The organism is Bacillus sp. TL12 (genome assembly GCF_022625245.1).
Classification (GTDB): Bacteria; Bacillota; Bacilli; order Bacillales; family Bacillaceae_G; genus Bacillus_A.
In genome coordinates this window covers 115344-173014 of sequence record NZ_JAJJBY010000004.1, presented here as the reverse complement: position 1 = coordinate 173014, position 57671 = coordinate 115344, and the positions used below count along the sequence as shown (strand labels likewise).

Sequence of the window (57671 nt, the reverse complement as noted above, 5' to 3'; positions counted from 1 at the left end):
GATGACATTCTAGACACCTCCATAATTTTTAATATTCCAAAATTTATAAATATTCTTATTGTTTTTGATTATACTCATAAATTATAATTAAATAAAATTAAAGATTTTAATGTGTAAGTAAGTATTACTAATATTCAAAAAGGGGGACCGTCATGAACATTGAGCAATTAGTATATATTATTGAGGTTTCAAAACACAGTTCTCTGACTATAGCAGCACAGAATCTTCATGTGACCCAATCCACAATCAGCCAATCTATTACCAGCTTAGAAAAGGAGTTAGGGATTAAGATTCTTAATCGCTCACGAGGACACGGTGCTGTACCAACTGATGAAGGTAGAATCATTCTAAAACTTGCCTACGGAGTACTGAAAAAAATTGAAGAAATAAAAGAGACAGCCAACTCATTCAATTCCATGGAAGTAGGGGAATTAAGATTATCTTCTTTACCGGGATTGACGACGTTTCTAGTAAAAGCTATAGCCGCTTTTAGACATGAATATCCACATGTAAATGTGGAGGTTACTGAAAAAAGTGGGCCTGCTGTGATTGAAGATATTCGACAGCATAAGACCGACATCGGACTGATTACGTATTCGGCCGATTTAAATGTAAACATGGAAGGAATAGTTTTTGAAACACTATTTGAAGGGAAACAGAAAGTATATGTTTCTAAGCATTCTCCCTTAGCAGTTCTTGGTGCCATAACTCCTCATGATATACTAGATCAAACTCTCGTTACATATAAAGGTGAATTTATGCAGTATTTTGTTCAAGATTTCTTTAACAAATATAAACCCTTAAAAATCCTATTTACATCAAACAATATGGATGGAGTTCTCCAAGCCATCATCGAAAGTTTAGCTATTACATTTGCCCCTGATTTCGTAATGAAAAATTATTCCCCTGTCATCAATGGTGATATCGTTCCGGTTGATTTGATGAATCATAGGACTGTAAATATTTCTTTAGGGATGGTTCAATCAGAGAATAAACATTTATCCACTTTTGCCAACAAATATATTCATCATCTAAAATCCAAAATTATTAAGAGTTAAGAAAGAAAAAAGAGAAGCATCTTCGTCGCATGTGAACGTCGATCTTCTCTTTTTTACGAATCTATCTTTTAGAATTTAGTCACATCGACAGGTTCAATTCCTTCAGCTGCGCAATGATCATGGTATTTTTTCAGGAATGACTGCCAATTATCTCTGGCAATAATTTCTCCATTCTCACCTAAATAGTCTAATGTTCCTTCAACAATATTAAGCGTAATAACCTCTTCATCTCCTACAGCTTGAGGTGTATGTGAGGAGCCAGCTGGCTCATAAACAACATCACCAGCTTTGGAGACCCAAGGATCCTCGAGATATCTCCAAGTACCTTGGACGGTATAAACAATAACCGTACCAGGATGAAAATGAGCAGGAAGTTGCATAGCCGCAGGAACTTTTAATAGCGTAACCGTCTGTCCTGTCACCGGGTTTGCCTTAAGCAATTTAAACTTCGCATCTCCAAAATAAGGAATCCAAGGTAAATCATCTGGACAAATATTATTGGCATGAAATGCCACTACCTCTTTTACACTTTTTACGTTGCTCACTTATATCCCCTCTTTCATTTTTTTGAAATCCGCATATTGATATTGATAACGCTTACACTAGTCAAAGGATTAACTATTGCAAATTTATTATTTTCAGCATATTCATAATTAAAGATTAAGTAAAATTATTATTTATAACTTATAATTAAGTTATATTAATTTACACCATCAATTTGATATATTCACGAATTAAGTTTAATTATTTGGGTGGAATTTACTTAGCGCCAAGTCCCCCATCAAGAGTCAATATTTGTCCTGTACAATAATCAGAAGCTGCTGAAGCAAAATAAAGGACTGCTCCTACTAAATCTTTGTCTTCACCTAACCTCCTTACTGGAACTTGGGAGGCGATAATCGGGCCGGCCTTATGCACAAGTGTTCCCGGTATTTCTGGGTTATTCATTCCAGTAGTGAAAACTCCAGGAGCAATGGAATTCACATGTACTCCATGGCGACCCCACTTAACTGCAAGATCCTTCGTTAAAGTCATAACTGCACCCTTACTTGTTGTATATCCTACAGAATCTACAGCTTCTGGGTCAGTACCTTTAAAGCCGATTGAAGAAGAAATGTTAATGATTTTTCCGTATTCGTTGTCTATCATATGTCTTCCTACAGCCTGACACATTAAAAATGTTCCTGTCACATTTGTATCGAGCATAGCTTGCCATTGTGTTAAAGGCATGTCCGTAGCAGGCGTTTCAAAAACCGTTCCGCTACTGTTGACTAAAATTTCGATTTTTCCAAAATGAGAAACCGCTATCTCCACACCTTGAGCGATAGATTCAGGAACTGTTACATCCAATGATAAAGCAAATGCTTGTCCTCCTAACGCCTCGATTTCTGTCACAACTTCTTCGCAAACTTCTATACGACGTGAGCAAACTACCACATTTGCACCGGCCTCAGCCAACGCTAGTGCCATTACACGCCCTAACCCGCTACCACCTCCGGTAACCATTGCTGTCTGTCCTGTTAAATCAAACAATTGTTTATATGACATTCTAGACACCTCCTGAATTTAGAATATTCAAAATTTTTAAAAATAGTTATGTTATTGATTATACTCATAAGTTATAATTAAATAAAATTAAAGTTTTTAATGTGTAAATAAATATTATTAATATTCAAAAAGGAGTACAAAATCAATATTGAACAATTATCATATATATGGGCGGAGTTTTCCAAGTCATCATTGAAAGTTCGACTATTACATTTGCTCTTGATCTCGTAATGAAAAATTATCCCCCTGTCATCAGGGATGATATCGTTCCAATTGATTTGGTGATTCATTAGCACTTAAATATTTCTTTTGGGTTGGTTCAATCAGAGGATACCCTGCTTTTTTTGCTACCTGCGAAGCTCCAAATTCTGTCGTGCACCTATTTCACTTTATCTTCTACTTCAATATAATCATCAGAGTAAGTCTCGGACATCTTCTCTTGACAATTCCAGCACACACTGCGATTGCGCTCCATAATGGCTAATTCTTCATGACAATGCACACAACAATCCATTTATGCAACCTCCTTTTCATATTTACTCCTTTCTTTCCCTACTCGATCCATCATTGATTTTCAAATACTTACTTGCTCCTCTGCTTTTATTGTTGTGTGACCTCGCTTCGCGGGACGTACAACAATCAAAAACAATAATCCAATAACGAACATACCCAAAGCAGTTACTTGAAATCCATAATGATATCCCATTGCCTCAGTCGCTGCATACTGGATGAAATACCCGAATACGAGCGGAGCAATAATACTTGTTGAGCTTGCAAGAGCAACGTAGGTCCCTTGTGCTTTTCCGATATTTTTGGGAGAAAAAAAATCCATCAATATTGCAGGTGTAAGTGAAAGAATGACATACGCAAAACCTGGAGCAAGGGTGAAGAACAGGATGGATATAGCACTTGAATGCACGGTATTTGCCATATATACACAAAGAGCAGATAGCACCATCATGGAACCGGCAAGATTTATTCGTGCTTTACGAATATCCCCAGTTTTACGATAAATCCGGTCTGATAGCATGGAAAATCCGATTTGGCTAATGGCAGCGAAAAGAAAAGGTAAAGACACGGCTAGTTTTAATGTTTGACCATTAAAATGTTGAACTTTGGTAAAGTATGCCGGAAACCATATTGCTTGAACAGACAATAACCAATAGGCACACCCTCCACACAAAATGATAAAAACAAAATTTTTAGATAAAAGATGCGGAAGAAACTGACGCCAAGTAACCTTGGAGATGGGTGATGAGTGCTGCTCCTCTTGATGAAATGAAGGCAACCCGATTTCTTGTGGACTTTCTTTACCGAAAATGCCCCATAAAACTAATACAATCAGTCCAACAATACCCATGACTATAAAAGCAGATCTCCATCCATATTGATTGATTAAGGAGATTAATAATGGTGAAGCAATTGCAGGCCCAATTGTTGCTCCACAGAGAACAGCGCCAAAGCCTATACCATGTCTATGTTTTGGGAACCATTTTCCCACTATAGCCGTTGATAGAGCAGGGGCTGCGCCTTCGCCTGCTCCCAAAAGCATCCTTGTAAGCACTAGCAGAGACAGACTAGAAACAAAAGGTGTAACAAATTGAACAATCAACCATACCAGCGACATCCAAGTTAACATTTTTTTCGTGTTTTTGGAATCGGCCATACCACCAAGAATGATAGAGGAAAAGGTAAAGAACCAAAAAAAGGAACTTCCCACCAATCCCCATTGTGAAGGACTTAAATGTAACTCTTCCATTACAGGAACGAAAACCAAACCAATGATAATTTTATCAACTTGGTTGATCATACCAGAAGCAACTAGAAATAATAATATAACCCAAGAATATTTTGGGGTGTTCAATATAAAAATCCCCCCTACCTTAAGTTTTCTACAATACCACCAGCTGTTTTTCCACGTATGAGAATACCACCGTGACCTGCTTTACTTGTCCTTTCAACAATAAACATCGCAAAATCAGGTGCAATTTCTCGGCCATTTGGCATGGTAAGCCACAATCTTAGTTAATGACGTTTGCGTTCCGGTTCTTCATAATCTTCATATGCAGTACGTGAATGAAGAACGATATGATTATTAACAAATTGCACATATAAATTATAACTTTTTAAGTGTTCCCCCCTCCTTCCCCTATATGAAATCGCTTTAAATAACAACCGTTACGATTGCATCAATTGTTATTTAATTCATTATATTCATAATTTTTAGTTAAATAAAATTAAAAATTTTAATGTACAAGTAAGTATTACTAATATTTAATTACTAGTAAAAGTTAGAGTCACTTTTAGACATGAGTATCCATATGTAAATCTGCAGATTCAGTGCTTCAAATTTTGTCATGTATCTCCCTTCCTTCCCTCAATAAAGTGAAAATTGGGGTTTTCTTTATCCTCCACTTATGGAAAACTCTCACCAATCGGGCTTTTACGGGTAACTATTCTTCTCTATCTTCTTCGCTTCTCTCAACCTTGAGGTGGCCACGAATAGAGGGATAAACAATAATAGGAGTACGTTCATCCTCTTGAAGAGCCTATTCGATCGTACAAGAAAAATAAAAGACTGATACATTTCACTAAGGTATCGGTCCTATTTTCATTATTTACAAAATAGCTTTTTTTGTTTTACATTAGTAATACTTAATTACAAATTAAAATTTTTAATTTTATTTAATTATAATTTATCTGTAGAATCAAGAATAGAAATGATTTAATATTCCAAAAATTGATTTTCAAGTTTGGGCTTTTACGGTTAAATCAAAACAGGAGGTTGAACTATGGACTTAAAGTTATCTGAAAAAAAAGCACTTATTGTTGGAGGAAGCCGCGGGATTGGTAAAGCTACTGCCCGCCAGTTGGCCCTGGAAGGTGTAGATTGTACGATTTGTTCAAGAAACGAATCCTCACTAAAAATTGCTGCAGAGGAATTAGCCCAAGAAACAAAAAGAAATATCTATCCGATTGTGGCAGATACCACTGATCCTGACTCTATCCTAAATTTAGTTGAAAAATCAGCAGCAGCAATGGGTGGCATCGATATTTTAATCAACAGTGGAGCCCGTGTTGGCGGCTTTGAGCCAGAGGATTTTAATAGTATTACAGATGAACTTATTTTGAAAGATTTTGAAGAAAAGTATATGGGCTATTTTCGTTGTATCCGAGCTGTAGCTCCTTTTATGATAGAAAATAATTGGGGACGTATTATAAATATAAGTGGTCTGGCTGCTAGAATTGGCGGCAATTATTTTAGTTCCGGTCCACGTAATGCATCTGTTGTCCATTTAACAAAATCCGCATCATTAGAATTAGGAAAGCACGGAATTAACGTCAATGCTGTTTATCCAGGGATTGTTGATACGGAAATGTTTAGAAACCGAGTCACTAACGAAGAGGCTGTGCGTCAGATGGCAGCACTCAATGCACTCGGCCGATTGATTACAGTAGAAGAAATTGCTAATGTCATTACCTTCCTGGCTTCACCTTTAGCGGCATCGATTACTGGTGATGTCATTTCGGTAACCGGCGGAATTGGAGATACCGTTTTTTACTAAAAAACTAGGATTGATATTGTAACTGTATCGTAGATTACCAATAGTAGTGTATTTAAAAAACGAGCCTCACTAAAAGCTGAGGCTCGTTTTTTAGAACTTTTTGATTTCAATCTATCCCTATTGTATATTTAGCAGTATTCAAGAACTTGTCAATCTTAGAAACAGTTGATTCAATGTTCTTTGGGAAAATAGCTATGTGTGCAAAAAAGCCGTGGATCATACCGAGTTCACATGCATATTCAACTTGCACACCAAATTTTCTCAGACGTTCGGCATAAGCCATTCCTTCATCCCGAAGCACATCATTTTCTGCTGTGATTACGATTGCTGGCGGGAGACCAGTTAAATCTTCAGCAACTAAAGGAGAAGCGTATTCATTATATCTGTCCTCATCATTCCTTAAATAATGATCACGGAACCAAATCAGCTGTTCGCGATCTAGCCCAAATCCTTTTGCAAATGTTTGATGGGATTCCGTATTAAACTCAAGATTTGTCGCAGGGTAGATTAAGACCTGTGCAGTGATGTCAGGGCCTTTTCTGTCTCTCGCCATCATAGTAACTACTGTCGCTAGATTTCCACCTACGCTATCTCCTCCGACTGCCAATCTAGTAACATCTCCGTTAAAAGAGGCCCCTTCTTCATAAACCCATTCCAATGCCGCATATGCGTCTTCCACTGGAGTAGGGAACTTATACTCTGGAGCGAGACGGTAGTTTATTGATACGACAATACTAGCCGTTCTATTTGCGATCATTCGGCAACTTGCATCCATCGCTTCAATATCTCCTAGAACCCATCCTCCACCATGGTAGTAAATAAATATCGGGAAGGGACCTTGCCCCTCCGGTATGTATACCCTACATTTGATTTCTTCATCTTGACTTACCGGTATCATTAAATTTTCTACCTTTGAAACCAGATTTAATTTTACAGCAGGGCGCGGTGCATTGGAGAGCATATCTCTTACTGCCTCTGGATCCATCATATGAATAGGCGGCATCTGATTAAATGCTTGTAAATATTTTTCTGCCTGCGGATCTAAATTTGCCATGAAACATCATCCTCACTTCAATTTATTTTAAAACTAACTCGGATATTTCCTAAACCTTTATTCCTGTTCTGATACCTTCACATGAACTTCATAATAAAAAATCATACAATGGTGATTTTACTTATCACCAGCTGTATATCCCGCATTAACTGGCAGTAAGAGACCGCTTGCACGAGCTTTCCATCAGCGGGGATGAAGCCCCCACTGATAGAAGTTTCACTTTATCTATTTACAGGTACCCCTCCAATATAAAACTCGAAATCTGGGGCAATTTTTCGACCATTTGGCATCATAAGCCACAATCTTAATAAATGACGTTTGCGGTCATCTTCTTCATAATCTTCAAATACTGTGCGTGAATGCATAACTGTGTAATTATTAACGAATTGCATATCACCTGGTTCCATCATCATATCAATATGCATGTTCTTATCATGAGTAAGGGAATCTAGTAAATCAAATGCTTCGATTTCTAATTTCGTCAAAGAAACATCTGTTTTCGTTTGTGCAGATTCGATATAATTCCGTATCCATCTGCAGCTCAATTTACCATCGTAATAACTAAAGATTGGTGATGGAACTACTGGAGATGAACCTGGTGCTTCTTCCCCGCGAAGATCATGGAAGAATGGACGATAAAGAATTCCAAGATACTCTGGGTACTTCTCAAGAATTTCATTATAAATAGCCATAGAACTTGCGATACTACTTAAACCACCAGATTTTGCTTTGCGAAGGCATAGTAAACCAACTACATCAGCGAGGTCTGTGTGATAAGGAAGGTGTACATTCGTTTGGTATCCACGTACACTTGTATTTTTAAAGTCGAGACCTACGTCTTTGATATGCCCTAAAAGGTCACCTTTTTTGCTTTGAATGATTGGAATACCTAGGTAAAGTCCGAGACCCCAGTAAATGATGCTCGCTTCTTCATCAGTATAACGTTCCATTGGCAATCCACGAATCAATAGGAACCCTCTACCATTCTCCAACTCGTCAACAAAGTCAGTGATTTCGTCAGCAATATCCGAAATAGGGAAATCCTCTTTTCCAAAATCAGGGGCTTTTAATCCCTTACGCTGAACATGTAATACAGCCTTCTCAAGTGCAGCAATCGTTTTCTCGGACAAATAATAAATCCATGAATCATCCTTAGCTAGTTCAATACCCTTCCACGCTGAACGCTCTTGAATTTTTTCCTTTAAAATGATCGACATAAATAATCCTCCTTTATTAAGTTGGTTATTTTCTTACTTAAGATGACTGAATTTTTTAGCGTTAACAATGAAGAAAAGCGAAGCATCTTTATCGCCCTTGGACCCGAACCTCTCACTACCTTCCAAAACATTAATAACGTTTACATTGGTGTTATGACTGAATATTCGGAATATATTTTTTAGTATACTTATAATTATAAATTAAATAAAATTGTTATTTTTAATTTGTAAATAAGTTGTATTAATATATACCGGCATCCAATCTCACAAACTAACCCTTTCAAAAAACGAAGTAATAGATTCATTGACCAAATAATCAATCAACATAGTTATGGTCACCTTGTAAGTGACATCCAAGTTAACATTTTTTTCGTATTTTTGGAATCGACCATACCACCAAGAATGATAGAAGAAAAGGTAAAGAACCAAAAGAAGGAACTTCCCACCAATCCCCATTGTGAAGGACTTAAATGTAACTCTTTCATTAGGGGAACGGAAACCAAACCAATAATAATTTTATCAACTTGGTTAATCATACCTGATGCAACTAGAAATAATAATATAATCCAAGAATACTTTGGAGTGCTCAACGTATAACTCCCCCTTATTTATACCATCAAGGGAAAACCTTTTCCTGATATCTGAAAAGGTGCCCCCCATTACATGAATCAATTGTTGTTCTTACGAAACGGTTTATATAGATATGTCTTTCGGATTTAAACCCAATTACTTCAAGTTTTCTACAATACCGCCAGATGTTTTTCCACGGACGGGAATACCGCCGCGACCCGCTTTACCTGTTTTCTCATCAATAAACATCGCGAAATCAGGTGCAATTTCTCGGCCATTTGGCATCGTGAGCCATAATCTTAATAAATGACGTTTGCGTTCCGGTTCTTTATAGTCTTCGTATTGAGTACGTGAGTGAAGAACTGTATAATTATTGACGAATTGCATATCACCTTCTTCCAACAGCATACTATAATGCATATTTTCATCATGAAGGATGGAATCCAGTATGTCTAACGCTTCAATTTCAACTTTTGACAAATGGATACCTGTTTTCGCTTGTGCTGATTCTATAAATGTACGGACATATCTGCAGCTCAATTTACCATCATAGTAACTAAAAATTGGTGATGTAAATACTGGCGATTCACCTGGCGATTCCTCACCACGACGATCAAAGTTGAATGGACGACAGAGAATTCCCAGATACTCTGGGTACTTCTCAAGAATTTCATTATAAACAGCCATTGAACTTATGATACTACTGAAACCCCCAGATTTCCCTTTTCGAAGGCTTAATAATCCAACGACATCAGACCCATCTGCGTGAAAAGGAAGATGCAGTTTCGTTTGGTAACCACGTACATTTGAATTTTCTAAGCTAAGACCTTGATCAATGACGTGCCCTAAGAGGTCACCATTTGCGTTTTGCGATACCGGGATGCCCATGTGAAGTCCGAGACCCCAATAAATGATGCTCGCTTCTTCATCCGTATACCTTTCCATTGGCAATCCACGAATTAATAGGAACCCCTTCCCATTCTCTAGTTCTTCCAGAAAGTACGCAATTTCGTCAGAGAGATCCGGAATCAGGAAGTCCTCCTTGTTAAAATTAGGTGCTTTTAAACCCTTTTGTTTAACACGAAATAAAGCGCTTTCAAGAGATGCGATCGTTTTCTCAGACAAATAATACACCCATGAATCATCTTTAGCTAAATCAATACCTTTCCACGCTACTGGTCCTTGAACTTTTTCCTTTAAAATGGACGACATAAATAATCCCCCTTCAATAATATGGTTAGTTAGTTTCTTACTTAACTTCAATCAATTGTCTTAACTCTCTGCGCAAAATCTTTCCTGTTGAGTTCTTAGGTAACTCTTTAGAAAATTCCACTTGTCTAGGAAGCTTGTACTTTACCAGTTTATCCTGACAGAATCGAATAATGTCATTCATGGTGATCTGCACATCATTGACTACGACATAAGCTTTTACGTTTTCTCCGTATTCTCCATCGGAAACTCCGATTACGGCCGCCTCTACAACAGCAGGATGTTGATACAGAACTTCCTCCACTTCACGAGGATATACATTGTATCCACCAACAAGAATCATATCCTTCTTGCGATCAACGATGTAGATGTATCCTTCTTCATCCATTGTTGCTAGATCACCTGTGTAAAACCATTCATCTATTAAGGCAGCTGATGTAGCTTCCGGCATCCTCAAGTATCCCTTCATTACATTTAGCCCTTGGACTACTAATTCTCCGATTTCTCCTCTGGGCAATTCTTTTCCGTCCTCATTGACAATTTTGCTCTTGAGGCCTGGTATACTTAGGCCGATAGAGCCTGGTTTGCGGATTCCCTTTAAAGGATTAATAGCGACAAGAGGAGCAGTTTCCGAAAGGCCATACCCTTCCAAGATAAAAACGTTATACTTGTTTTCAAATTTTTGTAGCAGCTCGACCGGAATCGAGGCACCTCCTGAGATACACAAGCGAATGGATAAGAAATCTTCCGCAGTGGATTCAGGCAATTGTAAGATAAAATTATACATCGTAGGAACTCCAGCAAACACTGTTGCCTTTTTTTCTCGAATGGTACTGATCACATCAAGAGGGCTGAATTTAGGTAGGATCAGGACAGTTGCCCCGCAAGCAATTGGTGCATTCAGACAAATAGTCATACAGAAAACATGAAACATTGGTAGAACAGCAACTACACAATCTTTACCATGAAGTTCAATTAATTCTGAAATGGCGTCTGCATTCGAAGCCAAATTCCGATGTGATAACATCGCACCCTTTGGTTTCCCTGTTGTTCCGGATGTGTATAAAATAACTGCAAGGTCTTCCTGATCAATGAAAGGGCTTAGACAATCATTATTGCTTGTTTCCATCAGATGCTCCCATTTACATTCCTGATCCTCGGCATCTGTATAAATGACTAGCTTTAGATTGTTCAATTGTTCCTTTACTTCTGATAACTTCAGTTCTACAGATACATGAGCAATAACCGCTTTAACTTGGCTATTGTCTAAAATGTAGTTGATTTCCTCTTTGGTATACAAAGGATTCATCGGAACAGCAAATGCACCTAGTCGTAAAATGCCGTAGTACGTAATGAGAAATTCAGGGCTATTTCCTAATAAAAGAGCCACTCCATCTCCCTTCCCGATTCCCCTGGCAGACAAACCAGCAGCCAATCGTTCTACCTGCTGATTTAGTTCCTTATAAGTAACACTTTTATCTCTATAGATATAAGCGATACTGCCTGGGAAATTACTTGCACTTCTTTTCAGATTTTCGTCTAAATTATAACCCATTAAATGATTTCCCCCCTTTTTTCATATGTTAGTGATCGAATAGATACTATCGTGAATATTCAAAATATTATTACATCAAGTATACTTATAAATTATAATTAAATAAAATTAAAGATTTTAATTTGTAAGTAAGTATTACTAATATTCAAAAAGGAGTGCAGCCATGATGTGGGAGCCCTTCAGTATATGTGGGAAGAATTAAGAGGTCATCCTGTATATACTGAAGGGTATATGAAGATTAATAACGTTATTAGTTGATATAATAACTATTTCTGCCTCTTAAAACTCTACAAACAAGAAAGTTTTAAAAATAAAAATTATGGTTTGGGGGTATTTTAAAATCTTGGCTTGATAGCGATGGAGTAAATTCCGAATAACTTACGGTAATCTTCTGCACAAATTTTCTTCTTAATTGGCCCTATTTCAATTTCGTACAGTTTCGCTCCCCGTCCGCATAGCTCGCAAAGGGTAGCAATACCAAATGAAACCGTACCATCTAACATGGACCATACCTCTACCTGTGCTGCATCTGTTACTCCTGCATCATTTAACATATCAGAAGGAATCGGTATAGATATCCCATTTTCATCTCGCTTGATTGTTACTACTCTTCCCATAAATGGACTTCCTTCTCTTGCTTGCAATGGATAAATAAATACATTCATTTCTTCCAACCTCCTTTTCTAGTAATTTAAGTATATCCAAGCACCATCGTGGACATAAAATCCCCAACCTTTTGCACCGTTATAATAGTTCATAGAACGCGGAACAGAAGAGATAGTAAATGATCAAGGCATCTATAAAGCTAGGGTAGAAGTAAATGGAATCCCTAAAACCGGAAATAGGGGATTCTCCACATTTCCCCCTAAAGATTGGAGCCCACAAAAGATTGTAGATAATATAAATGAAGCATATAATAATAGAACTTATGAATTTGGTAACACATATTCAGGAATAGGTTCAGATGGTATAAGGATTAGCATGTATATAGATGGAAATGGGAAAATCATCTCTGCTTTCCCATCGGAATAAATTTTATTTTTAGTATAAAGGAGTACAATAATAATGAAATATCCATATAGCTTTGAAGTACTTACCAACGGAAAATTAGTTATGAGGCTTCCTCAAGAAATTAAACTTATTGAGACTTTTTTAGGCGTTGAAGTTTCTGCGTTTGGAGATTGGATTTTAGAAGAAATACATAGTGTTTTAAATGGGAAAGAAAATTACGTTGTAGTAAATGGCAACATTTGCAGTTTAGAAATTCGGAAAGATACAACTACTGTCCTAGACAATTTGGCTGAAGATGGTAAGGGAGAATTTTGTGAGATAGAAACGATTGAATTAGTAGACTTAATTCATATTTGGCTAGATAAACAAAAAGAATTTAAAAAAGGGGAAAATAAAGAATTGTAATAATAGATAGAGCTGACTTCTACACGAAGTCAGCTCTATCTATTATTTCACATCCCCCCCCATTATCTTACGTTTTAAAGTCGTTTTTCCTAGATAATTATCCGCAATAGTTACCGCAAGAGGATCTGAAGATATTTAGAGGTGACTATTGCTAAAATTGTCTTAAAAAAGACGGCAATGGGAGTTTTATCTTAACCGGATATCCACAATGATTATAGGAGGAAGATTATGTTATTAAAAAACAATTTTGAGGATGATGAAGTATTTCAATTTCTTGCGAGTAATTTTCATCAAGATACTTTCTATGAAGAAGCACTCCAAGAATTACTAGAAGAGGCACCCAAAGAATATTTACAAGACGCTATTATTTTTCTAGCTGAATTTATTCAAAGTGATTATAGTGATAAAGAAAAAAATGAGTACATACAGTTTTCTGCAGATGGAATAATATTTTGAAGGATTAGAAATAACACCATTAGAATGGCTTGAACAAACAGTTAAAACCGTAAAACAAGCATTAAAAAATAATTAGTAAAAATTGACCGCCCGTAATAGGCGGTCTTTTGTTCATATTACTTCACATTCACATACGCATTACTAGCCGTAATGTAGTATGTATTCCCTTTCGAATTATGTACTTTGTATTGTGTTGATCCATTGATAGTTACTTTTGCATCGATTATAAATCCTAATCCTGTATCCACAGTTCCGGCAACATCTTTATCCTGCCAAGAAGGAGAATCATAGAAACGTAGGACTTTAGAAGAGAAAGTTACAAATAAAGAATAATCAATATTGGTTCTCATCTCCTTCCTCTACATCACCTTTTTTTATAAATGAACTGATTTTCAAAGTATTATAAAAGCAAACTAGCAACGCAATCTAGTCGTAGTTTCTTTCCAGGCTCTCTTGCTCTATTCTTTGCCCATTGTATAAACTGACTACCGATGTTTAATCCCTTGCCCTCTTTCGAGACTACAATTCTATGTATAAAATACGCATCTATTTCATCGTTCCATAAACTCGCATTCCATTTTTCCTTATCACATAGAGAAATTGCTACTTCCTGTAACCAGCCTCTTACGATTACAATTTCTTCTTTTTTTGCTTGACGAATCATACATCCTCCTTTGGTCGTAAGTTCTATCTATTAAAAGCATTACATTTCTTACATCTTTTTTTGTTTACATAATAATATTATATTTTTAGTAAGCCCTTATTCTACTAATCTTATGTATTATTTCATTCTTTAAGAAAAATGGGAAAGCAATGAAATATGGTAGACCTGCGGTTATTTGTTTTATTATTTCATTTTTAGTCATGATGACAAGTACTGAAAAAACAAATCACCCTATTATTAACTTTTTCGCTAATGTATGTTTAATTCTATTTATTTTCTTCCTTGTCTTATCCATCCTATCTATCATTAAGAAAACAGGTATGGCTAAGAAACAATTTTTAATTACTGCTGGTTTATTTATAGCTTTTGGGGTATTAACTAGTATCTCAACTCCCTCTACTGAAAAGATAACAGCAAATGATAAAACAGTTGCATCTGAAAAAGTAGATAAAAAAGATGCAGATAAGAAAAAAGAACTAGAACAGAAAGAAGCAGACGAAAAAGCTCGTAAACTAGAAGAAGAACAAGCCCAAAAGCAACAGGAAGAACAAAAACGTCAAGCTGAAGAACAAGCTAAAAAACAGCAGGAAGAGCAACAACGTCAAGCTGAAGAACAGGCTCGGAAACAACAAGAAGAGCAACAACGTCAAGCAGCAGAACAAGCTCAAAAGAAACAGGAAGAAGAAAAGCGCCAAGCTGAGGAACAAGCTCGGAAACAACAGGAAGAGCAACAACGTCAAGCTGTTGAGCAAGCTTCACAAAAGAAAAGTACTGTAGCTTCCTCACCTACTAGTAATCATGGAGGCTCTAATGGTCAACCTTTCCAAAATGACCCTAGCGATGATAAAGAAACCAACACTTCTTGTAAAGGCCAAATTAAAGGAAATGCTAATTCTAAAAAGTATCATGTTCCTGGCGGTCAATATTACGATTCTACAAAAGATAATATAGTTTGGTTCTGTTCAGAAGCTGATGCCAAGGCAGCTGGTTATGTAAAATCAAAAAGATAAACTTTTTTCATACTTAAAGCGTTAGGTGACAGAGTCATTTATATCTGTCACCTAACGTTTTTCTTTATTTCAAATATTTTTTCTAGGAAGGTGAAAAAATGAAATATACTATTTTCGAACAAGTTCCTTCCCACTCTTTATAGAAAATAGTAGCTTATAATACCTTTTCAATCTCCTTCTCCAACTCTTCCGGCTTCGTCTGCGGTGCAAATCGATCCATCACTTTTCCATCACGCCCGATTAAAAACTTCGTAAAGTTCCACTTAACCGCCTTCATACCAAGTATACCCGGCGCCCGATCCGTCATATATGTATATAGTGGATGTGATTTATCACCTTTCACATCAACTTTCGCGAACATTGGAAAGGTTACTCCATAATTCAATTCACAAAAACTTGTAATCTCCTCTTCTGTACCTGGTTCCTGTCCCCCAAATTGATTACATGGGAAACCCAGTATTTCTAGTCCTTGCCCTTTATACTTTTCATAAATAGACTGCAACCCTTTATATTGCGGTGTAAATCCACATTTACTTGCGACATTTACAATGAGAAGAACTTTCCCCTCATACTCTCGCAATGATTTTTCTTCCCCTGTAATTGTTTTTGCAGAGAAATTATAAACTGTCATATATATCTGCCCCTCTCTATCCTTTCTTACTTATTCTCATCATATATGTATTTAAGTTTCCCGTCTAATGAGAGCGCTTTATTTTTGTTCGAAAATTCGACACAAACTACTAGACATTTCTCTTGGAAAGTTTTACAATTAAATTGTGAACAAAATGTGACAGTTTACCTTCTAAATTGTGACATTTTCAATTCCATTATAATGAAAAAAGATGGTGTTGATAATGAAAACTGCACAACGGGAAATGATTTCAAATCGCGAGTTTTATTTCGTATTATACATGATGGTATTATTTGTTGCTGGATGGTTTATCGATGTAAATGGCCTATTTTTAAGCAAGTACTTTTCACTTGCAGGAATGATTTTCCTTCCACTAGTTGGTGGTATTGTCGGATTCTTTATTATGTCAATTAGTAAAGAGCAAAGTAAATAACAACATTACATAAAGGCAGAAAACGATTTTTCGTTTTCTGCCTTTTATTTTATAATAAAAGAACATCAGATTATAAGGAGTGATTCATATGAAAAAAGTTGAACAATTATCCTCTCAGTTATATCTCATTGATGATTACGATTTACAACATAACGAGCGTACAGGTACATATGTTTTACTAGGTGATGATATTACTTTAATCGAAACGTGTGCAGCACCTTCTCTTCCGTACATTCTAAACGGCTTACATCAATTACGTATTGACTTAGCAGATGTTAAAAATATCATTGTTACACATGTTCATCTTGATCATGCTGGTAGCGCTGGTTTAATGATGGAGAAGTGCCCAAATGCTACTCTATTCGTACATTCACGTGGCGCACGTCATATGATTGATCCTACAAAATTAATCCAAGGTGCCAAAGCTGTATATGGCGATGCTTTTGATGAACTCTTCAATCCAATCCTTCCTATTCCAGAAAAACGCGTCCATATTGTACAGGATGGTGACGTACTACAAATTTCAAAAAATCGGACGCTCACATTTTATGATACACCAGGGCATGCAAAACACCATATTAGCATCCATGACTCTTTAACAAATGGCATTTTCACAGGTGACACAATTGGTATTTATTATCGAGAACTAGCTGAACTTGGCGTTGAACTATACTTGCCCACTACGTCTCCTTCACAGTTTCAACCAGATGCGATGATGGCGGCAAAAGATCGCATCCGAAGTATGAAAGTTGATTCAATCTACTTTGGGCATTATGGTGCATCTTCCCATGTTTCTGAAGTGTATAAACAGCTTGAGTATTGGCTACCTATCTTTGTTGAGACTGGAAAACAAGTATTTGAAAAAAATCAGGATTTTGAAACGGCAAGTCATGAACTATATGTTTTGCTGCTTGAAAAGGTATCCTCACACCTTTCACAGCAAGGCGTACCATCCACACATTCTATTTATGATGTAATAAAACTAGATATGGAAATCAGTGCGATGGGAATTATCGATTATCTTACAAAGCAAGAAAAGGCTAAAACGACTACTAACTAAATGAAAAAACATCCGAGGATATGATGCTTTGTTTCAAGCATATATCCTCTTTCTTTGAATATATTTTTTGAATAATACACATATACAAAAAGGAGGGAAACGATGAAAGAAATAATCAAATACTTATGTTTCACTTTATAAACATCAGCTCTTCTTTTCATAGATCTAATTTATTTGTTGTACCTTTCCATTTACATACTCCATAAACCGATCCGCTTGTACAAATTCCTCTTTATACGCTTCGGGAACTTCTTCTACCGTTACATGTCCGCTTGATTTAATTTTCACTTGCACTTTCTCATAGGTCATTAATGCATCTATATACTGTTCGTACTCTTTAGAAGTTAATACTTCTTTACTAGATTTATCCCCATTCAATTTATCAAAGTACGGCTGAAGTACCATCACTATCTTTTTCATTTCCTCTTTTTTCGCCGGTGATAATTGATCATAATCTATGTTACCGTTAGGATCTCCATATGTAAGCTTTGCATTTGTAAGTTTTTTTAAATGCTTTGTAAATTTTTCATATTCCTTTTCACCAATTTCTCCTTTTGCTTGTGATAGTTTCGCATCTAACTGCAAATACCCTTGAAGTGTTGCATTTCCTGCATGTTTTTTCAAATTCTCAAACGATCCATAAATACCATCAGCCATAATAGATTGATACGCAAAACCTGTGGTTGGAATTAATAGTGCTGCTGCTAGTACTCCTGTGATAAGACGCTTTTTCATCGTTTTCCCTCGCTTTACTTTTATTTGAATGGTTACTTTTTCTTTCAACTCAGGTGGCGGTATAATTCCCTTTGCTTCTTCTTGTATAGATTCCCTTACCCGATACTCTAAACTCACTTCGCGTCCCCTACCTCTCCTAAAAAGATTTCTTCTACTTGCTCTTTTTGACGTAATTTCTTTAAGGCCGTATGAATTCGTGATTTAACCGTTCCAACCGGAATATATAAAATATTCGCTACTTCTTCTTGTGGATAATCATGTAAATACCGTAGGATAATCACTTGTTTTAATTTGTAAGGTAATTTATGAATGAGTGCAATAAGCTTTTGATTCGAAATCTTATTCACAATATCACTTGAAAAATCAAATTCAATTGGCTTCTTCTGCTCCTCTGCTTTCTTTAAAATCCGCAGACGCATCCACCTTTTTCTCCTATATGAATGAATTTGCCTGATTGCAAGTCCCAATAACCATGGCCGAAAAGATCTCTCCGGATTATACTTGCTAAGCGATTGATACAACTGTAAATATATTTCCTGGACTACATCATCTACCTCTACCTTTTCTTCTATCAAAAAATGAGCTGTTCTATAAACATCTTGAATTGTCTTATCATACAATTCACTGTATGCTTCTTGATTTCCTGATAGAGTTAATTGGATGAGATGATGATAGTCTTTTTCCTGATCCATTCATTGTCCCTCCTTTGTCTTACACTATATATTGGCAAATAAAGAACATTTCGTTCGGTTTTTTAATATAAATTTTTGTATAGATGAATAAATTAATTACTTCATAATCTTAGCTTATAATTCACCATAACAATTATATAATTTTCCATTTTAAGATAGGTGTTTAAAATAATAAATAGACTCTATGTTGGAGGGATATATGATGAAGGCTATTGTTGTAACAGAATTTGGTGGTCCAGATAAACTGAAATATACAGAGGTGCCTATACCGACTATTACAGAGAAGCAAGTATTAATTCGCGTTATCGCAACCAGCGTCAACTTTGCCGATATTAAATCTCGCTATGGGAAAAAAGGAAATGGAAAACTGCCCTTTATCCCTGGTATAGATGCAGCAGGAATTGTCGAGCAAGTCGGTTCAGATGTTAAAAATATTCGCGTAGGACAGCGGGTAATCGCCTTTCCTTTGAATGGATCTTATGCTGAGTATGTTGTCGCGAATGAAAACCTTACGTTTGTGTTACCTGATGAAGTTGACTTCACAACTGCAGCTGCTTGTCCTATTGTATCTTTTACGAGTTATAATTTGCTTGCAAATATAGCAAGATTACAACAAGGTGAAACTGTTTTGATTCATGCAGCAGCTGGTGGAATTGGAACAACAGCTATTCAGTTAGCCAAAATATTAGGTGCTGGAAAAATTATTGGAACAGTCGGAACAGAACCAAAAAGAAAAATTGCTTTAGATGCTGGAGCTGATCATGTAATTTGTTATCAAAATGAAGATTTTGCAGAGAAGGTAAATGCACTTACAGATGGCGAAGGAGTAAACGTGATATTAGACTCTATTTCCGGAACTGTATCAGAGAAAAGCCTAGAATGCCTTGCTTACTACGGTCGGCTTGTCCATTTTGGAAATGCAAGCGGTGAAATTGGTACATTCCGAACGAAAGATTTACATGCAAGTTGTCGTTCCATTCTTGGCTTTAGCTTTGGGACAACTCGTAAAAAGCGTCCTCACTTGCTCCGTTATACAGCCGATCAAGTGTTTCAATATTTACGGGATAGCCGCCTGCAAATTAAATTAGGGAAACGGTTTACACTGCAAGATGCAGGGAAAGTACATGGATCGGTAGAAAGTAGACAAAGTACTGGAAAAGTCATTTTGGATATGAAATAGAGGTGTCATTTATGGGATCACGGATTATGCACTTAATTATCGCAAATGGTATTGCAGAGAAATTATCCATTCAAGATAGAACATCTTTCTTACTCGGTGGAGTCGCTCCTGATGCAGTTTATTCAAAATCAGAAAAAGAAAAGTCCCATTTCTACGCTGGTACGACAAAAAACTATACGAGAAGAATCGATCATGATGCATTTCTTCATAAATATGAATCATTTATAGACTTCCCCTTTATTTTAGGCTATTACACACACCTTATCGCTGATGATAATTGGTTGAACGGATTTTTTCTCCCTTGGCTCAAAAATAGAATCGAGCATGACACAACAATTTTATCCCTATATCATGACGATTTTAAATTGTTGAATGCAAAACTATTACATCTTTATGATAAAGATCAACAATTCCTTTCTATCCTTAACCAAGAAGCAAATATACCAAAGATTGAGGAAGTAACAAAAGAAAATGTTCTAGCTTTTAAAAAATTTATCTTTGACGATATGCTGTATCCAGAGCAAGATTTACATACAAACTTACAAGTGTTTACACTTAATCAAATCGTTGGTTATGTAGAAACTGCTATTGAAAAAGGTATTTTCTTTTTTGAAAAACATCTTTAAATAGTACTATTAATCGGTTCACGCCTACAAGAATCAAAATATTCTTGTAGGCGTGAAGCCATTTCATTAATGAATTAATGACGCTCTCAAATTACTAACTCCATTCTCCAAGTAACCCTTTAAACAAGTTAACACATACACCCAGCCTTCTTTTTGTCCTATCATCTTGTTTACGATTTCAGGGTCATCTTCTTTCAAACCTGATTCATTTACTTCAATCATTGTACTCGTATGATCCAACTCACTTATTGTAATCGTAACAACTGTTTCTTCACCGTATCCTCCCCATGAGAATACGATTTTTTTACTTTCCTCAATTTCTAATACACGTATTACAACTTCTGCATTATATTCATCATATCTCCAAGTAATCGTCTTGCCTTGTTCCAATCTTTCAGTTCCAGATGAAAACCAATAATTAGACATTTTTTCAGGATCTACTATAGCTTCAAATATCTCATTTGCCGGCTTACATACTTTAAATTTCGTGATTACTTGCGTATCCATACTACATTACCCCTCTTTCGATATATTTAATGCCTCTCCTTGTTGTAGAACAAATGTTCCTTTTATTCAAATATCAACATTGTTATTTGACATAACCCTGTATACAAAAACACTAAAAAGACGTGACTGCTTTATACATGCAGACACGCCTTTTTATTATTCCACTATTAATGAAAAATTTCCCATTATCTAGGCTTTCTTTTCCCAGTAAATGTAGGTTTCTTTTTCTTTGGTGCTTTCGGTTTTGACTCTACAAAAGTACCTTTAAACATTTCTTGCTTTGTAAATTGAATACCTAATTTTTTCGCAAATTGAAGTAGTTTACGCTCCTCTTGTGGCGTAACAAGAGAAACAACTGTCCCCTCTTTCCCCATACGTCCTGTACGACCTGAACGGTGAATGTATTGGTCTAGTGTATCTGGTAATTCTAAATGAATTACGTGTGTTAAATCATCAATATCTAATCCACGTGCTGCAATATCAGTCGCCAGTAAAATTTCTACTTTTCCTTGACGGAATGCACGCATCGTTGCTTCACGCTCTTGTTTACTTGCCTCTGCATGAAGTGCTGCAGCTTTCATTTTGCGATACTTTAATTTTTCAGCAATTTCATCTAAACGATATGGATCATTTAAAAAGGCTACTGCTTTTACATTGCCAATATGCATAATTTTTCTTACGTAATCATTTTTCTCACGACGCTCACAAACAATGTATGTGTGCTCCACTAGGCTTTTCGTTTCTGTACGTTTTACACGAACTAATTGTGGTTCAACCGCAAAATCACGCGCTACTTCTTCTGCGTCTTTTGTCATCGTTGCAGAGAAGAATACTAATTGACGATCGCGCATTGTAGATTTTATAACATCATGTACAGCGTCAACCATCTTTTGTTTTACGATTTGATCAAACTCATCAAATACAATTGTTTTTACTTCATGCATTTTTAACTTTTTCATACGAATTAATTCCAAAATACGCCCTGGTGAACCAACAATTACTTTTGGATGTTTCTTTAATTTTTCTACTTGGCGCTTAATATCCGCCCCTCCAATTAAAGATGCACCTGAAATATCAGTTCCTGCTGTAAACTTTTGAACTTCTTCATGAATTTGCATAACAAGTTCACGTGTTGGTGCTAGAATTACAACTTGTGGTTGTTTTACTTCAGGATTGATTTTATGTAAAAGTGGCAATAAGTACGCTAATGTTTTTCCTGTTCCGGTTGGAGATTCAGCTATAACGTCTTGTCCTTCTAAAATGGTTGGAATTGCTTGCTTTTGAATTTCAGTAAACTCTTTAAAACCAGCCTTCTCCCAAGCTTGTTGCAAAAATGGTTGCATATCTTTTATCATTTGTTTTTCTCCTTTATCTCTATTTTTGAAGAAAATGTTGTATTGCTCGCACCGTTTCTATCATGTGAGAAATAACAGCTATTAAATCATCAACATGGTCTTCTGTAATCGCTTTTTGAAATAGAACTTCTACCTTATTATGATATGAAATCGCTTGCTTATTATATTCGTATGAAATTTGTTGCGTAATCATTCGCTCTTTTCCCCAGATAGATTGTAATAAGCTTTCAATTTGTTGGCAGTCGGTTTCTGGGCATTGCAGCGGAAATATAAACCTTAGTTTCATTTCACACCCCGGTATAAACTGAGGTACTTCCAATATCTCACCTGATAAATTTTTTGCATCTACAGATAATGAAAATGTCGCTTCTACTAACGTTTCAAATGATTCGTTTAATTGAAATGAAATATTGTATATACGACTTAACGACGCAAGGTCCATCATATCTTTTCGATCCGTTACAAGAATATCTCCATGTAAATCAAAATCGTAGACAGCTCCTTCAACGATTACTTTTAAATTGTCAAAAGCAGTTGGATCAAACATAATTTCCTCCAAAAAACAGGCGCCTTTCGATGGAAAGGCGCCACTTGATGTATATATAGTTTACAGATAAACGAGATGAATTACAACCTTTTAGAATAAACCTACTGCTTTTCCATCTTCATTTACGTCCATTTGAAGTGCAGCTGGTTGTTTTGGCAGACCTGGCATTGTTAACATTGTTCCCGTTAATGCTACAATAAACCCTGCACCGATAGATGGTTTTAGTTCACGAATTGTCACAATAAAGTCAGATGGTCGACCTAATTTCGTTGCATCATCAGAAAGAGAATATTGTGTTTTTGCCATACATACCGGTAAGTTACTCCAACCTTCTCCTGTAAATTGAGCCAATTGTTTACGTGCTTTCGGAGCAAATTCAATATCTTTTGCACCGTATACTTTTTGAGCAATTGTACGGATTTTTTCTTCTAAAGATAATTCTAAATCATAAAGTGGTGCGTATTTGTTGTCACCTTTTTCAATTACTTTTAATACTTTCTCAGCAAGGTCTACACCACCTTGACCACCTTTTTCCCAAACTTCTGTTAAGGATACTTCGTAGCCACGTTCGTTGCACCATTCTTGTAAGTATGCAACCTCTGCATCTGTATCTGTAATAAATTTATTAATTGCAATTACGAATGGAACACCGAAACTTTGAATTGTTTCCACATGTTTTTGTAAGTTTTCCATTCCTTTTGCTAATGCATCTACATTTTCTTCTTTTAACTGATCTTTCGCTACGCCGCCGTGCATTTTAAGCGCACGAATTGTCGCAACGATAACCACTGCTTCTGGTTTAATACCTGCTGCACGCGCTTTAATATCTAAGAATTTTTCAGCACCTAAGTCCGCACCAAAACCAGCTTCTGTAATGACATAATCACCTAATTTCGCTGCCATTGTTGTAGCGATAACACTGTTACAACCGTGAGCGATGTTAGCAAATGGTCCACCATGAATGATTGCTGGTGTATTTTCTAGTGTTTGAACTAAGTTTGGTTTTAACGCATCTTTTAACAGAAGTGTTAACGCTCCTTCTACACCTAAATCTTTAACTGTTACAGGCTCGTTGTCCATATTATAAGCAACTACAATGCGAGATAAACGCGCTTTTAAATCTTGAATATCTGTTGCAAGGCAGAATACAGCCATAATTTCAGATGCTACTGTAATATCAAAACCATCTTCACGCGGTACACCTTGAACTGGTCCACCAAGGCCAATTACTACATTACGCAGTGCACGGTCATTTAAATCGACACAACGCTTCCATACGATTTTTCTTGTATCAATCTTAAGTACATTTCCTTGTTGAATATGGTTATCAATAAACGCTGCTAACGCGTTATTTGCAGTTGTAATGGCATGAAGATCACCAGTAAAGTGAAGGTTGATGTCTTCCATTGGTACTACTTGTGAATAGCCTCCACCTGCTGCACCGCCTTTTAGTCCCATTGTTGGTCCAAGAGATGGTTCGCGAAGTGCAATAACTGCTTTTTTACCAATTTTATTAAAAGCTTGACCTAAACCAACTGTTACTGTTGATTTACCTTCTCCTGCTGGAGTCGGGTTAATTGCTGTTACTAAAACAACTTTTCCGTCCTTTTCAGTTTGTAAGCGCTTAAAAATATCAAGAGATAACTTCCCTTTATAATGACCATAAGGCTCTAGTTCTTCTTCTAAAATATTTAACTCCGCTGCAACCTCTTGAATTTTCTTCATACTTGCTTCTTGTGCAATTTCAATATCGGATTTAATTGTTGTAGTAGTTGTCATATACCCTAGTCCCCCTTTAATTGGTTCTGCTGATATTGTATCAGTTTTTTGTATTTTCTGCACTTATTTCCCTCCTAAATTTTGCACATTTCTTCAGGCATTATTTTTTTAGCATAAATACCCACAAAAATGTTAGTGCTTGCTGCAGTTCTACTGATAATTGTCCAAGCATTTTTTCATTTACCCCTCGTTTATATACACCCATCCCATCGACTACTTGAAACCCTTGTTCCTCTGCCAGCCTTTCAAATTCCCAAGGCATCATCGTATTACAAACAACATCTTTTCCATATAAACGAGGATAGCTATTTTCACGTGGTTTCGCCGTTGGTCCTAAAATAGCGATGCACGCATATCCATCAGACCTCAAAACACGCTTTATCTCATGTAACGCCTGTAACGGTTGTTCTGTCCATTCTAATGAGTTCACTGCTAATATTGCTGGAAATTGTTCATTTTCAAAAGGTAATGAAGAAAGATCTCCTTTTACAAATGACAAATTAGGCCCTTCTCCACGCTCCTTTCCTTTTTGAATCATTTGCTCGGATAAATCTATACCACACACTTTATATCCGGCTAGACTTAATTTATATGTACCATATCCATCTCCGCAGCCAACATCTAGAACTACCACACCGCTTTCTACATATTTTTCAAAAAATGGGATAATCGTACTACGACTTCCATGATCCCACATTTCCCCGCTATTTTGATTCCAAGATTCCGCATTATCGTCCCACTTTTTTTCTGCTGATTTATGCCAATTAAACTTTGTCATATTTCTCCCTACTTTCACTTGTTTTCATTCATTCCATTTCTACACCATTTTCCTATATTCCTGTTTATTCTCATGGGGAGATGGACAAGATAGCAACAGACTTATGCATTCTCCAAATTTTTCTTTACTTGGATATAACTCATACTCATGTTCTTGTCTTTATGAAAAATAATAAAGATACACCCAATTGAAAGAGAGGGATGTACATGCCGAAAAAACGAACACATCATTTTAAAAGTGGTGAAAAAAACGAAGAATATGCAGCTGAAATCTCGCCAGGGCATCTTCCGATTCGACATAAACGTAAAGAAATTGCACATGAAATAGAAGGTACAAACACTGGTACACTGATCGGTTATGTAGCACTATTTCTTTCTTTATTCTCAATTGCCTTTTATCCAGTCACCCTTGGTTCCCTTTCCATTTTAATTGGCTTATTGGCTGTTAACTTTGGAGCAAAAACACTTGGGTATACAGCTATTGGGTTTGGTAGCTTTTCTGTTTTATTTACGTTATTGTATCCACTTGCTTTATCAGCATTATAAAACACACCAAGTAATACTTGGTGTGTTCACTCGTGATACAACATAATATGTCCGCACCCGCAGCAATGTTTTGCAGTAATTTCTTGAAACACTGGATAGTTTTCTTCATCCCGGTGTTCAATAAACACCTTTTCAAAACGATACATATTTGGAGCATATGCCCAGTCTTGTTTCGTACGTGCATATAATGTCGATGAAAAGAATTCCTCTCCACCGCAAACTATACATATTTTCTTCATTCTTATCCCTCCTATGCTTGTCTTACTTCATCTATATGAACATACGCATAAAAAAAAGACCTTCTATCATTAGAAAGTCTTTTCCGCAACAAAAAGAAATGTACCAAACATACCTACTCCGCTATACTCTTTCTTTTTACCGGCTTCTGTTTCAAAAGTTTGTTTCACTGTTATAAAAAATACACCGTTTCGTGTATCCGTACTTACAAACTTTATTTTTTGTTCTTTCTCATCTACATTTTGTGTACATTCAAAGCTATCTTGATTACAAATCAATGCATGCTTGTCCTCTAAATAAGACCTGAAATCAGATTCTTTCGGACAAGTTAAAAGTAGTACTGCAACAAGAATAATGCTGACAATACCTACCGTTGTATAATATTTCTTCATTTTTTCTCCTTTCAAAAAACAAGAAAACTTGACCTAATTCGTCAAGTTCTCTTAGTCGACAACCCATTGCCACTCTTGTTCTTTCTTATCAAAAATTAGCCAGCCAGTTTCGGTTGCATCTGCCTTTAATTCCTCTACGTTATCGAGTACTTCATCCGTACTTTCATACGAACCAACTACATATACAGGAATCTCCAAACCTCTTCTTGACTCAATTTTCCCTGCCAAATCAATGTACAAACCATCTTCCATTAATGGAACAAGCCCAAGAATCACTTCTTTTGAAATTGCTGGGAATATTTTTGATTTTTGAAAGAAAGAAAACCGTTTTTTTCCAAATGAACCGAGTTTGTACGGAATTACTTTGCTCAACATTCCGACAAAATCAGCGATTCTACGGTAATACACTTTGTTGTACCAACCGTCATCATGTGAAAAATAGACAAATCTATTTTTCAAAAGTGGGAAAAACGCTCTCCCAAGTGGTTCTTTTTTGTGAGCCAAATATAACAATTCTGCAATTTCCTTTGGCTCCAATTCATCTAAATCGCTTGCATCATCAAAGTCCACCCAACAAAACTCTTCAAATTCATCAATCTCTGCTTTAATTAATTTATGTATGTTTTCTTCTTCGACATATTCGAATAAAGTATGATAGTGAAAATCAGTCCACTCAAAATTATGTTTTAAAAGCAATACTTGATGAAGCGGTGAAGGGATATTACTTGCAAACTCTTCAAATGTAATTCCAGATGTAATAAAACAATGACCCCGACGATTACCATTAATATATATCATATTCTTTACTTGGTCAGATCCTCCAGACAAAGCACCTAGCCACCTTCGTTTTATATGTTTCAATTCTATAGCATATTTTAACATGAAAAATTTTAGAAACATAGAAAAAACTTCAAAAACTATTTACAATTTCATGAGTTTTATTACATACTGATTACAAGAAAAAAAGCCTGTTGAAAAACAGGCTTTTTTACGCGATTTCGTCCGGGTTTTGCGGATGATGATTTTCAGTATGCTTTTCATTTTTTTGAAAAATGGATTGAATCTTATCAATCGTTTGTGGCGCTAACTCAATCATTTTTTCAGCTAGATGTGTCGCATTTTGTAAGTGAAGAATATTCACACCATCTTTATTCACTACAAGAAAAGCTACGGGAGTAATCGAAACACCACCTGCACTCCCTCCGCCGAATGCCGGATTACCTTGCGCTTTCAGTCCATCATTTGTTTGAAAATCTGATCCCCCTGCTCCAAATCCAAATGCTACTTTGGAAACAGTTAATACTACTCCACCGTCAGCCGTTTGAACAGGCTCTCCAACAATCGTATTAACATCGACCATTTCCTTTAAATTTTCCATCGCTGCTTTCATTAATCCTTGAATTGGATGATCCACCGTTCATAACCTCCTTTGTCATATCTTTCCTAGTTTTTCCGAAACCTTGTGAACTAAACATAAAATTTTATATTGATTTCAAAAACAATAAGTAATAATATTTAGAAAAAACAAAATAAAGAGGGATTATAATGATACGGAAGTTAACAAAGCGTGATCATGAACAAGTACTGACATTTTTATCCGAGGAAGCAGCCATTAACCTATTCATAATCGGCGATATCGAAGCCTTTGGTTACGATGCAGATTTTCAAGAGTTATGGGGGCATCTTGTAGTCTATATCAATACTTACTTGTAGTATCTGCATTGGACCATTTGCGGAGCCAAGATGAAGTACAATGGCCGCACTATCATATTCATCATATTGTATGTTTAGCTTATCATTGATAATATTTTGAAGTTCCGATTCAGTGAGTCTATATCCAACTGTATTCGGCTGATCAATTTTTTTTATATCATCGCCTGGCTTCATCTTTAATTTCCCTATTCCTTTTAACCGATCTACAATTAAGTTAACGTATGAAACATCAAGATTAGAATCAGAACTTTGTACCTGCCCATTTTTATACATAATATTTGTACTATAAACAGTTTCTTTTTTATAATTTGCGTTTGTCCCTTTTTCCTTTTTATTCTCTATGTCAGTAGCAATTGTTTGTGTTGTGTCTCCATATAAACTTTTATCTTTCGTATTATATACACCTTCCGTAGTTTGACGGATTGTATTAATGTGCTTTCCATCCTCTTTTTCCTCATACGTACTGTATATACCTCTTTGTGTCACATGCCCATACCCATCATCACTCGCAGACATAACCTTCTTCATGTCTTCTTCATCCAAGGCCTTTACAAATGGTTCATATTTAATTTTCGTTTCAAAAAAGCTACACCCACTAAGTAAACTTCCAACAATCGTCATAAGCATCAGCACCTTAGCTTTCTTTTTCATACTGTCACCTCATTCGTTACTCTTGGTATTTTAAGTTTTATAATGTTTCCTTTTTAGTAGTCATACACTTCGCCTTTTCCTAAAGATGTTTTGTTACTTACGTATTTAATATTGAAAACACTTTGGTCGTTTAATGGTATAGTGATGATACCCGCTGTTAGTTTACTTCTCATTTTCAAATTGAAGTCTGCCAACATCTACAGAATAATAATATACTTACTTAACTTATCGTTACTGATCTTAGCAAGTGCATAAAAAGAAAGAGCATATTTTGAAAAAACGATTAAAACATGCTCTTACACTTTTAATACAAATGATTCATTTTACGAACTTATATCATGCTTTCACACCAAATAATAAACGTAAAAAGTGCTTTAGGTTTATTCCTTAGGATACCGTTCTTTTATAAATTCTTCGATGTTATTACTTTTTTTGATTGCTTCTGATGATATCCAGCGTGTATATCTTGTCCCATCCTTGTTGGTTAAATATATGTCAAATTCTTTATTATATAGTTCCTCTTTAAGGATAGTGACTACCTTTGTCAGATCCTCAATTACAGGAGGTTTGTTTTTATATTGCATCTCACTGTCATTAAAAACTAAAGTTACCTTATACTCCGGACACTCTCCGTCTTTCGGATGTGGACAAGTAATACCTTCAATTACAAAATGGTCGTTTTGAATTTCTTTTAATCTGTCACCTACTTTTGTTTGAGTTTGAATCAAATATGTCCAATAATTATCTAAAGTGTTTTTCATTTTTAGTAGTAGTTCTTCTTTCGTTATAACTTTTTGTACGTTTTCAAAAGGGAGACCTATAGATTCACCATTATGATCTTTAATTTCAAGTTCTGTAATCTTTTTATTACTTTTCTGAATGAGTTGGAATAGAGCATATAAACGATCTAATTCTGCTGTTTCAAATTGACTATAATTAATCTTGTTACTCGTTTTTAAAGTTAATAACAACTCATCAGTTGGTTTTCCACCCCTACTACCATCATAATCAACTATATACTGAAGAACATTTTCTTTTTCAAATTCCTCGTATCCTAACTTTTTAATTTCTTTTAAAATCGGTTTAAATCTCTTATATTCCTCATATGTATTTTTTCCGTATTGGTATTCATCATCTTTAATTGTTGAATAGAAGAAGCCATCTACCTCTACTCGAAATTGCATATTTTTATTGTTTTTTGCTTGAACAGTATGATATGTATGTCCCATATTCCCTTCATCTATGGCGCCCCAATCGGTTACAACAACATCGATTCCATGTTTTTCTTTTATGTATTTTTTTACCTGATCTTCATTTTCATAATTACAACCACTCAAAAATAAGAAACATACTACTAACCACATTACGTTTTTCATTCTTTTCATATAACCCCTAATACCCCTTCCTTACGTAAGAAATGATTCCTAGTTGTGTAGCAAATTCAAAGCCATCTTTTCCCACAATCAAAATAAGCTTTCCTCTTTCCATACAGGAAGAGGAAAGCTTATTTCCTTCTTATTTATTGTTGCTCTTGTGTTTCTACCGCTTGGTCTTTTTGCTCTCTTTTATTTTTCTCTATTACCTTTTCAACGAACTCATTCCGCCATATTTTAAACTTAGCCGCAAATTGACCTTCAATTTTATTTCGATACCCTTCAAACTTCACTTCTACAATGTCAGAGTGATTAAATATTTTATATGTTTCTCCTGTCAAACCGACTGGATGTAGTACTCCTCCATAATCATAGAACGTATCATCATCTAACAAAACACCTCTTGTAGTGATTACATAATCTGCATCTTCTTCCGCGAAGCTTACTCTCACTACACTACCTAAAGGTAATACTTTTTCCATATAATCTTTCATATTAATTAACCGTCCCTTTTAATACTACGATTTTCTCTTCTATTTTTTGTCTCTTTTTTTCTAGTTGACGAATCCGATCAATAAAGGCATCACGTGTTTTACCTTGCAAGTTGCTATCGATACTACTTTCCAATCTTCTAATATCACTCGTTAAAGCTGATGCTGCTTTTTCAAGTTGCATGACCACGTTCATAATTTGATTTCGTCCACCGTTATCCGGAAATGTACTATGAACTTTATTCATTATCATATGTAAATCCATATTCATTACCCCTTCTTCCATTCTATCAATATCAACTTTTAATAATATGCAACCGCACCTAATTCCTCATCTTTTGCCACCATAGAAAAAATTGCTTCTGAAACATCTTCGTTTAATTGTTTCAAATCTTTTGATAGCTCTTTTACATCTTTTGAGATTTCACCTAATAATGAACGGTTTATTCCTCTACTACCATCATTCATAAAGAGATGAAGCAATGAGTGTCGATGAGTTAAAATATGCTCTGCTGCAATTGCAGTAACATTTGTATCTACGTGGAAATCTCCTTTAAACATTTCTAATAAATCCTGCACATAAGAACCTGCTACTTCTTTTGCAATTTCTAAAATTTCAGTTGCCACTAGATACACCACGATGCGCCCCGCTAAAAAATCTACAGCAGCTTTAAATACAGATTCTAATACTTCTAACACCTTTTCTTTACATTTAGCTAGAGTTGTTTCGATCCAATCTACAGCGGTATCTACTGCGCTCTTAATTTCTATCGTAGCTGTTATACTAAATTTAATAGCTTCTGATGTAATTTTTGATTTCATATTTTCATATTTTTGATTTAATTCAGAAATCCCTTCTTCAATTTTCACTTCTATTTCTACAGCATCTGAATAAACTGTTAACGCTCCTATGAATGCAGCGATTGGAGGTGTATTTATGATTTTTTTTATCACAGTTCCTCCTACAGCTTCCTCGACAGTAGACACTTTTCTTTTAAACTTATCATGCACTATCCCTGTATAGAGCGCCCCAGTTGAATTTGAAATTTCTAAAAAACCTGGTTTTAAATCCCATCCTGTATCATTGTCACTCACTAGCTTATCCGTCCATACTAAATGACCACTTTTATCATAATCATTTTTTGTAAAAGCATACGAATGTCCAGCGCCATTAGGAATTTTATACATTCTTCCAGGAGTGGTAAAATCACCAACGTTTATTCCGATGTGTAACGGATCATTTTCATTAATAATATTCCTGATGTTCTTCATATCGAATCCGTCACCAAATTTTTCAACATCTCGATCCAGAACAGGAGCTGGATTTAATGTTAACGCTTCAATATTATCTTCTTGGTGCCTTAATGCTACCGTGTCAGCTATACCACCACCTAATGAATGTCCTGTTACACTAATTTTCGCAGAAGGATTTTCATGTCTCATCCTCATATAAAAACTATCCCCTTGATCATACTGTTTTACTGCAAGATCCTGTTCCCAATTACCCAATGCTACTTTATTTGCATTCGTTATATTGTGACCACCAATTTCAGCATCCGTTACTACATCCGTTCCATCTTCTGTCCCTACATATGTTATTACAATTTCTCCTGTAGTCTTATCTTTAAAAGCATATGCTGCAAATCCTGTCTTTTCATCTACTTCATGATACATAAGCTCTGCATTAAAATTTGCTTGCAATAGGTCTTTATTCGTTTCATTTGATTGATCATATGGATATTTCCCCGCCTTAAAATTATAGATATCCTGACCAGCCAGCTCCAATTTTCCCCAATCAGAAGCTATCTTTAAATCTTTATTCTTATCCTGCACCTCAGTATTCGGCATACTAGGCTACCCCTTTCTTAATCATCTATTATTTTGGTACTGTACTTTATAATCTACATATTCTTTTTTCGCCTTTTGATCATTATCTTTTTTACTATTAAAATATGTGTGTATCTGCGATATATATTTTACTAACTTCCCTTCAACATTCTTCTTATAATTCATAACAATACTTACTTGCAATATCTGCATGGAACCATTTACTGAACCAAGCTGAAGTACAATCGATGCCCCACCATATTCATCATATTGTATATTTAGCTTGTCATTAATAATATTTTGAAATTCTGATTCAGTTAGGCTATATCCAACTGTATTCGGCTGATCAAATTTTTTTGTATCATCGCCTGGCTTCATCTTTAGTTTCCCTATTCCATTCAAACGGTCCACAATTAAATTAACGTATGAAACATCGAGATTAGAATCTGAACTTTGTACCTGCCCATTTTTACACATAATATTTGTACTATAAACAGTTTCTTTTTTATAATTTTCGTTTGTCCCTTTTTCCTTTTTATTCTCTATATCAGTAGCAATTGTTTGTGTTGTGTCTCCATATAAACTTTCATCTTTCGTATTATATACACCTTCCGTAGTCTGACGGATTGTTTTAACGTGCCTTCCATCTTCTTTTTCCTCGTACGTACTATATATACCTCTTTGTGTCACACTCGCATACCCATCATCACTCGCAGACATAACCTTCGGCATATCTCCTTCATCCAAAGCCTTTACAAATCTCTCATATTCTATTTTCGTTTCTCCAAAACTACACCCACTAAATAAACTCGCAACTATCGTCATAACTATCATCACCTTAGCTTTCTTTTTCAGTTTCATACGGTCACCTCGTTCGTTACTCTTGGCATTTTGAGTTTCATAATGCTTCCCTTTTGATAGTAATACACTTCGTCTTTTCCTAAAGGTGCTTCGTTACTTATATATTTGATATTGAAGACACTTTGGTCATTTAATGGCATGGCGATGATGCCTGCTGTTAGTTTACTTCTCATTTTCATCGGTAAGGCATCACGGTTTCGATCCACATAGTCATGATGGCCTGCTAGGACAAAGTAAATACCAACTGTTCGAGATAGATCTATTAAAGTTGTTGCGTCGTCCGTTTCTAGGTAAACAAGTCTGCTAAATTCTTCAACGTTTGTCATGATGATAAGTTGTTTTGTAAATACTGGTATTTCTCTACCTTCTTGTCTTGCTTGTGATAGTTCAAGAGATCGTTCGCGAATGACTTCCATCCAGTATTTCACATGAACGTTTACTTCATTTTCTTCTACGATGTAATGCGTCACATTGTCTTTATATTGAACGAAGCTATACTCAGCAGTATCTACTAATGTTACACTCTCAAAATAGTCTTTATTCATTTGGGAGAGTATACTTGATACGATTTGTTTTCTCATACTATCATCTACGCTGTAGATCATTAAATGATCGTTAACCGCAATATCATGTGCAACGACTTCTACATTTGTGAAGTCAAGACCCAGTGGAACTTGTCCCGCTTGTAATGCTTTGGTAACATCTTTGTTTTTTCGATATGTTAGGAGGTCAATAACTTCTGGCATCATTGGAATTGCCTTCGGACGTTCTCCATCCCATTCTTGATCCATTTCACTTGCTTCTTGTTGTAGTAACTGAATTTGCTCTAATTCGTCTTCTGCTTTTGTCGGTAATGCCGACTGGAATAATGTCGGTGAATCTAATTTTATAATTGCTCGTCCTGTTATTTCTTCTACTTTCAAATCAGAACGACCTACAATGCCTGAGATTTCACTTTGGTCAATCATATATAGACATGTTTGCAGTTTAATGTTGTTGTATAGTTGAATACGCAGTGCATTTTGTCGTCCCGCACTAATTAAAGTATGAATTCCTAGGCTAGCACCTTCTCGGACGATTTGCATAATCAGCATTTCAAATTCCTCATAAAATTTAGCTTCTTTCACTGCATCGTAATTATCAATTGCAACGATGATATTCGGCATTTGTTTACCGCTAGCTTTCTCATACATTTCTATACTTGCGACGTCATATTCACTTAGCATACGTTTACGTTGTTTCATCTCTTGTGTTAATCTTTCAACTAATTTTAAGCACTTTTCTGCTTCGTCAATCGTAATTGTATCCGCAACATGCGGCAGTCCTTTTAATGGTAAGAGACCATTCGTACCAAGGTCTACTAAGTACACATGCAAATGCTCCGGACTATTCTGACGCGCTACATCCATAATGACTGATTGTAAGAATGTTGATTTACCGTAACCTGGACTTGAGAAGACGGCAACGTGTCCATCTTTACTTATGTCTAATGTTAATGGTGTTTGTGATTGTAATTCTGGTTGGTCTAGTAAACCAACTGTTGCTTGCAACGGTTTCTTCGCTTCATTCCACGCTTCTTTAAAGTGAACTGGGTGTAAGTCTTGCAGGAATATTTTTTCTGGAAGCGGTGGTAACCATGGTCTTGCGAGTGCTTCGATTTGTCTATCTTCTGCGTAATCATGAATATAATCGATAACTGCATCCAGTTCGCTTGGTACGGTTGCAACTTCTTTGTTATTTCCAAGTCCACTTAAGTCTTCGCTCAAGATTTCATATTGACCTAAGTCGTTGATCGCATAAATGGTTGTATCAAGGCGATCTTGATCGTCCTTATCTTCTACGTAGTCAGCACCGCTCCATGCAGATTGGAATAATTCATAGATTTCATTATTTCCGACCTGTAAGTATGCTCGTCCTGGCAGTGTAATTTCTGCTGCATCAGGTGTTTTTAATATTTCATTACTGTCTGACGTGTTTTGTACTTTAAGCGCTAGTTTAAATTTCGAGTTACTCCAAATTTGGTCATCGACAACCCCGCTTGGCTTTTGCGTAGCAAGTATTAAATGAATACCAAGCGAACGACCGATACGCGCTGTTGAAACTAATTCTTTCATAAAGTCTGGCTGTTCTGCCTTCAACTCCGCGAACTCATCACTAATTAAGAATAGATGCGGCATTGGCTCTTTTACAGCGCCTTCTTTATATAGTTTTTGGTATTGGTTAATATGATTCACATTATTTTCGCCAAATAAGCGTTGGCGTTTTTGTAATTCTGCTTTAATCGAAGCAAGTGCACGCATACTTTGCGCACCATCTAAGTTCGTAATTGTTCCTAGTAAGTGTGGCAGATTTCTAAATAAATTCGCCATACCTCCGCCCTTATAGTCAATTAATAGAAATGCAACTTCATAAGGATGGAAATTGACTGCAAGAGATAGAATATACGACTGAATAATCTCCGACTTACCAGAACCTGTTGTACCCGCGATTAATCCATGTGGTCCGTGTGCTTTTTCATGTAAGTTTAAATTTACAAGATCTTCTTTACCACGAAGACCAAGTGGAACAGCTAATGATTTATGAGCGGCATTTTTTGCCCAGCGGCCTGTAATATTTAGCTCATTCACTTTTTCGACGCCGTACATTTCTAGGAATGTAACACTTTCTGAAATACTATTTTTTAAGTTTTGTAAATGATTGAGTGGTGCAAGTGCGCGTGACACATCTTCTAAGTTAAATCCTTCCGGAAAATGATCTGGTACAAACTGACGATTGACAAGTTCTCCTTGTTCTAAGATGATATTTCCTTTTTTCGAGTCTCTTATGTCAACAACTGTCTTCACGTGCTCTGGTAAGCTTTGCATCACATCTTGAACGAATACAAGCGATACACCTAAATCAGTTGGATCTTCATTAAAGAATTCCATTACAACGTGATCTAAGATGAGTTTTTCGTCCGTTATAAGGACAACATAATGCGGTGAAAAATGTATCTTTTCACTTGAATTGCTTTTTTCATCTACTTTTAGTTTTCGTTCTTTTAATATTTGATATAAGCTATTCAGTACTTGGTCTCGACTTCGGTCATGGTATACAAAACCGCGCACATTGATATCTCTTACACTTGCATGCGGGAGCCAGCGCATCCAATCCCATTTCTTTTTCTCCTCTTCAGGAAAAACAGTAATAAACTGCAAGTCATAATAACTATGGAATAAAGCGGTTTGCATCACTAATAGTTGCAATTGTTCTAGCACCAACGAACGTTGTCCAATATAACCAACTGGTCCATTCATTAAATCTGTTACAACTGGAACGTCTGCTAAAGAAAGATATTGCTGCCTTAACTCGCGTGCCATTGCAGTGAGTTCATCTTTAAATTGGCTAAATTCTTCTTCATTAAACTCAATTTCAAAACTAGAATCTGCATTTCCTTTTCCTGCACGATATGTTAGAAAATCATGATGCATGATCGTTTTTTCATATATACGAGGGTTCACTTCTATCGCCATTCTTCGGATTTCTAGAGCATCCGGATAATGATAATGAAGTGCATGACGTTGTTTCTCACTTTCAGCATACAGATCCTTTGTTTTTTGTACTAAGTATTCTCGGTAACTCTTATCTCGCTCGGCAATATCAATTTTGTATTGTTTTAAGTTTTTTATGTACGATGTGATCGAAACAACGACAGTCACGATCGTCATTGCTAGTGATGCAAAAATAAATAAGCCGTATGACTGGAATATAGATAACAATACAGTTACCGCAATCATTACGAGAGATGGCGCAATAATTCTCGCTAATTGTTCAGTTGGTTTTGATGGTTTGCTCGAAGGTCTTGCAATTTTCATTTTTTCAACTGGTTCACGATAAATAATTCGCGGTGAACGATGATAATCTGGATACTCATCATGATATAAGTTATCCGCTTCTAGTAGACTAGGCAATTTGGAATTCACCCGATTCTCCACTCCGAATATTTGAACATCTTCACTTCCCATTTGAATTGTTATGCCATCAAAATATAAGTGATCGCCAGTTTCTAATTCCACTGCCTCTTCTAACTTAGAATAATTATGAAACACATTTCCCTCATACACGTTTATTTTAAAGGGCTCACTTAAAGTTTCACGAATAAACAAAATATCTGTAGCAGTATCTTGAATTGTTATGTCATCATAGTCATTTTTACTAATTGCTATGGAAAGTTTTCCTGATGTATCATATACAATCATTTCTTCTACAGTTGCAATCCAAATGCGTATCGTTTTTCCATTCTTTAATTGAATCGTATTTGCTTTATTAAAATAAAGAGTTTTCTCTCCTATTTTCCAAGCAGCCAATTCATTATCCCAATTCAGTACTAATGATTCCTCTAAATCAAAATCAGTAATATTATTTGACCATTCTTTCCCAATCGTCACTGTAGGACGTTCAGATGGATGTAAGCGGCATTTATGTAACTGATCGCCGTAACTTAGTGCAAGTAGCTGCTCCATACTTCTCCACTTCTCCTTTTGTTCACTCTATCTGTAAGGAGTTTTCATACGTATATATTCATCTTGATTTTCCAACCTATAAGTCGCCGCTATGAAGAATAAAAGATATCCTACACTCGTTTTCTCTTTTTGTTTTCACTTGGCATGGGGCTAAAAAAGGACCTGACCGCTTCTATCCATGGGCGGACGCTCTCTCCCACCTAAAAAAGGGTTTATGTCGCTTTTCCATTTTGTATTTATATAGATTCGATATATACGTACTCCCTATCTTTTCTTGTTGTTTATATCCTATTTTCATATAGACTCAGCAAAAATTGTTATCCTTTTACTTTGCTTTTTCTGTATTAGATATATCTTTTTCATTGGATGAATCCCTATATTTTTTCTCATATTCATTCAATTGTTGTTCAAATGTTTTTAGCTTTTCATCGCGCTCTTTTCCTGATAAATCTGGATTATTTTTCACTGCTTCTATTTGTTTAATTAGTCCATACATAATTAATTCTGGATCATCGACACTTTTCGCCAAATCTAACGATTTATCGAAATTACCTTTTCCGTTATAAATCCAGTACAATAAATACTTTTCATCACTTTTTAAAGTAACATTTTTCATGATTGCCGCCTTTTGCGCATCAGATAGTTTTTCTACTTTCAAGTAGGAATACGCTAACTCATATTTAGATGCAAATGGTAATTCTTCAAACTCTTCGTCGCTCAAATTATTAATTACTTTGTCATAATCCGTTGCTAAGAAATTTTTATTCGCTTCTAAAAGTTTATTTTGATATGGTACTTTCATAAATGTGTAGTAAACGACTGGTGCTGCTAGAATAACTGTTGCTGCTGCGAATGAGAATGCTAAGTATTTAAATAATTGAAACTGTTTTTTCGGAACAAGTTGCATTGTTTTTTCTGCCTTTTCTTGTTCCTTTAGAAAATTCACCTCAATAAATTGAATCAGTTCCTCAAAGTTTTCCATGTTCACAATATTCTGTTCAAATACAGTTTCTTTTGCATTTTCTAATAAACCAGCATATAAATCATCATAACTATGTTTTTTGGAAAACAGCGCTACAATAAGACATTTGTATTGGAATAAAAATTGTTCTTCTGTTAGTGGTTTTGGCGGGACAATATCTCGAATTCCGCGATGTATAATAAAGGGCATTAAATTTGCATCAAATACTAAATTGTCAGGATGTAAAAAGAAAGTCGTTCTTCTATGTAAATGCTTTTGAAAATGGGATATATTTCGAATTAAACGTAATTTTTCATTTCTTCCTAATTCTTTCAAATCTCCCCATTTCAATAATTTCTTTTCTACTGTATATGTAAAAATAAATGTATCATCTTGTTCTTCTATTGTTACTGGTAGAAAAATAGATGATACATCTGTTAATAACTCCAATTGACGGTTATCTTTTACTTGCGTTTGTGATTTAGCAAGTTCTAATTTCCAAGTATCTTCCTCTATTTCAAAGCGATACTCCGTTGAATCAATCTGAATCTTTTTCTCCGCCATGTTCTACCTCTTCTCCTTTTCCTCATAAGCCTATATGTATTTTATAAATCCATTTTGATTTTTCGATATATAAGTTAAGTCGCTGTTATAAAAACAAAAGGTGACTTACACTCATTTTCTCTCTCTGTTTTAACTTGGCATGGGGCAGGAAGAGGATCTGACCGCTTCTATGCATGGCCCGATGCTCTCTCTCGCCTAAAAAGAAAGGGGTTATGTCGGTTTTTAATTTGGATTTATATAGGCTACATGCTTCGTTCATAATTATGTAATTTATATTACTTGTAATATATCTCCATCTGTTACTTGATGATCTACCAATCTATCATCATCTGTTAATAATAACGATTTATTCACAACTTTAATTACATGATTTGATGTATCGTATTGTTCGATATTCAATGTTTCAATTAAATTTTTAAGCAAATATTTAACAGATTGATGATTTGGAATTCGTAAATCGTATGTATTTCCATTCCATTTATGAAAATCAACAGTGACGTTAATATGTGTTTGTATAGCCATTTGTGATTCTCCTTACATCCAAATTTTCCGAATGATGATTCCAATTCCAACGAAAATGAATATAACCCCACTAATGATTAATCCAATCAATGTTGTACTAATTGGCTCCTGGGATTTCGATTGGCTACTATCCATTTCAGCAGAATTTGCTTTCACAGTATAATCTTTTGAAAATAAGCTTTTCTGTGTGTCTTTCATATCATCTATTTTTTTCGTATTTAAAAATAAAGAGTCATTCAACTCTTTCATCTCTTGCTTTTCTTTTTTTTGTTTTTCCTTAATTTGCTTTTCAACTTCTTCATTAAATAATTGAATTGCTGCTTTATCAAGTTCTGTCTCTTGTTGCCCTTTTTCATTTCCTTCTTGATTATCTTGGTGTACCCGATCTACTTTAAACTCAAGTTTACCATTGTCATTCAGGTAACTGTCTGCCGCGCCCCTCATGGGTAACGCGGCAAACAAGAAAAGAAAAAAGACAAATGATAACTTAACTAGCTTTATGCACTGTTTCATCATCGTCCTTATTTTCCTCCCACCTTTTATGCCATACAAATAAATTCATAATAAATCCAACAATTGCGATTACAAGAAGTACTGCGAAAGTGACATGGCCATCATTTTTACCACTTATAAAATTGTTGAAGAAGTCTTCTATATACTGTAGTGGTGAAAATTCGCGTAACTTACCAAGATAGGATGTCTTAGTTACTTTGACTCCAACAGCTTCTGTTAAAAATAAATACAGACTTAAGGATGTCAATAAGATAAACATACCTATCATTTTTAATTGACGTAATAGATATGTGGAAACGAAGACAAAAGCCATCATTGTAATTGTTATAAAGGCGATCCAAATTAACTTTTGGTTTCCGCTGAATTCCAATAGTTTTCCAGCGATCATACCAATTATTATCCCTTCAACAATAGCTATTCCAAATGTAATTGCCGTAACTGGTAAGTTCATATCTAAAATCGATAATTTTCCTTCAAAATCATCTTTTTGACTACGCTTTCTTTCTTGATTCGCAATAGCGTATGACGTAAATAAAGAAACAATAAAACATACTAATACAATTAAATATGGTGTGAAAGTATTTCCAGCTGTAATAACACCATCATTTTGTTTTAAAACTGGATTCGCTAAAAATTGGTATAACTGTTCATTTTGTCGTTCACCAATGCGGCTATTCGCTAATACTTTACTGAAGTTTTTCGAGAATGATTTATCATCTGATACTTTTTCAGTTAAATTGTTTAATAATGTATCAGCTTTTGACACAATCGTTACACCACTATCTTGAATCTCTTTTGCTTGATTATTAATTTGATCAAATGTTTTATATACCTCATCAGAGGCTAACAACGTGCCTTTGGAACTTTCAGCTAGCGATTGACTCTGCGTGAATAACGATTTCAACCCAGTATCTAATGCTAATATAGCTGTCTGTTCTCCCTCACGATTACTTATTAATACTTTTTGTTCCTCCATCAGTTTTAAACTATTTTCACGCCACTTCGCTGCGCCGCTCAAATACTCAGCTAAGTTTGTATTCATGACATTAGCTTGTTCTGATGTTTGCTTTAATGTTTCTGCCAAATGGTCTGAATTTTGGCTAGCATTGTTAGTGATTTCTTGTAAAGCATTGATTTTTTGTTTTACCTGATCCATATCAGACGTAACTTCTGCATGGATTTCAGATGAAACAAGATCTGTAATTATATCTAATACATTTTGCTTATTTAACATGTAATAAAGAGAATTTGGTGTAGCAAGGTTTTTTAACGCTTCTTTCTCTAATTGTCCTGATAAATCTTCGATTTTCATATCAAGCCCATAATATAGTTGGTATAGGCCTAATAATTCTTCATAATTTTTTACTGTGTTTACAGCATCCTTGATTAAACCATCTGATGATAATGATGAAGATATATTTTCCGATTTCTGATGGACAATATGGTCATTTGTGCGTTCCGTTTTTTCACCGTATTTATTTTCATCACCTGGATCAGTTGTGCCACCACCTTCGCCTGGCTTCGTTGGATCGGTTGTGCCGCCGCCTTCGCCCGGCTTCGTTGGGTCGGTTGTGCCGCCGCCTTCGCCCGGCTTCGTTGGGTCGGTTGTGCCACCGCCTTCACCCGGCTTCGTTGGATCGGTTGTGCCGCCGCCTTCGCCCGGCTTCGTTGGGTCGGTTGTGCCGCCGCCTTCACCTGGCTTCTTGTCACCATCTTTATTAGGCTTTGTTGTTTCATTACCAGTAGTACCATCAGTCAATTGTTTAATTGACTGTACTGGTGTTTTCCCACGATTTGTTAGCTGAACGACTTGACTATTTTGTTCACTATTACTCCCATTGTTTGTTTCTGGATCAACAGGAGGAGTAACTTCAGGTTTCGGATACGGTATTGTTTTTTCAGCAGTATGAGTCAAATCCCATTTCCATGTTACTGGTGTAAAAACATCAATATTTGCGTTTTCATCTGACAATTTGACATGCACACTAACAGATAATTCCCCTTCTTCTCGAGAAGGCAACAAAACACTTCCATTATTTAAATAGTCTGCAGTATAGTCTTGTCCATTAATCATTAAAGCTTCTGTATTTGAATACAGTTCAAATCCCTCTGGAAGTTGTAAACTAAACGTTTGCGATTCATCCATTTTTGAATTCTTTTCTGTATCCTTAAAAGTAATCCCATTAGTCGCAAGATCTTTTTTAATGCTCTTGATTGTATTTTCTAAAGGAATATCGTTAGAGCCTTCATAATGGAAGTCATTTTCTTCACTATACTTCTCAGAAACTTTCACTACATTTTTCAGTTGCGTCTTTGTCTCCTCAGGTAAAGTGAGTCTATCAATTTCTTCAAGATTCATACTTGCTAACTTATTGATCAAACTTTCAATTTGTTTCTTAATTTGATCGTTTGGTTGTTGCATTAAAGTATTTAAATATACCTCTTTTTTATCATTATCCGATAGCTTCGCTTTTAACTTTTGATTAATTGTTTCTTGAATATTTGTCTTTAGCTTATCTGCTAGCTCCGCATCATAACTTTTCATTTTGTTATTGACGTCTGTTAAATATTGTTGAATTGCTGCTGAATCAGATAAAGCATTAGATTGTTTATCTAAGTCATTGAAATGGCTTGCTATTACTTTATTCGCCGATTCTAATGCACTTAATTGCTTTAGCACATCATTTGTACTGAAGTCACTAGTAAACTGATTGAACTGATTCGAAAAATTATTTGCTAACATATTATTATTTGTCTGCAAATTTTGGAGATTACCGAAACCATCTAAATAAGAAACGTTAGATTTCGCACCTTCATCAATTGTTTGCCCAAACCTTTGCAATACACCTTGGAACCCTTTAAAACTATCAACTGATACGCCTGTATAATCTTGTACAGTTTCAAATTGTTTCGTATAGTTTGCCAAAGGACTATGTACATCTGTTTTATATACTTTCATATGGGCTTGTTCTTTATCTACAATTGCCCCAACGTTATCCTGTGCAGCTTGTAATTTCCCAATAATGCTAGCGAAATAAACATCTATAATACGTCGATTAAAATCTTCTAAAATCGATGCTGCCGTCTTTTCTGCCTCTGTTTTTAACTCTTTATTTCCAGTTGCATTAACTTTATAACTTAAAGTTAATTTCTCTGGTGCTTCAGAATTAATTGACACAGCCTTTCTAGAAAAGTCATTTGGAATTACAATCATCATATTATAGTTATTATTTTTCAAACCACTTTCTGCTACCCCACGACTGACTACATACCACTCTTGATTATTGTCTTTATTAATGTTTTTTATAAACTGATCTCCAAACGCTATTTTATTCCCTTCAAATACCGTCCCTTGATCTTCATTTACTAAGGCAACCGTCATTTTTGGAGTGCTTTTTTCATCTTCTTTTTTTAACTTTTTATTTAAAGCTAAATAGGAAGTCCCTGTTGCAAATACAAGGGCTAAAATGATAAACAACAAGATACTCCACTTAAACTTTTTCAATACTTATCACTCCTGCGAATAAAAAAATCTAAAACCTGCCTATTACACATAAAAATTAAAACTTATTCTTTTCTTGAAAGTAAGTTAGCCATACAACAGAAGTCGCATGGCTAACTTTGAAACCTTCTTTTTATGTAGAGAATATCAGTGTTTCTTATTTCAAGCCGAAATTACGTGACAACTCTTCATCATGAGAAGCGACTGCTTCTGCAGTTTTTGAAAGTTGAACATTAATCTCATGTAATAATTGTGCGAAGTTTTCTACTTTCGGTCTTAATTCATTAAATTGTCGATCAAAACCTTCGAAAGCACGACCTTCCCATTCCCCTCGCAATTCATTCTGTAACCCTTGTAATTTACGAAGAATGTCATCAATTTGTTGAGAACTTTGCCCATATAAAGCAGATTTTGCTTTAAGCTCCTCAGGACTCATACGAATTTGTCCAGCCATTAAAATTTCCCCCTTAATAATGAATGATTTAGTAGAATTAACTAAAATTTAACTCCACTTGGATAATTATAGAATAATAATAATAAATTGAAAAGGAATTTTTCAATCATTCTAAATACATATTTAAATCAACATTTTACGATATATTATTTTTTTACCAAATTATAGTTAAATATAATTTTTTTGGAATATATTATCCTATTTTCCTTACACATACTCCTTAATTCCTTGTATAGAGACTTGTTTATCATGGATTAAAAATCCCAAACTTTTTCTGCCATTATCTCCCTCTTCTATTTCTACAATTGGCATTTATATATTTCCATCCGGACTCTCTAATCCCATTATAATTACCTTAAGCTCTATTTCTATACTTGTTTGATGAAATTCTCCTTCATTCCATCAGAACACAACATGCCCTGATTGTACTTTCACTACACTCCCCTTCTCCTTACACAATAAGAAGCAGCTGAGACACAGCTGCTTCTTATTGAATTATTCCTGTTGGCTTTTTTCTTTATGTATATAAAACCATTTTTATAGTTTGCAAATTATGCCCTTCAAAATCCTCTTCAAATTGCTCTAAAGTTGCAAAGCCCTTTGCTTCATAAAAGCACTTCCCTTTTTCATTTGCGGCTTCTACATGGATATAAATCTTTCGAACACCTTCTAAAAGGGTAATACCTCTTTGCAATAAAGCTGTGCCAATTCCTTTCCCTTGGTGTCCCGGTAATATATAAATCGCTCCTAATTCCGCTTCATTTTGATATTTAATAGGTAAAAAATTAGCAAACCCAACAATTTGATCCTCTACTTCTGCTACAAATAAGTGTGAATTCTCTAATCTTCTTTTCATCATCTCATCCGAATACGCTTGTTCTAAAAATTTCTCTTGAACTTCCTGCGGAATAATCCCTTTATATGTATCATACCAAGCCACTTTCGCCACTTCTTGTACAGTAGCAATATCCCGTTCGTTCATTTCTCTAATTACATATGTCATCTTGGTGTCTCCGTTCTTTTCAAATTGTATTCTGCTAGTATGTCACAAGAAACTGAATTACCATTTTCATCGTTTACTTTAATTAATTTTAAACTTTTTACAACTGCCTTTTGTGCGCTTAAATCTTTATATACAAATTCCATTACACGGATAAATTGTTCTTTGTCTAAACGGTTTGCAATCGTACAATGCGGTACCCATTTCTCAGGTACATAATACGACTGCGGCTGATCATGAAAATCCGTGAAATGATTATGGAATGATTGATGAAGTTCTAACAATCTTCCCGTTACTATTGGTGCGAGAAAAATAGTTCCATTTGTAGGAAATGTACCAACAGAAGAAAATTCAACTGGAAAGCACTCTATATGTTCTGTAAACTTTTCTAATTTCTCTCCATACAGCTTTAAATCCAAAGTATGATAATCTGCTAATGTAATATGAGGTTCTAAGTCTTCATTATGTCCAATATTTATTCGTTCCTCTCTAATTTCTTTCACGTGCTTTGAAAACCTTTCATCAAATGTAGCAATAACGGCGTACATCTTTGTTCACTCCTTTTCTTCCCTTAATGCTTCCCACTCTTCACGAATCATTCCCATTCGAATAGAATCATAATATATCCCATTATAGTAACGACATTTCCGCATTCTACCTTCTAACTTCATCCCAATTTTTTCTGCAACTTTTATCATTCGCTCATTTCCAGACCACGTCGTTAATCCAACCCTACCAATCTCCATATTCCTAAATAGCAAATCTCTATATAATCGCAAAGCTTCTGTACCATATCCTCCATTCCAATACGCTGGTTCATAAATAGTAATCCCGATTTCTAGCCACCGCGTTGCCTTATACTCCCAATAGAAACCAACTGCTCCAATTATTTTGCCATCAACCTCAATAATGAGTTGAGACAAGGGTTCCTCTTTTAACTTAGATTGTAAATTCCCCTTGTATTCTGGGTACTCTTGCATAGAGAATGGAAAGTATGGTGCATCCCACTTCTTCCACTCAGGTTCTTCGTCCTTATATATTTGTGAATATAACAACTGTATATCTTTCTCTTCTATTTTTCTTACTATCACTTTTTCCCCTTGCATATATATACGTTCCATATTTGCCTCCCGTACTATTAAATCGAATATTAGAATTAAACATATTAATAATATTATATTTATTTTTCGGAAAAACCAAACAATAACAAAGTCATTTATTGTATAATATTGTAAAAAGTTGACGGAGGGATTTGATGCTAAACAAAACATCTCAATTTGTGATAAAACTTTCATCCATCGTTTTATCACTTTTACTACTACTAAATCTACCTTATTTATTTGTCACGCAAAGCGGCTTCACTTTTCAACCAATTATATTTTTTAAACAAATTTTCACTATGTTAAAACAGGTATTCTCTCCTGAATCCCTTGTAGTTTTAACGTCAGACGCAAAGTTTGGTAATGTAAAAGAAGTACCATTATTCCCAACTGTTTTAGAACCTTACTTATATTCATTTATTGTTTTATTCGCGGCTTTTGTTCTTGCACTTTTTCTCTCATCTAGTATGGCATTTTTTTATTTTTTGGCGAAAGATTCTATCAAAAAATGGATTAACAGAGTTATTTTTGTATTAGAAGCGATCCCTGATATGATGATGATGATTTGTTTACAAATATTTTTCATTTGGGTACTTCAGAAATTTGGAGAATCTCCTGTCACAATTATTTCTTTTAATGAAAATCGAGCTTATTTACTTCCTATTTTATCTTTAGCAGTCTTACCTACATTACAAATGTTTCGGATGATGGTGTTATACATAAAAGAAGAACATGAAAAACAATATGTAGAGGTTGCATATGGAAAAGGCCTTTCATCAAGTTATATACTACGCATTCATTTATTCAAAAATATATCTATTCACTTTTTCCATCATTTAAAAACAATCTTTGTTTTCTTGCTTTCTAACTTGTTCGTTTTAGAATTTGTTTTTAATATGAAAGGCATTATTCAATTTTTATTTAGTAAAGCATTCATTTCACCCGCTGCTACATTTATCATACTTATTATGATTATTTTACCTTTTTATATAACCTTTCAAATCATTTCATTCATGATGAATAGATGGCAAAAGCAAATGAAAGGAGAAATTTTATGAAATATATTTGGAAATCAAAACGATTTTTAGTCGGATTCATTTATCTTTTCTCATTAATTATGGCTAGCTTTATTTATACTTTGTTCTTTAAAGATAGTATACCAGAAGCACCTCTGTTACTTTATAATGACAAGAATGAGTTACTTGGCAAGGCACCCTTTCCACCATCTTTAATGCCACCTTTTGGCTCTGACCGTTTCGGAGAATCTATATTTTTACAAGTTTTAGACGGAGCGAAATTTACAATTTTATTCGCTGTTGCAATTAGTTTATTACGCATTTTATTTGGGACGTGTTTAGGTATTCTATTAAGTTTATACGGCGCAAAATGTAAAAGATTTTTCCAGGCATGTTCAGAGGTATTTTATTATATCCCGACTGTATTTATCGCATTTATACTTATCACACCAGTTAACATTGTAATCACGTCAAATGCGGATCGACTAAGCCCAAATATCCCATTTGCACTTTATCAAGCTATTATACTCATTTTTATTGCTCTCCCTACAATTTCGTTATATATTTCATCAGAAGTTGATGAATTTATGCAAAAAGATTATATACTGAGCTCACAATTAATGGGAGCAAGCCGTTTCCATATTATAAAGAAACACTTACGTGTCTTATTGCTCGATCGTATATTCGTTTTATTTATGGAGCATATTGTCCAAACACTCATACTCATGATCCACTTAGCATTACTTAACATTGTGATCGGCGGGGTACAACTGAAAGAAATGGATCAAGGTGAGTTCAAACCCGTTTCACTCTCAAATGATTGGGCAGGTCTTATCGGATTAAATCGTTATGAAATGCATCTTTCATTATGGATTATTTTTTATACACTCATTACATTCTTTATTACAATACTTTTCATTAAACTCATGACAACTGGAATTCAAGACGCACTAAAATCAAGAAATTCCCAAACAGTTATGATACAACCTGTTCAGGATCAAAAAATATATGTAAAAAATAAAGATTCTTTTTCATTTGTTTCTTCAGAAGAACGAAAACAGTCTTCTCTACATTTATAAAAATATGATTAGACGAAACTGCTGTTATATCATTTTTGAGGAATTTATTATGAAATATGTTCAAGAACTATATCAACAATTTCAAGAAGAAATGGGATGGAGTCACAATGATAGACGTAATGAATTTCAGCACAATAAAGAATTTCTCCTATATATTCATATGTTATTGACGACAGAGGTCGCTGAAGTCGCCGAGGAATTTCGGGCACTCTTTTCCAGAACTGAACAACTAAAAAAACAAGGCGTTTCTGAACATGAAACATATGCTCAGGCGAAGGAAGAAATTCGTGAAAATCTTGGTAAAAAGCTTGCTGATTGTCTAGCTTATTTATCCCGCAAAGGCCCGATTGGTTCAACTAATAATCAGTGGGGGATGAGGAAAACCCCCACTGATTAAAGTTTCACTTTATGTAAGTTGGCTAACTTTTTTGATTTTAATTTAGAAGATGAAATACGAATGCGCTCTCAAAGTCTACAAAATAAAAAATAGGAGGATATTTTCCTTCCTATTTTTTAGCTATATACTTTTAATTCCTTCTCTTTCACTTTAAGAAGAAGCCCCTTCTCTATCCAGCCTTCCACACCATCTTTTTTAATTAAATCATATCCCGTACAGCTATCATCAATAAGCGAAACAATATCACCTTTCCTTACACTGATTTGCGCACAAGAAATATCCGTTTTAACAGTATAATTTGCTGCTTCATTTTGCTTTACGTATTCATTTTTAACATATAAGCGTTTCTTTGTTTCTAGTTGTTTACATATTGTAAAATCACCATTTGTTTCAACTGGTACAATATGATAATACGGATACGTGACTCCGCCTTGCATCATTGGTTCTGCATCAAAATCTGCTAATATTTCATATTGCGGAAAATGATCTACATATGTATATGAAAACAAATCTTTAGAAATTGATCTATGAATAATAAATGCATTTAATTGTCCCGCTTCTTTAATCGTATTACCGCCATCAATCGCAATTATTTTCTTATTTTCATCAATAACTGGATTATTAGATGGTGCCTCTTCAGAATAATTGACAACAGGCCAATGCCCAACTATTACATACTTATTTGCACGATGTGATTTAGTAAAAAACTCCGGCATTGCAATCGCATTTTTCCGTTCGGTCTTCTTCCAATCTGCTATATCTTCAAGTCCTGCGTGTACAAAAATATAGTCATCTGTTTCAATAACAGTCGGCAATTCTGTAAGCCACTTTATTTCTATTGAAAAATGACTCGTTAATATATCTTTTACCTCACGAATATCCGTCTCTTCGTTAATATGAAAGCCTAATTGATCAAGCCATTCATTAAATATAGAATGCTTTCTCGTACATAAATAGTTTATTAACCCAGGATTTTCATTTAAGAGAGCATCAACTAAGGCTTCACAATTCCCTTCAATAACATGTACATTTGGATTATGAGCTTCAAGTTCCCTAACATAGTTTACAACACCTATACTATTGCTTCCTTTTTCACAAAGATCACCATTAATGATTAAATAATCCTCTAGACTAAAATTAACTTTGCTTAATAATTTTTTTAAAAGCTCTAATTCTCCATGAATATCAGAAATAACAATAACTCTTCCCTCATTTGAAATAGATATTTTTTTAATTTTATCCACTATAGACGCCCCTTCTATCATTTACAACTTTCTACATATTTAATTATTCCGTTATCATTTCATAAAAACTATTCGACAAAATACCTTACCGTACCTTTTTTACAAATTATTTCTGCTATAACAAAAAAAATAGTAGATTCTATATCTTATTACATTTAGAATCTACTATTTCCTTCTCTATTATAACTCTTTATGAAAAGAATAGCTTACCTTATCATAACCTTCTCTCTCATAAAAACGGTGAGCATCTATACGCGAAAAAGCTGATGTCAGAGCAATACAAGTACAACCCTGTTCTTTTCCCCATTTTTCTATATATGATAGCAATTCTTCACCATACCCTTTCGACCGATGCGCCTCTGCTGTTACAAGATCATATACAAAAACGTGTTTCTTGTTATAAAAGTTCGTACAGACTGCTACACCAGCAAGACTAACTGCTTCACTATCTTCATTACATAAAGAAAACAGTTGGTAATTTTCTTCTTTCATCTGACGAAATAAAGATTGGGCTTCCTCTTTTGTAAGTACAGTTCGTAATTGTTGCAAAACGGGTAATACCTCATCTAGTTGTTCTTCTGTTTTTATTTCCTTAACATCCATCAATAATCTCTCCTAACTATTTATAAAATTTTCTAAATGTTATATCATTAGTATAAATAAAGACTGCCCTTCTCTTAAGTGACAGTTTAATTCTTTTTTATAAGGCCAGTTTTAAAGGAGAACCTATACAATGGATTTAATCATTCCACTGCAATTAGAAAGTCAAACACCTATGTATATACAAATTTATAATTACATGAAACAAGAAATCTTAAAGGGAACGCTTCCTGCCGGAACACGTCTCCCTTCTCACCGAAATTTAGCATTACAACTTGGTATTAGTCGCATTACAGTCGAATCAGCTTATCAACAGTTGTCCGCAGAAGGCTATGTGGAGAGTAAACCAAAGCGTGGTATATTTGTTGTTGAAGTAGATGTAGATGTTATTTCAAATAATCAACAAGCTCCATCTTGTCAAGTTGAAAAAGCACAAAAAAACACGCCCTATTTTGATTGTAGCCAGGGAAATATCGATCAAACAGCCTTTCCACTCTCAAATTGGAAAAGAGCGCTCCAAGAATGTTTACTCCAATATGAAAACGACTTATTTACAAAAGAAGACCCACAAGGAGAACAAATACTCCGCACTCACATTGCAAAATATTTGTATCACGCTCGCGGGGTTCACTGCACACCTAACCAAGTTATTATTGGCGCTGGTACCCAGCCCCTTCTTTGGCTACTAATTCAATTACTTGGAAAGCAAAAAGCATACGCCATAGAAAATCCTGGTTTTCACCGCGTAAAAGCTATTATTGAAAGCTGTGGCCTTCCTATTCACCCGGTTCCATTAGATGAGAATGGAATGAACATTTCATCTCTTAATAATTGCAATGCGAACGTTGCTTACGTTACCCCTTCTCATCAATTCCCATATGGTATGATTATGCCTTTATCGAGACGACTTGAGTTATTAAAATGGGCTAATAATCGCTCAGGCTATATTATTGAAGACGATTATGACGGAGAATTCCGCTACGTCGGAAAACCCATCCCCTCACTGCAAGGACTTGATACAAATGAACATGTGATTTACATGGGAACTTTTTCAAAGTCATTTTTACCTTCCTTAAGAATGGGTTATATCGTTCTTCCTAATCATCTTTTGGAAGCTTATAAAAACTTAGGGGGTATTTTTAAACAAACTGTTTCAAAAATACAACAGCTTGCTCTTGCTAACTTTATTCAAAAAGGAAATTGGGATCGGCACTTAAACCGCGTTCGTACATTATATAAGAAAAAACATCATATATTAGTGAAATCACTTATGAACCAAATGGGCACAAATGTCGATATACTTGGAGATCAATCTGGGCTTCACATTGTGCTCCATGTTCATAACGGTATGAGCGAACGAGAACTCATTCAATCAGCTGCTGAAAAACATGTAAAACTTTACCCTCTATCCATATACGATTCAATAAACAACTTACAAAAAGAAGCTTATGTATTACTAGGCTTTGGAGGGATACCAATCGATACAATCGAAACTGTTGTAACATTATTAAAAGAAGCTTGGTTTACTAAAAAAAGCTGCTTCTCGCAAAAATAATTGCAAGAAGCAGCTTTTTATGTCTAATCATTTGATGGTTGCCCTGAACGAGATGACATCCCTGGGCGTTTCACACCAGTTGTTTCGGTTGAATAAGAAGCTTCAATTATGGCACTTGAATCTACAGAGAGAACGAGATCTTTCATCTTTGGATAAATAAAACGGTTTGTAATACAATAGATAATTCTTTGGTGCTCTCCTAAAAAACCACCTTCTCCATGTAGATACGTAACAGAAAGTTGTAACTCCTTCATAAGAAGTTCACCAATTTCTTTATTTTTACTCGAAATAATCATGACACTCTTGCCTTGATTAATGCCATCTAATATGAAATCTATCATTTTCGTAACAATGTAGAAAATTGCGAGTGAGAACATCGCTTGCTCAATTGAAAACAAAATAGCGACAAATACAAAAATAACAGCATTTACAGCAAGTAAAAATGTACTAATCGGCACTTTAAAATGTTTGTTCATCCAGACCGCTAACATTTCTGACCCGTCAATTGCACCGCCCATCTTTACAACAATCCCAACACCAATTCCAAATAATACTCCTCCATACAATACAATTAGTAATTCAGACGTTGTAATCGCTGGAAATGGCTTCAAATAAATTAATCCGAGAGTTGTTACAACATTTGCATAAGACGTACGAATAAAGAATTTTTTCCCCATTACTTTTGCAGTAAATAATAAAATAGGAATGTTAAGTCCTAAAAACACACCGTACAGTGGCAATCCAGCAACTTTATTTGCCATAATAGAGATAGCTGTTACCCCACCGTCTACTAGTCCATTGGGTGCCAAAATCAACTCCAATGAGCCAGCTACAATAATCGATCCAATTGTTAATAACACATATTCAAATATTTTTTTCATTGATTACCCCCAAAACAGATATATTTTCTTAGTATTATCATACCGAAAATTCTCTATTTTTGCAAAGAAACGGCTATATTTACACAAATTCGACACTTTTTTGGAAATATATATATTCTATTTCTAAATCATATATAATTATTTTATCGAATTTCTAGAAAAAGGAGTTTTTTTCATGTTACAAAAGTTATTCAACTCCCCTATCTTATCTGTAGACACATTACACCCAGGTTATGAAGATCATGCAAGTGACGTCTGGCTCGTAAAAACAGAAACAGAAGAAGTCATCGTTCGATCTTCTAAAATGAAAACTGAGCCAAACAATGATTTTTGGTGGGGATGTAAACACTTATTTGGAATTGATCCAAGAAATGTGCATACGCTAGAAACGATACATACGCAGCTACAACAGTATACAACACTCCCGATTCCAACAGTATTACGAAAACATAGGTTAGAGCGAGAATATGTTGTTGTTGAAAAGTTAAACGGTCAAGTACTCAAATCATTTATAAGACAACCAGAGTCTATCTTATATAGCCTTGGAAAAGGCTTAGCTCAAATCCATCAATATAAAGCAAATTATATTGGGAATCCATCTGGAACTTTTCAAATTCCACTTTATAAGTTTCAACAACATATAACCGATGTGAGTAAACAACTTGTAGGGATGTTTCACTCTAATAATTCAAAAATACACGACTCATTCGAAATTTTTCAATCACAACTTTATGCGCTACCGGCACCAAAAGAAACGACTCTTATTTTAATTGATATGGACCCAACTCAATTTTTAACAAATGGTATAGAGATTACTGGATTAGTTGATACTGAGGCTTACGTGGTTGCACCAAGAGAACTTGATTTTATCGGATTAGAATATATATTTACAGAAAAGGAGGCTAACGCTTTCCGGAAAGGTTACGAGACAATTATGCCTATCCCTAATTTAGAACAATACAGAGCACCATACCGATATTTATATCGATTATTATCCGTTCAAGGAAATGTGGACTTAGAGGAATGGTTACAACATCCTTCCTTTTTCTAAAATACTCTTAAGGAGATTACGATATGCAGATTCGAAAAAAGAAAGGATTATCAATGACTAAAATTCATCATATTATGAATTCAGCTCATATTTGCAAACGATATGATGGCGTCGATTCCCCATCAGACTTATACGTCGATATTCTTAAGAAGCGAAAAAAACAGCTAAACATTGATTTAATAACAACAAAAAAAGCTGAATCGAAATAAAATGATTCAGCTCTTTCCTCAATTATTTTTTCTTAATATATTCACAACAGCAGTCGTTTCATCATTTTCTTTATATACGCGCGGAATTCTTCGATCTAACATACAAGTCACTTCATAGTTAATTGTCCCTAACATATCGGCGATTTCTTCTACAGGAATTTCTTCCTCACCTTGTTTACCGTAGAACACTACTTCATCTCCTACATGTACAGGCATTGCGTTTGTAACATCTAACATTAACTGGTCCATACAAACGCGACCAAGAACTGGCACACGAACTCCATTAATTAACGCATGTCCTTTATTAGACAATTGACGATTATATCCATCTGCATATCCAATTGGAACAGTAGCAATCCATTCTTCACCTGTTGCTACATACGTGTTCCCATAGCTTACACCACGATTTTTTTTTGCATGTTTGATATGAGCTACTTTTGATTTTAATGACAATGCTGGTTGCAATGACACAACAGTATGGTCTACTTCTTTCGAAGGATACATACCGTAAATCCCGATTCCAACACGAACCATATTTTGAAATGTGTTACTAAGTTCCATTGATCCAGCACTGTTGGAACTGTGTATATATGGTAGATGAATTCCCATTTCTTTTGCTGTAGTAACAGCTTTCTCAAATAAATTCGTTTGCATATTTGTGTACGTTTTATCTATTTCATCAGCTGTAGAATAATGTGTAAAAACACCTTCCACTTTTATATACTTCATGTTTTTTAGTTCTTCCAAAAATGGCGCTACTTCTTCTTCCTGCAAACCAATGCGGCTCATTCCTGTATCGATCTTCAATTGAATACGCGCTTTCTTTCCTAATCGCTGCGCTACTTCATCAATACCTTTTAAATCTTCTATTCTATATACCGTCATCATAATATCATATTCAATAGCATCTTTAGCAGCGTCTATAGGAGTATACCCTAAAATTAATATCGGTACAGAAATTCCAGCCTCGCGCAATTCAATACCTTCATCTACAAAAGCAACAGCGAGTTGATTGATTCCTGCCTCAATCGCTGCTTTCGCAACCTCAACCGCTCCGTGTCCATATGCATTTGCTTTTACCGCTGCCATCATTGTCATATTTTCATCGTTCACACGTTTTTTAAATTCTCTCACATTATGTTTTATAGCATCTAAATTCACTTCAACAATTGTATCTCTTCCATATCTCAAACTCATCGGTCTAAACTCCTAACTCAATAATTGCTTTCCATTCTATTTCTCGTTCATTATGACCTTTTACAATATAATACTTTTCCATTTCCTAGTCAAACTACTGGAATTTTCGGAATTTTAAGTATGTTGCAATACTCCTAAGACACTATTATATATGGAGATGAGAAGAATTACAATGTTTGTTCAGGCTGCGTTGCATCAACTGAAAGTTGATGTTAAGTCTCTATTAATGCTTTCATTACCCGTTCATCATTAGAAGCCATGCCATTCATTGTAAATTCCTCTGTAAAATAAGAAACACCATAACCATTTAACTCAGCAAAAGTTGTGATATCATGAACTATTTCTCTCGAAAGCACTGATTTATGTATAACTGCAACATTACATTTTATATGTGCACCATTCGCAGAAATAAACGTTTCAACACCTAACTCTTTAAATTCTAAGCATAAATTGTAAGGTCTTCCTGTTGTAACTACTACTTTAATACCTTTATCAATTACTCTCCGTATAGCTTCTTTCGTACTTGCATGCATACTTCTATCAATTTCACTTAATAAAGTGCCATCAACATCAAAAAAGACAACTTTATACATATTATCTCTTCTCTCCTATTAACAAATTTCTTTATACTAATACGATTGTAAACATAATTTTCTGTCATATCAAAATAAAAAAGCAATTCTTCATTTATCATAAAGAATTACTTTTACTCAAAAACACTATTTTTCTTCCACACTACCTTTCGCCTTTCCTCCAACACCCCAATGGGAACCCGGAATCTCATTTACTAGTACACGTACACGCTCAACATCCACATCTAAACTCTTTGCAACTGCATCTGTAACATTCGAAATGAGATTTTGAATCTGCTGCTGCTTTCTACCTTCAATAACTTGAATTTGTATAATGGGCATACTCATCTCTCACTTTACTATTTATTCACAAAACATTGATACGCTACCTAAACCTTCAAACTGCGCAACAATAGCGTCACCAGCTTTAAAAGCAATTGCTTCAGATAATGCCCCGCTTAGTACAATATCCCCTTTTTTCAATCCTTCATTTTGTAATCCAAGCTTATTTACCGCCCAGGCAATTGCAGTCGCTGGATGCCCAAGCACAGCTGCTCCTGTTCCAGTTGTAGCCACTTTACCGTTTTTCGACATAACCATTCCAATATTAGCTAGGTCTATTTCCTTAGCATCCATCCATTTACTCCCCAATAAAAACTTTGAAGATGAACAATTATCCGCGATTACATCAGGCAACGTAAATTTAAAATTCAAATAACGACTATCAATAATTTCCAAAGCTGGTGTAATATATTTCGTTGCCTTTAATACATCAGCTGCTGTAACGTTAGTGCCTTGTAAATCCTCCCCTATTAAAAAAGCAATCTCTGGTTCTACTTTTGGATGAATCAATGTTTCATACTGCACTGGTTCCCACTCAAAAGCTAACATATCATCTAATAAATAACCGTAAATCGCTTCCTCAATCCCCATCATTTGTTGCTTCGCTTTACTTGTTAATCCAAGCTTTACACCAACTCGTTTGGATCCCTCTTTTACCTTTTGTTCAATTAATC

General features: G+C 35.1%; 59 protein-coding genes and 7 pseudogenes (1 of these 66 only partly in view). 18 read left to right on the top strand and 48 right to left on the bottom strand.

The annotated features are described in order from the left end of the window. Window positions 1-152 precede the first annotated feature (152 nt). Window positions 153-1058, top strand: coding sequence for a LysR family transcriptional regulator (locus tag LOK41_RS05920; RefSeq protein ID WP_241815673.1), 906 nt, complete (start codon window positions 153-155; stop codon window positions 1056-1058). A gap of 68 nt (window positions 1059-1126) precedes the next feature. On the opposite strand, the gene LOK41_RS05915 is transcribed toward LOK41_RS05920, so the two are convergent. From LOK41_RS05915 to LOK41_RS28930, 5 genes are all read right to left on the bottom strand, one after another. Continuing rightward, window positions 1127-1603 carry a 2,4'-dihydroxyacetophenone dioxygenase family protein gene (locus LOK41_RS05915; RefSeq protein ID WP_098523652.1) on the bottom strand — a complete coding sequence of 159 codons (477 nt, stop codon included), beginning with the start codon at window positions 1601-1603 and terminating at the stop codon, window positions 1127-1129. 214 nt (window positions 1604-1817) lie between these two features. Continuing rightward, complete coding sequence (locus LOK41_RS05910; protein WP_241815672.1) at window positions 1818-2606, bottom strand: SDR family NAD(P)-dependent oxidoreductase; 789 nt, start codon at window positions 2604-2606, stop codon at window positions 1818-1820. A gap of 379 nt (window positions 2607-2985) precedes the next feature. Next, window positions 2986-3120 carry a hypothetical protein gene (locus LOK41_RS28935; protein ID WP_277818491.1) on the bottom strand — a complete coding sequence of 45 codons (135 nt, stop codon included), beginning with the start codon at window positions 3118-3120 and terminating at the stop codon, window positions 2986-2988. A gap of 60 nt (window positions 3121-3180) precedes the next feature. Continuing rightward, window positions 3181-4470, bottom strand: coding sequence for an MFS transporter (locus LOK41_RS05905; RefSeq protein WP_241815671.1), 1290 nt, complete (start codon window positions 4468-4470; stop codon window positions 3181-3183). Between the two features lie 14 nt (window positions 4471-4484). Then, a complete protein-coding gene (locus tag LOK41_RS28930) occupies window positions 4485-4613 on the bottom strand; it encodes a hypothetical protein (RefSeq protein WP_277818490.1) in 129 nt (42 codons plus the stop codon). Between the two features lie 785 nt (window positions 4614-5398). Between LOK41_RS28930 and LOK41_RS05900 the strand changes: the two genes are divergently transcribed. Further along, the gene (locus LOK41_RS05900; RefSeq protein WP_241815670.1) at window positions 5399-6172 is read left to right on the top strand and encodes an SDR family NAD(P)-dependent oxidoreductase; all 774 of its coding nucleotides are present in this window, start codon (window positions 5399-5401) and stop codon (window positions 6170-6172) included. 106 nt (window positions 6173-6278) lie between these two features. Here LOK41_RS05900 and LOK41_RS05895 read toward each other — a convergent pair whose 3' ends face one another. From LOK41_RS05895 to LOK41_RS05870, 6 genes are all read right to left on the bottom strand, one after another. Beyond that, entirely contained in the window at window positions 6279-7226 is a 948-nt protein-coding gene (locus LOK41_RS05895) for an alpha/beta hydrolase (RefSeq protein ID WP_241815669.1), read from the bottom strand. 221 nt (window positions 7227-7447) lie between these two features. Beyond that, a complete protein-coding gene (locus tag LOK41_RS05890) occupies window positions 7448-8443 on the bottom strand; it encodes a TauD/TfdA family dioxygenase (RefSeq protein WP_241815668.1) in 996 nt (331 codons plus the stop codon). A 335-nt stretch (window positions 8444-8778) separates the two neighbouring features. Next, on the bottom strand, window positions 8779-9033 hold the full coding sequence (locus LOK41_RS05885; RefSeq protein WP_241815667.1) for an MFS transporter: 255 nt from the start codon (window positions 9031-9033) through the stop codon (window positions 8779-8781). Between the two features lie 136 nt (window positions 9034-9169). Beyond that, window positions 9170-10225: a TauD/TfdA family dioxygenase gene (locus LOK41_RS05880; RefSeq protein ID WP_241815666.1), complete on the bottom strand. Its 1056-nt coding sequence runs from the start codon at window positions 10223-10225 to the stop codon at window positions 9170-9172. 37 nt (window positions 10226-10262) lie between these two features. After that, window positions 10263-11777, bottom strand: a complete 1515-nt coding sequence (locus LOK41_RS05875; RefSeq protein WP_241815665.1) for a long-chain-fatty-acid--CoA ligase — start codon at window positions 11775-11777, stop codon at window positions 10263-10265. 335 nt (window positions 11778-12112) lie between these two features. Further along, a complete protein-coding gene (locus LOK41_RS05870; protein ID WP_241815664.1) occupies window positions 12113-12442 on the bottom strand; it encodes a hypothetical protein in 330 nt (109 codons plus the stop codon). Window positions 12443-12542: 100 nt separating this feature from the next. On the opposite strand from LOK41_RS05870, the pseudogene LOK41_RS05865 reads away from it, so the two are divergent. The 3 genes and pseudogenes from LOK41_RS05865 to LOK41_RS05855 form a co-directional block, all read left to right on the top strand. Beyond that, window positions 12543-12809, top strand: a pseudogene (locus LOK41_RS05865) (EndoU domain-containing protein); the annotation flags it as partial. Between the two features lie 33 nt (window positions 12810-12842). After that, entirely contained in the window at window positions 12843-13193 is a 351-nt protein-coding gene (locus tag LOK41_RS05860; RefSeq protein ID WP_241815663.1) for a type II toxin-antitoxin system toxin, read from the top strand. A gap of 228 nt (window positions 13194-13421) precedes the next feature. Next, window positions 13422-13725 (top strand): annotated as a pseudogene (locus LOK41_RS05855) (contact-dependent growth inhibition system immunity protein). Between the two features lie 40 nt (window positions 13726-13765). Here LOK41_RS05855 and LOK41_RS05850 read toward each other — a convergent pair. Then, window positions 13766-13951 (bottom strand): annotated as a pseudogene (locus tag LOK41_RS05850) (N-acetylmuramoyl-L-alanine amidase); the annotation flags it as partial. Between the two features lie 98 nt (window positions 13952-14049). Next, entirely contained in the window at window positions 14050-14313 is a 264-nt protein-coding gene (locus LOK41_RS05845) for a GNAT family protein (RefSeq protein WP_241815662.1), read from the bottom strand. 98 nt (window positions 14314-14411) lie between these two features. Here LOK41_RS05845 and LOK41_RS05840 point away from each other — a divergent pair, with 98 nt between their 5' ends. Beyond that, on the top strand, window positions 14412-15323 hold the full coding sequence (locus LOK41_RS05840; RefSeq protein WP_347269290.1) for a sunset domain-containing protein: 912 nt from the start codon (window positions 14412-14414) through the stop codon (window positions 15321-15323). Window positions 15324-15477: 154 nt separating this feature from the next. Here the strand turns inward: LOK41_RS05840 and LOK41_RS05835 are convergent, their stop codons facing one another. Continuing rightward, complete coding sequence (locus tag LOK41_RS05835; RefSeq protein ID WP_241815660.1) at window positions 15478-15954, bottom strand: glutathione peroxidase; 477 nt, start codon at window positions 15952-15954, stop codon at window positions 15478-15480. 223 nt (window positions 15955-16177) lie between these two features. Between LOK41_RS05835 and LOK41_RS05830 the strand changes: the two genes are divergently transcribed. Continuing rightward, window positions 16178-16387, top strand: coding sequence for a DUF3925 family protein (locus LOK41_RS05830; protein WP_000844992.1), 210 nt, complete (start codon window positions 16178-16180; stop codon window positions 16385-16387). Window positions 16388-16475: 88 nt separating this feature from the next. Then, window positions 16476-17447: an MBL fold metallo-hydrolase gene (locus tag LOK41_RS05825; protein WP_241815659.1), complete on the top strand. Its 972-nt coding sequence runs from the start codon at window positions 16476-16478 to the stop codon at window positions 17445-17447. A 165-nt stretch (window positions 17448-17612) separates the two neighbouring features. On the opposite strand, the gene LOK41_RS05820 is transcribed toward LOK41_RS05825, so the two are convergent. Next, the gene (locus LOK41_RS05820; RefSeq protein WP_241815658.1) at window positions 17613-18299 is read right to left on the bottom strand and encodes a DUF3600 domain-containing protein; all 687 of its coding nucleotides are present in this window, start codon (window positions 18297-18299) and stop codon (window positions 17613-17615) included. Further along, on the bottom strand, window positions 18296-18874 hold the full coding sequence (locus tag LOK41_RS05815) for a sigma-70 family RNA polymerase sigma factor (protein ID WP_241815657.1): 579 nt from the start codon (window positions 18872-18874) through the stop codon (window positions 18296-18298). Before LOK41_RS05815 ends, LOK41_RS05820 begins: the two co-directional genes overlap by 4 nt. Window positions 18875-19076: 202 nt before the next feature. On the opposite strand from LOK41_RS05815, the gene LOK41_RS05810 reads away from it, so the two are divergent. Both LOK41_RS05810 and LOK41_RS05805 read left to right on the top strand, forming a co-directional pair. Further along, the gene (locus tag LOK41_RS05810) at window positions 19077-20054 is read left to right on the top strand and encodes a quinone oxidoreductase family protein (protein ID WP_241815656.1); all 978 of its coding nucleotides are present in this window, start codon (window positions 19077-19079) and stop codon (window positions 20052-20054) included. Window positions 20055-20065: 11 nt separating this feature from the next. Then, the gene (locus LOK41_RS05805; protein WP_241815655.1) at window positions 20066-20680 is read left to right on the top strand and encodes a zinc dependent phospholipase C family protein; all 615 of its coding nucleotides are present in this window, start codon (window positions 20066-20068) and stop codon (window positions 20678-20680) included. Between the two features lie 66 nt (window positions 20681-20746). On the opposite strand, the gene LOK41_RS05800 is transcribed toward LOK41_RS05805, so the two are convergent. The 5 genes from LOK41_RS05800 to LOK41_RS05780 form a co-directional block, all read right to left on the bottom strand. Then, on the bottom strand, window positions 20747-21187 hold the full coding sequence (locus tag LOK41_RS05800) for an SRPBCC family protein (RefSeq protein ID WP_241815654.1): 441 nt from the start codon (window positions 21185-21187) through the stop codon (window positions 20747-20749). A 185-nt stretch (window positions 21188-21372) separates the two neighbouring features. Beyond that, window positions 21373-22542, bottom strand: a complete 1170-nt coding sequence (locus LOK41_RS05795) for a DEAD/DEAH box helicase (RefSeq protein ID WP_241815653.1) — start codon at window positions 22540-22542, stop codon at window positions 21373-21375. 19 nt (window positions 22543-22561) lie between these two features. Continuing rightward, window positions 22562-23089 carry a hypothetical protein gene (locus tag LOK41_RS05790; RefSeq protein WP_241815652.1) on the bottom strand — a complete coding sequence of 176 codons (528 nt, stop codon included), beginning with the start codon at window positions 23087-23089 and terminating at the stop codon, window positions 22562-22564. A gap of 90 nt (window positions 23090-23179) precedes the next feature. After that, window positions 23180-24868, bottom strand: a complete 1689-nt coding sequence (locus LOK41_RS05785; protein WP_277818493.1) for a formate--tetrahydrofolate ligase — start codon at window positions 24866-24868, stop codon at window positions 23180-23182. Between the two features lie 100 nt (window positions 24869-24968). After that, a complete protein-coding gene (locus LOK41_RS05780) occupies window positions 24969-25646 on the bottom strand; it encodes a class I SAM-dependent methyltransferase (protein WP_241815650.1) in 678 nt (225 codons plus the stop codon). 206 nt (window positions 25647-25852) lie between these two features. Here LOK41_RS05780 and LOK41_RS05775 point away from each other — a divergent pair, with 206 nt between their 5' ends. Then, window positions 25853-26191: a hypothetical protein gene (locus tag LOK41_RS05775; protein ID WP_003204847.1), complete on the top strand. Its 339-nt coding sequence runs from the start codon at window positions 25853-25855 to the stop codon at window positions 26189-26191. Window positions 26192-26217: 26 nt separating this feature from the next. On the opposite strand, the gene LOK41_RS05770 is transcribed toward LOK41_RS05775, so the two are convergent. The 4 genes from LOK41_RS05770 to ytfJ form a co-directional block, all read right to left on the bottom strand. Further along, window positions 26218-26430, bottom strand: coding sequence for a hypothetical protein (locus LOK41_RS05770; protein WP_241815649.1), 213 nt, complete (start codon window positions 26428-26430; stop codon window positions 26218-26220). Between the two features lie 69 nt (window positions 26431-26499). Further along, window positions 26500-26820: a hypothetical protein gene (locus tag LOK41_RS05765; RefSeq protein ID WP_241815648.1), complete on the bottom strand. Its 321-nt coding sequence runs from the start codon at window positions 26818-26820 to the stop codon at window positions 26500-26502. 51 nt (window positions 26821-26871) lie between these two features. Then, window positions 26872-27648, bottom strand: coding sequence for an oxalate:formate antiporter (locus LOK41_RS05760; protein WP_241815736.1), 777 nt, complete (start codon window positions 27646-27648; stop codon window positions 26872-26874). Between the two features lie 160 nt (window positions 27649-27808). Then, window positions 27809-28234, bottom strand: coding sequence for a GerW family sporulation protein (gene ytfJ / locus LOK41_RS05755; RefSeq protein WP_174102120.1), 426 nt, complete (start codon window positions 28232-28234; stop codon window positions 27809-27811). 131 nt (window positions 28235-28365) lie between these two features. On the opposite strand from ytfJ, the pseudogene LOK41_RS05750 reads away from it, so the two are divergent. Further along, window positions 28366-28500: pseudogene (locus LOK41_RS05750) on the top strand (GNAT family N-acetyltransferase); the annotation flags it as partial. Here LOK41_RS05750 and LOK41_RS05745 read toward each other — a convergent pair. The 16 genes and pseudogenes from LOK41_RS05745 to LOK41_RS05675 all read right to left on the bottom strand — a co-directional run bounded on the left by LOK41_RS05745 (window position 28492) and on the right by LOK41_RS05675 (window position 46875). After that, window positions 28492-29184 (bottom strand): DUF3952 domain-containing protein, encoded by a 693-nt coding sequence (locus LOK41_RS05745; RefSeq protein WP_241815647.1) that lies wholly within the window; start codon window positions 29182-29184, stop codon window positions 28492-28494. The pseudogene LOK41_RS05750 and the gene LOK41_RS05745 overlap by 9 nt on opposite strands. A 380-nt stretch (window positions 29185-29564) precedes the next feature. Next, entirely contained in the window at window positions 29565-30569 is a 1005-nt protein-coding gene (locus tag LOK41_RS05740; RefSeq protein WP_241815646.1) for a hypothetical protein, read from the bottom strand. A 134-nt stretch (window positions 30570-30703) separates the two neighbouring features. Beyond that, window positions 30704-31051 (bottom strand): DUF4176 domain-containing protein, encoded by a 348-nt coding sequence (locus LOK41_RS05735; protein ID WP_241815645.1) that lies wholly within the window; start codon window positions 31049-31051, stop codon window positions 30704-30706. Window position 31052: 1 nt separating this feature from the next. Continuing rightward, window positions 31053-31313 (bottom strand): hypothetical protein, encoded by a 261-nt coding sequence (locus LOK41_RS05730; RefSeq protein WP_241815644.1) that lies wholly within the window; start codon window positions 31311-31313, stop codon window positions 31053-31055. Window positions 31314-31351: 38 nt separating this feature from the next. Further along, entirely contained in the window at window positions 31352-32896 is a 1545-nt protein-coding gene (locus LOK41_RS05725) for a lipase family protein (RefSeq protein WP_241815643.1), read from the bottom strand. Between the two features lie 21 nt (window positions 32897-32917). Beyond that, entirely contained in the window at window positions 32918-33736 is an 819-nt protein-coding gene (locus tag LOK41_RS05720) for a DUF3952 domain-containing protein (protein WP_241815642.1), read from the bottom strand. Then, a pseudogene (gene essC, locus LOK41_RS05715) lies at window positions 33733-37962 on the bottom strand (type VII secretion protein EssC); the annotation flags it as partial. The pseudogene essC and the gene LOK41_RS05720, both read right to left, overlap by 4 nt. Further along, window positions 37954-38238 (bottom strand): annotated as a pseudogene (locus tag LOK41_RS29245) (FtsK/SpoIIIE N-terminal domain-containing protein); the annotation flags it as partial. The pseudogenes LOK41_RS29245 and essC, both read right to left, overlap by 9 nt. Before the next feature lie 325 nt (window positions 38239-38563). Continuing rightward, entirely contained in the window at window positions 38564-39763 is a 1200-nt protein-coding gene (gene essB, locus LOK41_RS05710) for a type VII secretion protein EssB (RefSeq protein ID WP_241815640.1), read from the bottom strand. Between the two features lie 270 nt (window positions 39764-40033). Beyond that, on the bottom strand, window positions 40034-40285 hold the full coding sequence (locus LOK41_RS05705) for an EsaB/YukD family protein (RefSeq protein ID WP_174102129.1): 252 nt from the start codon (window positions 40283-40285) through the stop codon (window positions 40034-40036). 12 nt (window positions 40286-40297) lie between these two features. Further along, window positions 40298-40801: a type VII secretion protein EssA gene (gene essA, locus LOK41_RS05700; RefSeq protein ID WP_174102130.1), complete on the bottom strand. Its 504-nt coding sequence runs from the start codon at window positions 40799-40801 to the stop codon at window positions 40298-40300. Beyond that, a complete protein-coding gene (esaA, locus tag LOK41_RS05695) occupies window positions 40773-44303 on the bottom strand; it encodes a type VII secretion protein EsaA (RefSeq protein WP_241815639.1) in 3531 nt (1176 codons plus the stop codon). Before esaA ends, essA begins: the two co-directional genes overlap by 29 nt. Before the next feature lie 154 nt (window positions 44304-44457). Continuing rightward, window positions 44458-44754: a WXG100 family type VII secretion target gene (locus LOK41_RS05690; protein WP_241815638.1), complete on the bottom strand. Its 297-nt coding sequence runs from the start codon at window positions 44752-44754 to the stop codon at window positions 44458-44460. Window positions 44755-45271: 517 nt separating this feature from the next. Further along, on the bottom strand, window positions 45272-45757 hold the full coding sequence (locus LOK41_RS05685; RefSeq protein ID WP_241815637.1) for a GNAT family N-acetyltransferase: 486 nt from the start codon (window positions 45755-45757) through the stop codon (window positions 45272-45274). Beyond that, the gene (locus tag LOK41_RS05680; RefSeq protein WP_241815636.1) at window positions 45754-46302 is read right to left on the bottom strand and encodes a 2'-5' RNA ligase family protein; all 549 of its coding nucleotides are present in this window, start codon (window positions 46300-46302) and stop codon (window positions 45754-45756) included. The genes LOK41_RS05685 and LOK41_RS05680 overlap by 4 nt, the downstream gene beginning before the upstream one ends. Before the next feature lie 6 nt (window positions 46303-46308). Further along, entirely contained in the window at window positions 46309-46875 is a 567-nt protein-coding gene (locus LOK41_RS05675) for a GNAT family N-acetyltransferase (RefSeq protein ID WP_241815635.1), read from the bottom strand. A 134-nt stretch (window positions 46876-47009) separates the two neighbouring features. Here LOK41_RS05675 and LOK41_RS05670 point away from each other — a divergent pair, with 134 nt between their 5' ends. Genes LOK41_RS05670 through LOK41_RS05660 form a run of 3 tightly spaced genes read left to right on the top strand, consistent with a single transcriptional unit; the run spans window position 47010 to window position 49346 of the window. Beyond that, on the top strand, window positions 47010-47912 hold the full coding sequence (locus LOK41_RS05670) for an ABC transporter permease subunit (RefSeq protein WP_241815634.1): 903 nt from the start codon (window positions 47010-47012) through the stop codon (window positions 47910-47912). Continuing rightward, the gene (locus LOK41_RS05665; RefSeq protein WP_241815633.1) at window positions 47909-48949 is read left to right on the top strand and encodes an ABC transporter permease; all 1041 of its coding nucleotides are present in this window, start codon (window positions 47909-47911) and stop codon (window positions 48947-48949) included. The genes LOK41_RS05670 and LOK41_RS05665 overlap by 4 nt, the downstream gene beginning before the upstream one ends. A 49-nt stretch (window positions 48950-48998) precedes the next feature. Further along, on the top strand, window positions 48999-49346 hold the full coding sequence (locus LOK41_RS05660) for a MazG-like family protein (protein ID WP_241815632.1): 348 nt from the start codon (window positions 48999-49001) through the stop codon (window positions 49344-49346). Between the two features lie 116 nt (window positions 49347-49462). Here the strand turns inward: LOK41_RS05660 and LOK41_RS05655 are convergent, their stop codons facing one another. Beyond that, window positions 49463-50590, bottom strand: a complete 1128-nt coding sequence (locus LOK41_RS05655) for a metallophosphoesterase (RefSeq protein ID WP_241815631.1) — start codon at window positions 50588-50590, stop codon at window positions 49463-49465. 180 nt (window positions 50591-50770) lie between these two features. Further along, window positions 50771-51193 carry a GNAT family N-acetyltransferase gene (locus LOK41_RS05650; protein WP_241815630.1) on the bottom strand — a complete coding sequence of 141 codons (423 nt, stop codon included), beginning with the start codon at window positions 51191-51193 and terminating at the stop codon, window positions 50771-50773. Between the two features lie 130 nt (window positions 51194-51323). On the opposite strand from LOK41_RS05650, the gene pdxR reads away from it, so the two are divergent. Further along, on the top strand, window positions 51324-52745 hold the full coding sequence (gene pdxR, locus LOK41_RS05645) for a MocR-like pyridoxine biosynthesis transcription factor PdxR (protein ID WP_241815629.1): 1422 nt from the start codon (window positions 51324-51326) through the stop codon (window positions 52743-52745). A gap of 23 nt (window positions 52746-52768) precedes the next feature. Here the strand turns inward: pdxR and LOK41_RS05640 are convergent, their stop codons facing one another. Then, a complete protein-coding gene (locus LOK41_RS05640) occupies window positions 52769-53626 on the bottom strand; it encodes a YitT family protein (RefSeq protein WP_174102142.1) in 858 nt (285 codons plus the stop codon). A 175-nt stretch (window positions 53627-53801) separates the two neighbouring features. On the opposite strand from LOK41_RS05640, the gene LOK41_RS05635 reads away from it, so the two are divergent. After that, on the top strand, window positions 53802-54677 hold the full coding sequence (locus LOK41_RS05635) for a phosphotransferase (RefSeq protein WP_241815628.1): 876 nt from the start codon (window positions 53802-53804) through the stop codon (window positions 54675-54677). Between the two features lie 23 nt (window positions 54678-54700). Continuing rightward, complete coding sequence (locus LOK41_RS05630) at window positions 54701-54886, top strand: hypothetical protein (RefSeq protein WP_241815627.1); 186 nt, start codon at window positions 54701-54703, stop codon at window positions 54884-54886. Window positions 54887-54904: 18 nt separating this feature from the next. Here the strand turns inward: LOK41_RS05630 and alr are convergent, their stop codons facing one another. The 4 genes and pseudogenes from alr to LOK41_RS05610 form a co-directional block, all read right to left on the bottom strand. Continuing rightward, window positions 54905-56083 carry an alanine racemase gene (gene alr / locus LOK41_RS05625; RefSeq protein ID WP_241815626.1) on the bottom strand — a complete coding sequence of 393 codons (1179 nt, stop codon included), beginning with the start codon at window positions 56081-56083 and terminating at the stop codon, window positions 54905-54907. A gap of 215 nt (window positions 56084-56298) precedes the next feature. Further along, window positions 56299-56676: pseudogene (locus LOK41_RS05620) on the bottom strand (HAD hydrolase family protein); the annotation flags it as partial. 126 nt (window positions 56677-56802) lie between these two features. Next, window positions 56803-56997: a 4-oxalocrotonate tautomerase gene (locus LOK41_RS05615; RefSeq protein ID WP_241815625.1), complete on the bottom strand. Its 195-nt coding sequence runs from the start codon at window positions 56995-56997 to the stop codon at window positions 56803-56805. 21 nt (window positions 56998-57018) lie between these two features. Then, window positions 57019-57671, bottom strand: partial view of a 2-keto-4-pentenoate hydratase gene (locus tag LOK41_RS05610; RefSeq protein WP_241815624.1) — the 3' portion only. 136 nt of this gene lie beyond the right edge of the window; 653 of the gene's 789 nt are visible here — the last part of the coding sequence; its start codon lies off the right edge, out of view; the stop codon is at window positions 57019-57021.

Excerpts from the sequence above, each read along its gene's own strand:
- LOK41_RS05920 (WP_241815673.1), top strand. The coding sequence starts at position 153 with ATGAACATTGAGCAATTAGTATATATTATTGAGGTTTCAAAACACAGT.
- LOK41_RS05910 (WP_241815672.1), bottom strand. The coding sequence starts at position 2,606 with ATGTCATATAAACAATTGTTTGATTTAACAGGACAGACAGCAATGGTT.
- LOK41_RS28935 (WP_277818491.1), bottom strand. The coding sequence starts at position 3,120 with ATGGATTGTTGTGTGCATTGTCATGAAGAATTAGCCATTATGGAGCGC.
- LOK41_RS28930 (WP_277818490.1), bottom strand. The coding sequence starts at position 4,613 with ATGCCAAATGGCCGAGAAATTGCACCTGATTTTGCGATGTTTATTGTT.
- LOK41_RS05900 (WP_241815670.1), top strand. The coding sequence starts at position 5,399 with ATGGACTTAAAGTTATCTGAAAAAAAAGCACTTATTGTTGGAGGAAGC.
- LOK41_RS05895 (WP_241815669.1), bottom strand. The coding sequence starts at position 7,226 with ATGGCAAATTTAGATCCGCAGGCAGAAAAATATTTACAAGCATTTAAT.
- LOK41_RS05890 (WP_241815668.1), bottom strand. The coding sequence starts at position 8,443 with ATGTCGATCATTTTAAAGGAAAAAATTCAAGAGCGTTCAGCGTGGAAG.
- LOK41_RS05880 (WP_241815666.1), bottom strand. The coding sequence starts at position 10,225 with ATGTCGTCCATTTTAAAGGAAAAAGTTCAAGGACCAGTAGCGTGGAAA.
- LOK41_RS05875 (WP_241815665.1), bottom strand. The coding sequence starts at position 11,777 with ATGGGTTATAATTTAGACGAAAATCTGAAAAGAAGTGCAAGTAATTTC.
- LOK41_RS05870 (WP_241815664.1), bottom strand. The coding sequence starts at position 12,442 with ATGAATGTATTTATTTATCCATTGCAAGCAAGAGAAGGAAGTCCATTT.
- LOK41_RS05860 (WP_241815663.1), top strand. The coding sequence starts at position 12,843 with ATGAAATATCCATATAGCTTTGAAGTACTTACCAACGGAAAATTAGTT.
- LOK41_RS05845 (WP_241815662.1), bottom strand. The coding sequence starts at position 14,313 with ATGATTCGTCAAGCAAAAAAAGAAGAAATTGTAATCGTAAGAGGCTGG.
- LOK41_RS05835 (WP_241815660.1), bottom strand. The coding sequence starts at position 15,954 with ATGACAGTTTATAATTTCTCTGCAAAAACAATTACAGGGGAAGAAAAA.
- LOK41_RS05830 (WP_000844992.1), top strand. The coding sequence starts at position 16,178 with ATGAAAACTGCACAACGGGAAATGATTTCAAATCGCGAGTTTTATTTC.
- LOK41_RS05825 (WP_241815659.1), top strand. The coding sequence starts at position 16,476 with ATGAAAAAAGTTGAACAATTATCCTCTCAGTTATATCTCATTGATGAT.
- LOK41_RS05815 (WP_241815657.1), bottom strand. The coding sequence starts at position 18,874 with ATGGATCAGGAAAAAGACTATCATCATCTCATCCAATTAACTCTATCA.
- LOK41_RS05810 (WP_241815656.1), top strand. The coding sequence starts at position 19,077 with ATGAAGGCTATTGTTGTAACAGAATTTGGTGGTCCAGATAAACTGAAA.
- LOK41_RS05805 (WP_241815655.1), top strand. The coding sequence starts at position 20,066 with ATGGGATCACGGATTATGCACTTAATTATCGCAAATGGTATTGCAGAG.
- LOK41_RS05800 (WP_241815654.1), bottom strand. The coding sequence starts at position 21,187 with ATGGATACGCAAGTAATCACGAAATTTAAAGTATGTAAGCCGGCAAAT.
- LOK41_RS05795 (WP_241815653.1), bottom strand. The coding sequence starts at position 22,542 with ATGATAAAAGATATGCAACCATTTTTGCAACAAGCTTGGGAGAAGGCT.
- LOK41_RS05790 (WP_241815652.1), bottom strand. The coding sequence starts at position 23,089 with ATGTTTGATCCAACTGCTTTTGACAATTTAAAAGTAATCGTTGAAGGA.
- LOK41_RS05785 (WP_277818493.1), bottom strand. The coding sequence starts at position 24,868 with ATGACAACTACTACAACAATTAAATCCGATATTGAAATTGCACAAGAA.
- LOK41_RS05780 (WP_241815650.1), bottom strand. The coding sequence starts at position 25,646 with ATGACAAAGTTTAATTGGCATAAATCAGCAGAAAAAAAGTGGGACGAT.
- LOK41_RS05775 (WP_003204847.1), top strand. The coding sequence starts at position 25,853 with ATGCCGAAAAAACGAACACATCATTTTAAAAGTGGTGAAAAAAACGAA.
- LOK41_RS05770 (WP_241815649.1), bottom strand. The coding sequence starts at position 26,430 with ATGAAGAAAATATGTATAGTTTGCGGTGGAGAGGAATTCTTTTCATCG.
- LOK41_RS05765 (WP_241815648.1), bottom strand. The coding sequence starts at position 26,820 with ATGAAGAAATATTATACAACGGTAGGTATTGTCAGCATTATTCTTGTT.
- LOK41_RS05745 (WP_241815647.1), bottom strand. The coding sequence starts at position 29,184 with ATGAAAAAGAAAGCTAAGGTGCTGATGCTTATGACGATTGTTGGAAGT.
- LOK41_RS05740 (WP_241815646.1), bottom strand. The coding sequence starts at position 30,569 with ATGAAAAGAATGAAAAACGTAATGTGGTTAGTAGTATGTTTCTTATTT.
- LOK41_RS05735 (WP_241815645.1), bottom strand. The coding sequence starts at position 31,051 with ATGAAAGATTATATGGAAAAAGTATTACCTTTAGGTAGTGTAGTGAGA.
- LOK41_RS05730 (WP_241815644.1), bottom strand. The coding sequence starts at position 31,313 with ATGGATTTACATATGATAATGAATAAAGTTCATAGTACATTTCCGGAT.
- LOK41_RS05725 (WP_241815643.1), bottom strand. The coding sequence starts at position 32,896 with ATGCCGAATACTGAGGTGCAGGATAAGAATAAAGATTTAAAGATAGCT.
- LOK41_RS05720 (WP_241815642.1), bottom strand. The coding sequence starts at position 33,736 with ATGAAACTGAAAAAGAAAGCTAAGGTGATGATAGTTATGACGATAGTT.
- essB (WP_241815640.1), bottom strand. The coding sequence starts at position 39,763 with ATGGCGGAGAAAAAGATTCAGATTGATTCAACGGAGTATCGCTTTGAA.
- LOK41_RS05705 (WP_174102129.1), bottom strand. The coding sequence starts at position 40,285 with ATGGCTATACAAACACATATTAACGTCACTGTTGATTTTCATAAATGG.
- essA (WP_174102130.1), bottom strand. The coding sequence starts at position 40,801 with ATGATGAAACAGTGCATAAAGCTAGTTAAGTTATCATTTGTCTTTTTT.
- LOK41_RS05690 (WP_241815638.1), bottom strand. The coding sequence starts at position 44,754 with ATGGCTGGACAAATTCGTATGAGTCCTGAGGAGCTTAAAGCAAAATCT.
- LOK41_RS05685 (WP_241815637.1), bottom strand. The coding sequence starts at position 45,757 with ATGACATATGTAATTAGAGAAATGAACGAACGGGATATTGCTACTGTA.
- LOK41_RS05680 (WP_241815636.1), bottom strand. The coding sequence starts at position 46,302 with ATGTACGCCGTTATTGCTACATTTGATGAAAGGTTTTCAAAGCACGTG.
- LOK41_RS05675 (WP_241815635.1), bottom strand. The coding sequence starts at position 46,875 with ATGGAACGTATATATATGCAAGGGGAAAAAGTGATAGTAAGAAAAATA.
- LOK41_RS05670 (WP_241815634.1), top strand. The coding sequence starts at position 47,010 with ATGCTAAACAAAACATCTCAATTTGTGATAAAACTTTCATCCATCGTT.
- LOK41_RS05665 (WP_241815633.1), top strand. The coding sequence starts at position 47,909 with ATGAAATATATTTGGAAATCAAAACGATTTTTAGTCGGATTCATTTAT.
- LOK41_RS05660 (WP_241815632.1), top strand. The coding sequence starts at position 48,999 with ATGAAATATGTTCAAGAACTATATCAACAATTTCAAGAAGAAATGGGA.
- LOK41_RS05650 (WP_241815630.1), bottom strand. The coding sequence starts at position 51,193 with ATGGATGTTAAGGAAATAAAAACAGAAGAACAACTAGATGAGGTATTA.
- pdxR (WP_241815629.1), top strand. The coding sequence starts at position 51,324 with ATGGATTTAATCATTCCACTGCAATTAGAAAGTCAAACACCTATGTAT.
- LOK41_RS05640 (WP_174102142.1), bottom strand. The coding sequence starts at position 53,626 with ATGAAAAAAATATTTGAATATGTGTTATTAACAATTGGATCGATTATT.
- LOK41_RS05635 (WP_241815628.1), top strand. The coding sequence starts at position 53,802 with ATGTTACAAAAGTTATTCAACTCCCCTATCTTATCTGTAGACACATTA.
- LOK41_RS05630 (WP_241815627.1), top strand. The coding sequence starts at position 54,701 with ATGCAGATTCGAAAAAAGAAAGGATTATCAATGACTAAAATTCATCAT.
- alr (WP_241815626.1), bottom strand. The coding sequence starts at position 56,083 with ATGAGTTTGAGATATGGAAGAGATACAATTGTTGAAGTGAATTTAGAT.
- LOK41_RS05615 (WP_241815625.1), bottom strand. The coding sequence starts at position 56,997 with ATGCCCATTATACAAATTCAAGTTATTGAAGGTAGAAAGCAGCAGCAG.